Raw genomic sequence first — 57671 nt, 5'->3', positions numbered from 1 at the left:
CGCAGCTTCCGGCAGATGCAACAGCAGATCGGCGAGCAGATGGATTCGCTGCAGGCCAGCCAGCAGCAGCTGCAGCAGCTGGCGCAGTACGATCCGCTTACCGGGCTGCCCAACCGCCGGATGTTGCAGGACAGGATGGACCTGGCGATCAGCCGTGCCAGGCGCCACGATGAGCAGCTGGCCCTGCTGTTCATCGATCTGGACAATTTCAAGGATATCAATGATGGCTGGGGCCACGATGCCGGCGACATCGTACTGATGGAAGTGGCGCACCGGCTGCGGCAGTCGGTGCGGGCGGTGGATACCGTGGCGCGGCTTGGCGGTGATGAATTCGTGATCCTGCTGGATGTTCCTGGCTCACGGCAGGACATCATCAATATTGTCATCAAGCTGCTGGAGCAGCTGTCGCTGGGCATTCCGTTCCAGGGTATCACCCTGCGCGTTGGTGCCAGCGTCGGCATCAGCCTGTTTCCGGATGACGGTGCTTCGCCTGCGGCCCTGCTGGTCAGTGCCGATCGCGCCATGTACCAGGTAAAGGCACGCGGCCGTGGTGGCTATGGCTTTGCGGTGTTGCAGGAGTGAAGCCTTGGCACGTCGCAGCGGCCATGCACGCTTGGTAATCGGGCGCCTCGAAAACCCGGATTTCTAAGCGAGACAAGGCGCGAGTGAGAAATTTCGACGCAGCATATATTTGATATGTAAGGAGAAATTTTTCATGAGCAACGCAGTGTCGCAACGAAAGCGGGAGTTTTTCGAGGTGCCCAATCGGAAGGGCCGGGCCCGCAGCGGCCGGCGGTATTTGCCCTCAGCCGCTGTGGCTGGCTTAGCGCGTGTTCACGAACTAGCGAGCTAGAGCGGGACAAGGCGGAAACTGAGGCGCGCGGAGTTGACAAGTAGTCAATGCGCATACCTGAGGCGAATTCACGCCGTATCGCCGACGCGTAGCAGATCGTGAACAGGCTCTTACAGGTGCTGCAGCAGTTGCAGCGGCTGGTCGATGGCGAAGTCGGCCTGCCAGCTGGCGGTGTCGTCGTCGTCCGAAATGTAGCCCCAGTTCACCAGCACGGTTTTCATGCCGACTGCACGGCCGGCCTGGATGTCGCGCTCGGCATCGCCCACGTACAGGCATTCTTCCGGTGCCACGCCCAGCTGCTGTACCGCGTGCAGCATCGGCGCCGGGTCCGGCTTGGCCACGCCCACGGTGTCGCCGCTCACCACCACCGCCGGCGCACAGGCAAACGGCAGTGCCGGCACCAGGCGATCGGTAAAGCGCATCGGCTTGTTGGTGATGATGCCCCACTGCAGCTGGCGTGCCTGCAGCGCGTCGATCAGCGGGTTGATATCGTCGAACAGCACGGTCTTGTCGGCGAAGCTGTGCTCGTAGTGATCCAGGAAACGCAGCCGGTATTCCTCGAAGCGCGGGTGGCTCTTGTCGATGCCGAAGCCCAGGCTCACCAGGCCACGTGCGCCGTGGCTGGCGATCGGGCGCACTGCCTCGTACGGCTGCGGCGGCAGACCTTCCTCGGCCAGCAGGCGGTTGAGGGCGGCGCCCAGATCGCGGGCGGTGTCGGCCAGGGTGCCGTCAAGGTCAAACAGTACGGCCTTGATCATGTGCTGCGGTCTCCAGAATAGAAATGCGGCCAACCTTGGACAGTTGGCCGCATGATTTTACGTCACGCTCAGCGCAGTGTCTTGCCGAGGAACAGCTTGTAGGCCGGGTTGTCGGTTTCTTCCACCCACGGGTAGCCCAGATTGTCGAGGAAGCTGGCAAAGGCGGCATCGTCATCCGCCGGCACCTGGATGCCGATCAGCACGCGGCCATAGTCGGCGCCGTGGTTGCGGTAGTGGAACAGGCTAATGTTCCAGTTGGTGTGCATCGCTTCCAGGAAACGCATCAGCGCGCCCGGGCGCTCCGGAAACTCGAAGCGCAGCACGCGCTCGTCCTTCAGCTGTGGCGCGTGGCCGCCCACCAGGTGGCGGATATGCAGCTTGGCCAGCTCGTTGTCGGTCAGGTCCAGGCCTTCCAGCTCGTTGGCGCGCAGGTCGTCGACGATGCGGCCAACGTCATCCTTGCCGCTGATCTGCACGCCAACGAAGACGTGGGCGATGCTGGGGTCGGCAAAACGGTAGTTGAACTCGGTGATGTTGCGGTTGCCGATCACGCTGCAGAATTTCTTGAAGCTGCCCGGCTTCTCAGGGATGGTCACCGCGATGATGGCTTCGCGGCGCTCGCCAAGCTCGGAGCGCTCCGACACGTGTCGCAGGCGGTCGAAGTTCATGTTGGCGCCGCAGTTGATCGCCACCAGCGTCTTGCCGCTACAGCCTTCGCGCTCCACGTAGGCCTTGGCGGCTGCCACAGCCAGCGCGCCGGCTGGCTCGGTAATGGAACGGGTGTCCTCGAAGATGTCCTTGATGGCGGCGCAGATGGCGTCGGTGTCCACCAGCATGATCTCGTCCAGTAGTTCGCGGCAGATGCGGAAGGTTTCCTCGCCCACCAGCTTTACCGCCACGCCATCGGCGAACAGGCCCACATCTTTCAGCTCCACGCGGTGACCGGCTGCGATCGACTGCTTCATGGCGTCGGAATCCACCGGCTGCACGCCGATGATCTTGGTCTCCGGGCGCAGGCGCTTGATGTAGCTGGCCACACCGGCGGCCAGGCCGCCACCGCCGATGGCAACGAATACCGCATCGATGGGGCCGGGGTGCTGGCGCAGTATCTCCATGCCGATGGTGCCCTGGCCGGCGATCACGTCCGGGTCGTCGAACGGCGGGATATAGGTCTTGCCGGTTTCGGCTACCAGCGTCATGGCGTGCTGGTAGGCATCGCTGAACGATTCGCCGGACAGCACCACCTTGCCGCCGCGGCGGGTGACGCCGTCGATCTTCACTTGCGGGGTGGTTACCGGCATCACGATGATGGCTTCACAGCCCAGGCGCTGCGCGGACAACGCTACGCCCTGGGCGTGGTTGCCGGCGCTGGCGGTAATCACGCCTTTCTCACGCTGCTCGGCAGTGAGCTTGGACATCTTGTTGTAGGCGCCGCGCAGCTTGAACGAGAACACCGGCTGCAAGTCTTCGCGCTTGAGCAGAATGGTGTTGCCGGTACGGCGGCTGAGGTTGGCCGCAAGGTCCAGCGGGCTTTCGATGGCCACGTCGTAGACGTTGGCGGTCAGGATGCGTTCCAGATAATCCTTGGGGTGCGACATGTGGTGATTCCGTATTTTTTGTCCCTGAACGGCCAGAGTAGCAGGAACCTCCGGCGCGGGGAATGCTTGAACGGGACCAGTTTGTGCACTGCAATGCCAGTGTCGGCATGGCTTTGTTGGCAGGCCGGGAAACTTGCGGCGGCCATGGCTGGTCTGCACCGTTCCCGATGCGACGGCAGTGCCGGGCCGTCGTGCATTTTTTGTACGCCGCAGGGCAGGGCAGGCGGCTATCGCCGTGTATAATGGCGGGCTGTTTTGCGGCAACTCACCCAATAGATGTTCCAATGAAGAAAACCACCACCTCCATCATGTTGGCAGCGGCGCTGTCGCTGACTACCCTGGCGCAAGCCGCCGCCGGGTTTGTCCCGCCGGTGCCGGAAATTGCCGGCAAAGCCTATTTTGTTACCGATTTCTACAGCGGTCAGGTAATTGCAGCACGCGATCCGGATTCGCGCATTGAGCCGGCATCGCTTACCAAGCTGATGACTGCCTACCTGACGTTCAAGGCACTGAAAGAGAAGCGCCTGAGCCTGGACCAGATGCTGACCGTTTCCGAACATGGCTGGAAACAGGAAGGCTCGCGCATGTTCCTGGACCCGAAAGTGCCGGCCAAGGTCGATGACCTGATCAAGGGCATGATCGTGCAATCCGGCAACGATGCCTGCGTGACGCTGGCCGAAGCGATTGCCGGCAGCGAGCAGGTGTTTGCGCAGATGATGACTGCCGAGGCCAAGCGCCTGGGCATGAGCGCCACCAGCTTCCGCAATGCCACCGGCCTGCCGGACCCGCAGCACTACACTACCGCCCGTGACCTGGCCACCTTGTCCAGCGCCATCATCCGCGACTTCCCCGAGTTCTATCCGATCTACTCGATCAAGTCATTCAGCTACAACAACATCACCCAGCCGAACCGCAACCTGCTGCTGTACCGCGATCCGAACGTGGACGGCATGAAGACCGGGCATACCGATTCGGCAGGCTACAACCTGATTGCCTCCAGCAAGCGCGATGGCCGTCGGGTGCTGTCGGTGGTGGTGGGTACCGCCAGCGAAGAAGCGCGTGCGGTGGAAAGCTCCAAGCTGCTGAACTACGCGCTGCAGTTCTTCGAAACGCCCAAGCTGTACTCCGCCGGCAAGGCAGTGAAGGAAGTTGCGGTGTACAAGGGTGCCGCCGGCTCGCTGTCGGTGGGCTTTGCCCGTGATGTCTATGCCACAGTGCCGCGCGGCCAGGCTGGCCAGTTGAAGGCCGAGCTGAGCACCGTGCAGCCGCTGATCGCACCGGTGAAAGCCGGCCAGCAGGTAGGCAAGCTCAGCGTGACACTGGCTGGCAAGGTCATCAGCGAGCAGCCGGTAGTGGCGCTGAAAGGCGTGGAAGAGGGCGGTTTCTTCGGCCGTCTGTGGGACAGCATCAAGCTCTGGCTGGGCTGGTAATTCCTGCATCTGGCCGCACATGGGGTGGATAGCTGCCCGGTGCGGCCAACCTCCGGGCGCTTAGAAAAACCCCGCTTTCTAAGCGAGACAAGGCGCGAATGGAAAATCCCGACGCAGCATATGTATTGATATGTAAGGAGGGATTTTCCGTGAGCAACGCAGTATCGAGACGAAAGCGGGCGTTTTTCGAGGTGCCCTTTGCAGTACAGGACGTATATGAGCAAGCAAGCAACCGATATCAACGATGTACTGGAGTTTCCCTGCCGCTTCCCCATCAAGGTGATGGGCGAGAGCCACCCGGATTTCCAGCTCATCATTTACGAAGTGGTGCGGGTACACGCGCCGGATCTGGAACATGCGCATATTGCCTCGCGCGACAGCTCCAGCGGCAAGTATGTGTCGCTGACCGTGACCGTTACCGCCACCTCGCGCGAACACCTGGACAACATCTATCGCTCGCTGACCAGCCACGCGCTGGTGAAGTGGGTGCTGTAAGGCAGCCATGAGTCGCATCGTCAAACACCTTGGACTGGTGGACTACACCCCCACCTGGCAGGCCATGCAGGCCTTTACCGACCAGCGTAATGCCGATACCCCGGACGAGCTGTGGTGCCTGGAGCACCCGCCGGTATACACCCTGGGTCTGGCCGGCAAGCCGGAACACCTGATCATGCCCAGCAGCATCGAGGTGGTGAAATGCGACCGCGGCGGGCAGGTGACCTATCATGGCCCCGGCCAGCTGGTGGTGTATCTGATGATCGACTTCAAGCGCATGGGTATTGGCGTGCGCGAGCTGGTGCGCCGCATCGAGCAGTCGGTGATCGACCTGCTGGCCGAGCTGGGTATCGAGGCCTATGGCGATGTGAACGCGCCAGGTGTGTACGTGGCCGGCGAGAAGATCGCCTCGTTGGGCTTGCGCATCAAGAACGGCGCGGTGTATCACGGCCTGAGCCTGAACGTGGACATGGATCTGACGCCGTTCAGCTGGATCAATCCTTGTGGCTATGCCGGCCTCAAGGTGACGCAATTGAAGAATCACGGTATTTCGCTTACCGTGACGCAAACTGCTGAAAAGTTGCTGCCGCACCTGGAACGCAACCTGACGGTGATGAAGGAGACTGCATGAAACTGGACAACCAGGCCGGCGTAAAGCACAAGGGCGCTGACAAGACCGCGCGCATTCCGATCAAGATCGTGCCGCTGGACGAAAAGCTCAAGAAGCCGGAGTGGATCCGCGCCAAGCTGCCCAACGGGCAGCGCTTCAACGAGATCAAGCAGATCCTGCGCGAGCAGAAGCTGCACACCGTGTGCGAGGAAGCCACCTGCCCGAACATCGGCGAGTGCTTCAGCAAGGGTACCGCCACCTTCATGATCATGGGTGACATCTGTACCCGCCGCTGCCCGTTCTGTGACGTTGGTCACGGCCGCCCGAACCCGCTGGACCCGAACGAGCCCAAACACCTGGCCGAAACTGTGGCCGCGCTCAAGCTCAAGTACGTGGTAATCACCTCGGTGGACCGCGACGACCTGCGCGATGGCGGTGCCCAGCACTTTGCCGACTGCATCAGCGAAATCCGCAAACTGTCGCCGAATACCCAGATCGAAGTGCTGGTGCCGGACTTCCGCGGTCGCCTGGAGCTGGCGCTGGACATCCTCAGCAAGAACCCGCCGGATGTGATGAACCACAACCTGGAAACCGCACCGCGCCTGTACAAGCAGGCTCGTCCGGGAGCGGATTACCTGCACTCGCTGCAGCTGCTGCAGGAGTTCAAGAAGCTGTGTCCGGAAGTGCCGACCAAGTCCGGCATCATGGTGGGCCTGGGCGAAACCGATGAGGAAGTGTACGAAGTGATGGCCGACATGCGTGCCCACAACATCGACATGATCACCATCGGCCAGTATCTGCAGCCGACCGACGGCCATCTGCCGGTGCTGCGCTACGTGCATCCGGACCTGTTCAAGGCCTTCGAGAACAAGGCTTACGAAGTTGGCTTCAAGCACGCTGCCGTGGGCGCCATGGTGCGCTCCAGCTACCATGCCGATGTACAGGCACACGAGGCTGGTGTGGTGTAAACCAGCTGCTGATGTCGCCACGACAATGCCGCCCGAAAGGGCGGCATTGTCGTTTACGGCCAGGCTGACGCTCAGCCCATGGCCTTCAACAGCGCCAGCGCTTCCTGGCGCAGTGCTTTGAGCATGAGCTGGCATTGTTCGTCCAGCTGCTGTTCGCGCAGGTGCTGTTCCAGCTTGGCGGCCAGTTCGGCAATGCTGTCGTGGTCGGTGGACAGCGCCGCACCCTTGATGCGGTGGGCGTAGTGGATGGCCAGTTCCAGCTGCTGTCCATTCAGTGCGCTGGCCAGGTCGTCCAGGTCGTCGTTGAGGCTGTCGATGTATAGCGGGTCCAGTTCGTCCGGCGCCACATTGGCGGGGTTGGCCGCATGCTGCGAGAAGTCCATGTCGCACCACAGCTCCAGCATGGCCTGCAAGGCATTCAGGCGGATGGGTTTGGGGAGCAGGCCGTCCATGCCGCAATCTATAACGCGTTGCTGGTGTGCCAAGTCGCCGGATGCGGAGATGGCCAGGATAGGGGTGTGCAGATCCTGCAGCTTTTCGCGTTCGCGGATACGGCTGGCCAGGGTGTAGCCGTCCATTTCGGGTAAATTGCAGTCCAGCAGAATCAGGTCAAAATGTTCATCGGCACTGAGTTGCCAGCCATCACGGCTGTTGTCGCATAACGTGGCATCGCAGCCCAGTTCTTCCAGCTGCGCATCCAGCATTGCCAGGTTGGCTGGCTGGTCGTCGATTACCAGGACGGAAGGGCGGCGAGCGGGCCGGTTTGTGCTGCTATCTGCAGGAGTGTGCTCGGGTTCGTCCGTGGCTGCCGGGGTGGCAATGCCCACCGGTAGCGATACCAGGAAGGAGGAGCCTTCGTCCGGCACGCTGTGCAAGGTGATGCGGCCATGCATCAGGCGGGCAAGCTGGTTGGTAATGCTTAACCCCAGCCCGGTGCCACCATAGCGCCGGGTGGTGCTGGTGTCTGCTTGCTGGAAGGGTTTGAAGATCAGCTCCTGATCCTTGGGCGCGATACCGATGCCGGTATCGGTAACTTCCAGTTCCAGAGTGCCAAGCTTGCTTCTGCCCTCTGGTGGTTGAAACCGTAAGGCAACGGTGATACCGCCGTGCTCGGTGAATTTGATGGCATTTGTCAGTAGATTCACCAGGATTTGGCGCAGGCGGGTTGGGTCCACCGCAAGGGTGAGCTTGCGGTCAAAGTTGGTGACCAGGGTCAGGGTGAGGTTTTTCTGATCGGCCCGCCGGTGCATCATGCCCAGGGTTTCCTGCACCCATTCCACCATGGGGGTGGGGATGATCTCCAGCTGGACGCTGCCGGCCTCCAGCTTGGCAATGTCCAGTATGTCGTTCAGCAGTGAGAGCAGTGCATCTGAAGACGTGCTGGCCACGCTCACCAGGCTGCGCTGTTTTTCATCCAGCCGGGTTTTTTCCAGTAGCTCCACTGCCGACAGGATGGCATTCATCGGTGTGCGGATTTCGTGGGTCATCACCGCTACGAAGTTGGCCTTCATGCGCTCGCTGTGGCGGGCCTTACGGCGGTGATACTCGGCACGCAGGCCTAGCAGAATGATCAGTAACAGCCCGCCGGTGATGGCCAGTATGGTGGTGCCGTGATAATTCCATATGGATATTATGGTCGGCTTGCCATAGTCGCTTTCTTCCAGCCAGCTGTTGGTGATGGCATTCGCCTCCTCGGCACTGATGGCTTGCAGCGATTTGTCCAGGATGTCTCGCAGAATGACCTGGTCGTTGCGCAAACCGATGCACAGGGCCACCGGCATGTCGGTGATGATGCCGGCGACTTCCAGCGTATGGATGAATTGGCGGCGCAGTATCGGCTGCAGGATGAAGTCCAGATCCAGTGCGGCATCGGCACGACCATCGCTGACACTGCGTAATGCCTCCTCGGGGCTGGCTACTTCCAGGATGCGCACCTTCGGGTAGCGCTCGTGGATAAGCGCCTTGTAGGAATTGCCCTTTTTGAAGGCGACTGTCTTGCCGTTGAAGTCGCTTAGCGAGTAGCTGATGTGGTTGTGCGGACGGGTGACCAGCACCATGCTGGCGCTGAAATAGTCGCGGGTGAAAATGATATGCCCGTCCAATATCGGGGGGGGCTGTGTCCTGGATAGCGTTGGCGCGATGTCGATGCGTCCGGCCAGTAGACCGGCATCACCTTCGCTCCAGTTGGTAACGTTTGCGCGCTTAAATTGCAGGCCGCTGATCTTGGAGATTGCCTCCAGGTAACCATAGGCGACACCGCGCATCTGGCCATTTTCGATAAATTCGATTGGTCGCCAGTCGCTATCGTAAATGGTGGTTACTACTGGGTGCTGTGCTATCCAGGCCTGTTCTTGCGCGGTAAACAACGATTTGTTAACGCCAAGCGCGAGAGGTGAGGCCAGCAGCAGTGCCAGATAAGCGGTGGCGACCAGTTTGGGGCGCGTCATGGCACTGTTAGCCATTTTCCAGCTGGTGGCGAATCTTGAACAACTCGGCATCGGTGTGGATGCCAAGCTTGCGGTAGGCGGATTGCTTCTGGGTGCTGATGGTTTTGACGCTGCGCATGAATTTTTCGGCGATCTCGGTTACCGACATGCCATCCAGATAGCAGCGCAGTACCTCATACTCGCGCGGGCTGAGTTCCTGGCGGTTCAGCAGCAGCGATTCCCCGCTGCCGTCTTCGTCATCGCCCGTGGCCGCCGTGATATTGGCTTGCGGCAGCTTGTGGCCGGTCTCGGTAAACAGCTCCTCCTTGATGCGCGTGCGCCCGCTGGCCACGCTGCGGATGGCCCGTACCAGGTCGGCGACATCCTCATCCTTGCCGACAAAGCCATGTGCGCCAGCATGCATCACCATATTCACCGTGGCCTTGTTGTGCGAGGCGGATAGCACCAGGATCTTCAGGCTGGGGTGGCGGGTGCGCAGCAGCTTGATCAGATTGATGCCATCGATTTCCGATGGTCCAAGCGAGTAGTCCATCAGCAGGATGTCTGCAGTACAGGATTTGTTTTTCAGGGCGGTGGCCAGCTCCCGTCCCGATCCGAACGAACCGACAACTTCTATATCACGTTCCTGGCTGAGATGACTGGCCAGGCCATGGCGGACGATGGCGTGATCATCCAGGATGATGGTGCGAATGCGTGGGTACGGGAATGTATCCATGATGACCTCGTGCTGGAAGCGGTATGGCTAAGGAGAAGGTTATCTCGGTGCCGTGAAATGGCGCTGTGTTGCCCGCGCTTTTGCTATTCACGGCGACTTGTGGGTAAGGGTGGATTTGGCCGCTTACGCTGACCGGCATGCCCGCTGCCAGGGTTGCAATCTACCGCATCGCTGCTGGCTGAGCGGGTGAAAATGCCGCCCTGCCAGCAGGGTTTCCGGTTTGTTAAGTATTGATAACCTGATGGCATCCTGCAAGCCGTTCAATTCGATTGCCAGTCGGAATTGACTGGCCTGCAATTTACCTAGTTGCGGATGTTGCCATTCAATGCTGTCTATCCAGTCGGCTTTGCCGCTCGGTTGTCCACAGTCATTGCCGGTAGTACGTATTTCCTGCTGCTGGAGGGCAAGCAATAGTTCTTCGCGTGAAAAGTAATACTGCTCCGGTGTGCGTAGCTGGCGGCGCTGTACGAGTTGGCCGCGCACTTTTTCCAGCGCGTTGGTGATATCTGTCGGCTGCAGTGGTTTGCGCAATTGGGCAATGATTTCCAGTCCGGATAGTCGGGCTTGCATGCACTTGCTATCCAGCAGTACGCCAGGCTGGTCGGATACGACAACCAGGGCTGGCTTGTGGCGCAGGCTGGCCATCCGGCGGATAAAGGAAAAACCGCGCATGTCCGGCAGCACCAGGTCGGTAAATAGCAGATCGGCATGGTGGTGATGCAGGTAGTCCAGCGTGTCTGCAGCATGGGAAAAGACACGGATATCAGTCTGATCTGCCAATGCCAGCTGTTGTCGCAACAAATTCTCTTGTGCTGCCGATGGCGCAATGGCGAGAACGTTAAGGCGTGTCATGCGGGTTATTCCTGAGGGTGGCCGGCGTTTGCCGGTATGGCGTTCTCAATTCATCTGCCGAGCTGATTTTCAGTTATTGGATAAATAGACTGTCATACCAGCGTTTGCTTCAATCCAAATCTAATGAAATCAAAGCTCAGTCGGTATAAGAAGCGTCTTAACAAGTGGGTCGAATGTGGCTGGAAAGTATATGCAGACGTGCTGGTGGCGCGTTCTGGATAATATTAATGACTTAAGCATTAGTAACTGGATGGGTTCGATTTCCCTGGCATTTTTTTGATGGAAGTAAACACGACTATTTGCTGATTGTTCCAGCGGGCAAGCTGACCGAGGCGGTGTGTCAAGGGGCGGCGCTGCTCCGGGTCTGCGGCTGCCGTGGGTGGCGGGTGGTGGCCCGCGAGGGTGCAGCTGCCGGGGGTGAGCCGCAGGGTGCTGGCCGTGCCGGCCAGCGTGACAAGAGCCGTCCGTCGCCTGGGGCGGATGTTGTCAGATGCCGCATTGTGTCGGCAGGCGGCAAATACCGGTCGTTGCCGCCGACGTTGGCCGCATTGCCCTCATGCAACATTTCTCCTGACTGGCGGAGCGCAGCCCGCGCCCGCAAACACAACGTGCAGGAGACTCATGATGCAACCACTCGTACCCATCGACGTCGACCAGGATACCGGCGTGTGGACCACCAATGGCCTGCCGATGCTGTATGTGCCGCGCCATTTCTTCGTGAACAACCACATGGCGGTGGAAGCGGCATTGGGTCGTGGTACCTACGCCGAGGCACTGTACGACGCCGGCTACCGTTCCGCCTATTTCTGGTGTGACAGCGAGGCGCGTACCCACGGCCTGCAGGGCATGGCGGTATTCGAACACTATCTGAACCGCCTGTCGCAGCGCGGCTGGGGCCAGTTCTCCTTCATCAGTGCCGACCCGGCTACCGGCAATGCCCAGATCCGTCTCGACAATTCCTGTTTCGTGCTGGCGCAGGGTGTGGCCGGCGCACCGCAGAGTGAAGGCATGGCCTGCTATATGTTTGCCGGCTGGTTTGCCGGTGCCATGGACTGGGTGGGCGAACACCTGGGCCATGATTACCACACCATCAGTGCCGAAACCCAGTGCGCCGGCATGGGTGCCGATTACTGCGTGTTCACTGTCGAACCGAAGTGAGGTGAGCCATGCGTTACCCGCACCTGTTTGAACCGATTACCCTCAACAAGCTGACCATCCGCAACCGCATTGTCAGCACCGCCCACGCTGAGGTGTATGCCGAGCCGGGCGGGCTGCCGGGCGAGCGCTACATCCGCTACTACGAGGAGAAGGCCAAGGGCGGCCTGGGTCTGGCCATCTGCGGCGGCTCCAGCCCGGTGTCGATCGACAGCCCGCAAAGCTGGTGGAAGTCGGTGAACCTGTCCACCGACAAGATCATTGATCCGCTGTCGCGTCTGGCCGAGAGCATGCACCGCCACGGCGCCAAGATCATGATCCAGGCTACCCACATGGGTCGTCGCTCCAGCTACTACGGCGAGCACTGGCCGCATCTGGTCAGCCCGTCCGGCATTCGCGAACCGGTGCATCGTGGTAACGCCAAAATTATCGAAAAGCACGAAATCAAGCGCATCATCGCCGATTTCGCGCAAGCCGCGCGCCGTATCAAGGCCGCCGGCATGGATGGCATGGAAGTCTCCGCCGCCCACCAGCACCTGATGGACCAGTTCTGGAGTCCGCGCACCAACTTCCGCGACGACGAATACGGCGGCTCGCTGGAAAATCGCATGCGCTTCGGCATGCAGGTATTCGAGGCGATTCGCGCCGAAGTGGGGGCCGATTTCTGTGTCGGCCTGCGCATGTGCGGTGACGAATTCCACGAAGACGGCCTGAGCCACGACATGCTGAAGGACATCGCCCAGGCCATGTCCGAGACCGGCATGATCGACTTCCTGTCGGTAGTAGGTTCCGGTGGCGACACCCACAACACACTGGCCAACTGCATGCCGCCGATGGCGCTGCCGCCCGAGCCGTTCGTACACCTGGCCGCCGGCATCAAGTCGGTATCCAGGGTGCCGGTAATGCATGCGCAGAGTATCCGTGACCCGAACCAGGCCGAGCGCATCCTGGCCAACGGCATGGTGGACATGGTGGGCATGACCCGCGCCCACATTGCCGACCCGCACCTGGTGATCAAGATCCGCGATGGCAAGGAAGACCAGATCCGCCAGTGCGTGGGTGCCAACTACTGTATCGACCGCCAGTACTTCGGCCAGGACGTACTGTGTATCCAGAACGCCGCCACCAGCCGCGAAGCCACCATGCCGCACACCTTCGAAAAAGCGAAGCATCAGCGCAAGGTGGTAGTGGTAGGTGCCGGTCCGGCCGGTCTGGAGGCTGCCCGGGTGGCCAAGGAACGTGGCCACGACGTGGTGCTGTTCGAGAAGAGCGACGTGGTAGGCGGGCAGATCGTGCTGGCCGCCAAGGCGCCGCAGCGTGAACAGATGGCCGGCATCATCCGCTGGCTGGACATGGAAACCCAGCGTCTGGGCGTGGATCGTCGCCTGAGCACCGCTGCCGACGAAGCGATGATCCTGGCCGAGAAGCCGGACATCGTGGTGCTGGCCACCGGTGGCGTACCCAACAGCGGCATGGTGCCGGCCTGGGGCGTGGACGAAGGGTTGGCCGTAACCGGTTGGGACATCTTGTCCGGCAAGGTGGAACCGAAGAAGAACGTGCTGGTGTACGACGCGGTGAGCAGCCATGCCGGCTTTGGCGTGGCCGACTTCCTGGCCAGCCGTGGCAGCCAGGTGGAAATCGTTACCCCGGACGTGAAAGTGGGTGACGACACCGGCGGCACCACCTTCCCGATCTTCTACCGCCGCCTGTACGCGCAGGGCATGATCCCGACCCCGAACTACTGGATGGATCGTGTCTACCGCGAGGGCGACAAGCTGATCGCCGTGCTACGCAACGAATACACTGAGGCGCTGGAAGAGCGCGCTGTGGACCAGGTGGTGGTGGAAAACGGCATTCTGCCCAACGACACCCTGTACTGGTCGCTGAAGGAGCGTTCCAAGAACCAGGGCGTCACCGACGTGCACACCCTGTTTGCTTCCCAGCCGCAGCCGTGCCTGTCCGAGCCGCTGCAGGGCGACGAATTCCTGCTGTTCCGGGTAGGCGACTGCATCTCCATGCACAACATCCACGGCGCGATCTACGACGCGCTGCGTCTGGTGAAGGATTTCTGACATGAACTTCCCGCTTGCGCTTACCGGCCTGTTCTGGCTGGGCGCGGCCCTGCTGTCGCTGGGGCTGGCACGCCGTGCCGCCCTGTGGCGCCAGGGGCGCGCCGCCCAGGTGGCCTGGTCCGGACTGTTTGCCATTCCGAAACGCTACTTTGTCGACCTGCACCATGTGGTGGCGCGCGACCCGTTCATCGCCCGTGCCCACGTGGCGGTGGCTGGTGGCGCGGTAGCGGTGCTGGCGCTGGCTGCGGCCAACTATGGTCTGATGCTGTATCTGCCGGCGCTGGATGTGCTGATGCTGCTGGCCGCACTGCTGATGTTTGCCGGAGCCATGCTGGTGCGCTCGCGTCGCAAGGCGCCGCCGGCGCGGCTGTCCAAGGGTGCCTGGAGCCGTCTGCCCAAGAGCCTGCTGCTGTTTGCCGTCGGTGCCGCCTTGGCCGCACTGCTGGCAATCAGCGGGGACGCACTGGGCAGTGCCGCACGCCTGCTGGCGCTGCTGGCACTGGCCGGCCTGACGCTGGGCGGAGCCGAGCTGGCGCTGGGTATCGGCCTGGGTGGCCCGATGAAGCACGCGGTAGCCGGTCTGCTGCACCTGGCGTTCCATCCGCGCCAGGAGCGTTTCTCCGGCAACAAGCGTTCCACCGACCTCAAGCCGCTGAATCTGGAAGCCAATGACTTTGGCGTGGAAAAGCCGGCCGATTTTGCCTGGAACCGCCTGCTGTCCTTCGATGCCTGCGTGCAGTGCGGCAAGTGTGAGGCTGCCTGTCCGGCCTATGCCGCTGGCCAGCCGCTGAACCCGAAGAAGCTGATCCAGGACATGGTTACCGGCCTGTCCTCCGGCGATGGCCAGAGCTATGCCGGCAACCCGCACCCGGGCCAGCCGCTGCGTGGCGGTGATGCGCAGCAGCCGATTCTCGGCGGCCTGCTGGCGCCGGAAACACTGTGGTCGTGCACTACCTGCCGTGCCTGTGTGCAGGAATGCCCGATGCTGATCGAACACGTGGATACCGTGGTCAGCCTGCGTCGGCATGTCACGCTGACACGTGGCGAGGTGCCGAACAAGGGTGCCGAGGCACTGGCCAATCTGCGCGATACCGACACCGTGGGTGGCTACCCGTTGGCCGCACGCTACCACTGGGCGGTGGACCTGAACGTGCCGGTGCTGCTGCCGGGCGAGCATGCCGACTGGCTGCTGCTGGCAGGCGAGGGTGCCTTCGACATGCGCTACCAGCGTGCACTGCGCGCCCTGGTGCAGGTGCTGAAAGCCGCTGGACTGAAAGTGGCGGTGCTGGGCGAAGCCGAGCCGGATTGTGGTGATCTTGCGCGCCGCCTGGGCGACGAGGCTACCTTCCAGCAACTGGCCGACAAGATGATGGCCACGCTGCGTCACTACAGCTTCGACCACATCGTCACCCCGGACCCGCACCTGTTCCATTGCCTGGCCAACGAATACCCGGCGCTGGGCGGCAACTACCGCATCCAGCACCACAGCCAGGTGATTGCCGAGCTGCTGGACAAGCGCCAGCTGCCGCTGAAAGCCGATGCCGAAGCCACCACCATCACCTACCACGACCCGTGCTACCTGGCGCGTTACAACGGCGAAACCGACGCCCCGCGCCGCGTGTTCAAGGGTATCGGCATCAAGGTAGTGGAGATGGAGCGTTCCGGCATGCAGTCGCGTTGCTGCGGCTGGGGTGGCGGCGCCTCGTTCACCGATATTCCCGGCAAGCAGCGTATTCCGGACATGCGCATGGACGATGTGCGTGCCACCGGCACCAGCACAGTGGCCGTGGCCTGCCCGAACTGCACCGCAATGCTGGAAGGCGTGGTGGGTGAGCGGGCGGCAGTGGTGGAACTGGCCGAGCTGGTTGCAGCACGACTGGCCAAATAAGAGCGGAGAGAGTCATGTTCAACAATAGTGCCATTCCGCGTATCGACCCGCGGCGCCCCTATGTGATCGGGCCGTCCGGACTCAAGCGTATCGTACTGGGCGAGGAGGTGGGCAGCCGCGAACAGCTGCAGGCCCACGGCCACAGCAAGGCCAAGCCGGTGCGCAGCAACGGCCCGTTCAAGCAGCGCAGCCTGGTGGTGATCCACACCGACCGCGGCGCACTGGACGAGGCTGCCCGTGAAACCCTGGCCGCAGCGGCCATTCTGGCCACGGCGGATACCGAAGTGCTGGCCCTGCTGTTCGGCGGCAATGCCGACAGCGTGGCCGCAGCCGGTGAGGCCGGTGCCGACCGCGTGCTGTTGTGCGAGGACGGTGGTTACACGCCACAGCGCAAACTGGCCCTGCTGGCCACGGTGTGGCAGCGCGAGTCGCCATCGCAGCTATGTCTGCCGGACCGTGGCGCCGATGCCGATTTGGGGCGGCGTTTCGCCAGTCGCCACCGTCTTGCGGTGGCCTGCGATGTCATTGAAGTGGTGCCGGGGCGCGAAGTACGCAGCCTGGCGCCGGCCGGGCAGTTTGCAGTACAGCCGCTGCCGCCGGTGCTGCTGCTGGCCCGCAAGGTGGCGGATGCCCGCCTGCCGTTCCGCGGCCTGGGCAGCGACGGCGGTACCGAGCAACTGCCATTGCTCGGCGAACGGGTGCGCGACCTGGGCAGCAGCAGTTGCCCGGCCTCGCAACTGGCGCTGGAGGAGGCTGATCTGATTGTCTCCGCCGGTAATGGTGTGCAGGACACCGCCGGCCTGCGCCAGCTGGCCGAGCAGATGGGCGCGGCGATTGGCGCCTCGCGAGTGGCGGTGGACGATGGCCGCTTCGCCCGCGAGCAGCAGGTGGGCGCCACCGGCAAGACGGTACAGGCCAGCGCCTACCTGGCGTTCGGCATCTCCGGCGCGGTGCAGCACCTGCAGGGCATCAAGGAATGCCGGCACGTGATCGCCGTCAACCTGGACGCCGCCGCGCCTATCGTCAAACGCGCCGACCTGACCCTGGTGGAAGACTGCCAGACGCTGATCGCCGCGCTGAACCGCTTGCTGGCTGCCGAGCGCGCCGCCAGTAGTGCCGCCGCGGCCAAACCCGTGCTGGAGACTGCCTGATGAGCAAACAGAACCTGAAAGTGGCGGTGCTGCTGGCGCCGGCCACGCACCCGGTCAGCGGCCGGCCCTGCGCCGCCGCCGCCGATAGCGCCGCACTGGCGCTGGCACTGAAGCTGGTACCGACGCCGCAGCATCTGCTGGTGCTGTACGCCGGCGATGCCGACGATGCCGCGCTGGGCCCGTACCTGGCACAGGGCGTCAGCTGTATCAACGTGCTGCCGGTGGTGGCCGGTGCCGATATCACCCGCGTGCTGGCGCGCCAGCTGCAGGATGTCGATCTGATTCTGTGCGGCCGGCGTGCCGGTGGCGGGCAGGGTAGTGCCATGCTGCCCTATCTGCTGGCTGACGAGCTGAACCTGCCCCTGTTGCCGGATGCCCTGCAGCTGCAGGTACGCGGCGCGGAGATCGAGATCGAACAGTTCCTGCCCAAGGGGCAGCGCCGTCGCCTGGCTACCGACTTGCCGGCCGTGGTGGCGGTGCACGAGCGCGCCAGCGCGCCGCAGCCATATGTCTATGCGCGACTGCTACAGGGCCAGCTGCGTCACTTGTCGCCGGCCAATCTGCAGCCGGGCGTGGTGCACCTGGAGCCGGCCGACCGCCGTGCACGCCCGCTGGTTGCGGCCAGCAAGGCCAGTGGTCATGAGCGCATGCTCGGCGCCATTGCCAGCGATGGTGCCAAGGCTGGCGGCGTGGTCGTAAAACAGGGCGATCCGGTCGAAAAAGCGCAAGTTCTGCTGAACTACCTGCGCGACCATCATCTCGTCGATTTCTGACAACAACATGCTGTTTTCCGCCCCACCCGGCAACAGCGCACCCCCATGTAACCGCGTTGTTTTTGGAGAAGTTCATCATGACTAGCAGCACGATCGCGTTTCATCCGGCCGTAAACCTGCGCGAACTGGTGGCCCGCCGTGTGCCGGGTTACAGCCTGGAAGCGCCGTTCTACACCTCGCAAGCCGTGTTCGACGCCGACATGGAGCATATCTTCGGCAAGCACTGGATCTATGTCGGCGTATCGGTGGATGTACCGGAACCGGGTGACTACATGACCGTGCAGCTGGGCCAGCAGCCGATCCTGATCCTGCGCGACGACGACAACGAGATTCGCGCCTTCCACAACGTCTGTCGTCATCGCGGCTCGCGCCTGTGTGCTGGCGAAAAAGGCACCGTGGGTAATCTGGTGTGCCCGTACCACCAGTGGACTTACGACCTGTCCGGCAAGCTGATTTTCGCCGACCACATGCAGGAAGGTTTCGATCTGTCGCACCACAGCCTCAAGCCGGTGCACCTGCGCAATATGGCCGGCCTGCTGTTCATCTGCTTGGCCGACGAGCCACCGGCGGATTTCGATGCCATGTCCGAGGTGATGAGCAAGTACATCGCCCCGCACCAGATCGAGAACACCAAGGTAGCGGTGCAGGTAGACATCATCGAGCAGGGCAACTGGAAACTGACGCTGGAAAACAACCGCGAGTGCTATCACTGCACCGGCAACCACCCGGAGCTGACCGTATCGCTGTTTGCCTACAGCTACGGCTTCGCACCGAAGGAAGAAACCGCCGAAGGACTGCGCCAGTACGAAGAGATGGTGGCCGACCGTCACCAGCACTGGGAGTCCTGTGGCCTGCCGTCCACCGAGGTGGAGCGCCTGGCCGACGTCACCGGCTTCCGCACCATGCGCATGCCGCTGGACCGCAGTGGTGAATCGCAGACGCTGGATACCAATGCCGCGTGCAAGAAGCTGCTGGCGGACTTCAAGGATGCCTCCATCGGTGGCCTGTCGTTCTGGACCCAGCCCAACTCCTGGCACCACTTCATGGCCGACCACATCGTGACCTTCAGCGTGATTCCGCTTTCCGCGGATACCACCCTGGTGCGCACTAAGTGGCTGGTACACAAGGATGCGGTGGAAGGCGTGGATTACGACGTGAAGAACCTGACCGCGGTGTGGAATGCCACCAACGATCAGGACCGCCATCTGGTGGAAGAATCGCATCGTGGCGCCAAGAGTTCCGCCTACCAGCCGGGCCCGTACTCGCCGTTTACCGAAACCCTGGTGGAGAAGTTTACCGACTGGTATGTTCGCCGCCTGGCCGTAGGTCTGGAATAAGCCGGCTGACGCCAGCAAACCGTTGCAATCAGACCTGGCACCGGCAAGCAGACATCCAGCTTGCCGGACAAGCCGGGCCGCAGTAGGGCGCCTCGAACAGCCCGGATTTCCAATCTGGCCAAAGCTGGGGTTTTCGTGGCGCCCAATACACACACGTCCGGGAAGGTTGGCCGCATGCGGCCAACCCGGCCGGATCACCATGACAGGGCGACGCCATGACCACCACTGCGACTACCGCCACTCCCACATTTGCCTTTACCGCGCCCGCACCCTACTGGCAGGCCGGTGTCGATGACACCTTGCAATGCGTGTCGGTGCATGATGAAACCCATGATGTACGTACTTTCACGTTTCGTGCCGTACCGGCGCGGCGCTTTGCCTACCTGCCGGGGCAGTTCATCACCCTGGAACTGAATATCGACGGGCAGACGGTGAACCGCTGCTATACGCTGTCGTCGTCGCCGACGCGGCCGGATACCGTCACCATCACCGTCAAGCGCGTGCCGGGCGGGCAGGTATCCAACTGGCTGCACGACAATCTGCGCCCGGGCATGAACATCAGCGTGCTGGGGCCGTCCGGCGAGTTCAGCTTTGCCAATGCGCCGGCATCGCGCTACCTGTTTCTGTCCGCCGGTAGCGGCATCACGCCGCTGATGTCGATGAGCCGTGCGCTGGTGGATCTCGGCGGTGATATCGACGTCGCCTTCGTGCATAGCGCCCGCTCGCCGGCCGACCTGATCTGCCGCAACGAACTGGTGCAGCTGTCTCGTGCGCGCAAGGGCTTTCACCAGGCCGCCATTGTGCAGGTGCGCGATCCGGAACCGGAGTGGAGCGGGCTGGAAGGCCGGCTGGATCTGGCTGCGCTGGAGCGGCTGGTACCGGATTTCCGCGAGCGCACCGTGTTCTGCTGTGGCCCGGCGCCATACATGACCGGCGCGCGCGAGTTGTTGCAGTCGGCCGGTTTCGATATGCAGCACTATCATGAAGAAAGCTTCAATTTTGCCGACCTGAATGCGGCGGCCGGCGCGGCCGAAGCGGCACCGGCCGAGCCGGAGGCGGCTGGCGAGTGCGGCTACGAGGTGCGCTTCAACAAGCTGGGCGATGTGGTGCATACCAAGCCCGGGCAGACTATCCTGGCCGCGGCGCAGCAACAGGGCCTTCGCGTGCCGTCGTCCTGTTCCAAGGGCCTGTGTGGTACCTGCAAGACCAAGATGCTGGAAGGCAAAGTGGATATGAAGCACGGTGGCGGCATCCGCCAGCGTGAAATCGATCAGGGCTGGATACTGCCGTGTTGCAGTGTGCCATTGAGCCCCGTGGTGCTGGATCGCTGAGTCGCTGGTCGTTGTGCAGCCGCCCCAGCATGGATACCTTCGCACACTTTGTGCCACGGGCGTGGACTTGGCTGTGCTGACCATTGTGGTCGGTTCTGAATAACTCTCCCCTGCGAGCCGTTCGTGCGCAAGCCGAGCGGCTTGTTTTTTTTGCGGCTGCCGCGTAGTGCCTTGCCATTGTTTGGGCGTGGAGATTGTCTGACACCTGTCAGGGAACGACGCAACGCTGTGTTTTTCGCCACTGCAGCATGCACAGAAAAGGCGCCTGGAGTGCCCGTCAGACGGGCATTTCCTTGATTTTTGGTTAACTTATGATACTGGTTGGTGCGATGTCGTTTTAGGACAGGTTGGTGTCGGTTGATTCTTGCTTGTCAGGTCGTATCGTCCATATCTTTTTCCTTGATACAAATCAATTACTACAACAGCTTGGGTGTTGGCGCAGCACACCTGTCACGCACTGGTGCATGACGGGCACAGCACTTGCTGCGATGTGGCAGCCTCGCCAGGGCAAAGGAGAAAGCAATGCAGTCAGGCAAGATCGTGGTAGAAAACCTGTACAAGGTTTTCGGGGAAAAGCCACAGGAGGCAATGCGTCTACTCAAGCTTGGAGAAACCAAGGAAACGGTGTTTCGCAATACCGGGCAGGTAGTGGGCGTGAACAACGTGTCGTTCTCGGTGGATGAGGGCGAGATCTTCGTACTGATGGGCCTGTCCGGCTCCGGCAAATCGTCGCTGATTCGCCTGATCAACCGGCTGATGGACCCCACCGATGGCCGCATCCTGCTGGATGGCCAGGACATCACCAAACTGTCGCCCAGCGAGCTGGTATCGCTGCGCCGCCGCGACATGAGCATGGTGTTCCAGAGCTTTGCGCTGATGCCGCATCGCACCGTGCTGGACAACGCTGCCTTCGGCCTGGAAATTGCCGGGGTTGGCCGCAAGGAGCGCGAAAAGCGCGCCATGGAAGTGCTGGAGCAGGTTGGCCTGGCTACCTTTGCCCGCAAAATGCCGCACGAGCTGTCCGGCGGCATGCAGCAGCGTGTCGGTCTGGTGCGCGCATTGGCGGTGGACCCTTCGCTGATGCTGATGGACGAAGCCTTTTCGGCTCTCGACCCGCTCAAGCGCGCCGAAATGCAGGACATCCTGCTGCAGCTGCAACGCGATCACCGCCGCACCATTTTCTTCGTATCGCACGATCTGGAAGAGGCGCTGCGCATCGGCTCACGCATTGCCATCATGGAAGGCGGCCGCCTGGTGCAGGTGGGTACCCCGCAGGAAATCATCGAAAACCCGGCCGAAGACTATGTGCGCGAATTCTTCAAGAGCGTGGATACCTCGCGTTACCTGCTGGCCAAGGATCTGATCGACCCGCATGGCGTTGGGCTGATGGTGAACGGCAGTCTGGCCGGGCAGCACGATCCGCAGCATCACTGGGTGGCCTGTGTGTCCGGGGATCACAAGCTGCTGGGCCTGGTGGGCCGCGATACGCTGGGAGCAGAAGGCTGTAACCCGAGCGAGCGCTGTGTGCCGGTGTCGCCGATCACCCCGGCTTCGGCACTGCCGGATGTACTCAAGCGCCTGCAGGGGCAGCGCGAGCCGTTGCCGGTAATCGACCACGACGGGCGTTACCTGGGTGTGATCACCGCCTCCAGCGTGCTGTCCAAGCTGTCCGAGCATCGCCTGCAAAGCAGCGCCGTCCACTGAGCCGCGCCATCCCCCGAACAGACAGGGACGGTGCCTCGGCGCCGCCCCGCAAGGAGCCCCCACCATGAATGAACTCTGGCAAAAATTCCTCGCCAATCCCCACGACTTCCTGCCCATTGGTGAATGGGTCAATGGTTTCATCACCTTTTTGCTGGATAACAATGCCGGTGCCTTCGATGCCATCGGCCACTCGGTAGACCTGTTTGCCGAGCACGTGGAAGTGGCGCTGCTGTCGCTGCCGGCCTGGGTGATGATCGCTTTCTTCTGTGGTCTGGGTATCTGGCGCCTGGGCTGGAAATTCGCCAGCTTCGTGCTGGCCGCCCTGTTGCTGATCCTGGTTACCGGCTTCTGGGCGCAGACCGTGGCCACGCTGGCACTTACCCTGTCCGCCACCTTCATCAGCCTGCTGATCGGTGTGCCGATGGGTATCTGGTGTGCGCGCAGCCGTCGCGTCAACACCATGGTGCGGCCGGTGCTGGACTTCATGCAGACCATGCCTGCCTTCGTGTATCTGATTCCTGCTGCCATGTTCTTCGGCCTGGGCCGGGTGCCGGGCATCCTGGCTACCGTGGTGTTCGCGGTGCCGCCGGCGGTGCGCTTGACCAGTCTGGGTATCCGCCAGGTGAACAAGGAGCAGGTGGAAGCCGGCCATGCTTTTGGCTGCACGCCCACCCAGCTGCTGTTCAAGGTACAGCTGCCGATCGCACTGCCGGCCATCATGGCTGGCGTCAACCAGACCATCATGATGGCGCTGTCGATGGTGATCATCGCCTCCATGGTGGGTGCCGGTGGCCTGGGTAACGATGTGCTGGCCAGTATCCAGCGTCTGGATGTGGGCCTGGGCTTTGAAAGCGGCCTCGCCGTGGTGCTGTTGGCCATCATTCTCGATCGCCTGACCGAGAGCTTCGGTCGCGGCCCGACGCCGCAGCAGGGCGGCAACTGATCGCACAGGCAATACCGCCCTGGACGGCGGGCCGACCTGAACGGCCCGCCGTTGTGGCAACATACCGGTTCTTGTTTTACCCAGCACCCGTTTCGAGGTGCGTCCCCCAATCACACACCACCCACCGGAGGTCACCATGAGCCCGCAGCAACTTGGTTCGCTCGCTCACATCGGTTTCCTGATGTTGCCCAATTTCTCCATGATTGCCTTTGCCAATGCGGTAGAGCCGCTGCGCATGGCCAATCACCTGTCACGCAAGCGGCTGTATCGCTGGTCGCTGATTTCCAGCGATGGTCAGCCGGTGGCCGCCAGTAACGGCCTGGCACTGGCGCCTACCGGCGAGCCGGGCGCGCCTGCCGATTACGATCTGCTGATCGTTTGTGGCGGCATCCAGGTGCGCGAGGCCACCACCGATGCCGAGCTGGCGATCATCCGCAAGTTCGCCCAGGCCGGCGTGCCGCTGGGTGGCGTCTGTACCGGCGCCTTCGCACTGGCGAAGGCAGGGGTGATGAATGGTTATCGCAGCAGCATCCACTGGGAGAATCTCAGTGCCATCCGCGAGGAGTTTCCCAAGACACAGTTTTCCAGCGAACTGTTCGTGATTGATCGCGACCGGCTGACCTGTAGTGGCGGCACCGCGCCGCTGGACATGATGTGCACGCTGATCCGCCACAAGGGCGGCAAGGGGCTGGCCGCAGATGTATCGGCGCAGTTCATTGTCGACCGCATCCGCGACCAGCACGATCACCAGCACATTCCGCTGCTGGCACGGGTGGGCACCGGCCACGAGTCGCTGATCGATGCCGCGCTGGCAATGGAAATGAATATCGAGAACCCGCGCCCGCTGGATGACCTGGCGGCGGAGCTGGGGGTGTCGCTGCGCCACCTGGAGCGTCTGTTCAAGCGTTATCTTGGCAGTACTCCGGCACAGTATTACCTCGACCTGCGTCTGCGCCGCGCCCGCGAGTTGCTGCTGCAGACCAATATGAGCGTAATGGAAGTGACTGTTGCCACAGGGTTTTTGTCTTCATCCCACTTCTCCAAGTCCTACCGTAACCTGTTCGGTTACCCGCCCAGCCGCGAGCGGCAGCAGCTGTCGCTGGAAGCCGCCATCATGTAATTCCCCTCAGGACGTCTGCGGGCAACTGGCTGTCGATAGCAGGCAAGTTGCAGGCAGGCGTCATGGCAATCTGGCAACCGCCGCAAGTGTTGCGGTAGCCCGGCGCCCGGCGCCACCTAGTGAATTACAAAAGACAGGAGCTAAGTAATGAATGCTTACAAGCTTGCAGGAGCACTGTTGATCGGTGCTGTCAGCAGCACGGTGCTGGCAGCGGATCCCGCGCAGTGCCAGAAGGTGCGCTTTGCCGATGTCGGCTGGACCGACATTGCCGCCACTACCGGCATGGCATCGGTAGTGCTGGAAGGCCTGGGTTACAAGCCGACCACCACCATCGCTTCGGTACCCATCACTTTCGCCGGTATCAAGAACAAGCAGATCGATGCCTTCCTGGGCTACTGGAACCCCAGCATGACGCCGATGATCGAGCCGTTCGTGAAGGCCGGCCAGATCAAGGTGCTGGAGCGCCCGAACCTGGTGGGTGCCAAGTACACGCTGGCAGTGCCCGACTACGTGGCCGCTGCAGGCTTGAAGACCTTTGCCGATATCGCCAAGTTCAAGGACAAGCTGGATGGCAAAATCATCGGCATCGAGCCGGGTAACGACGGCAACCTGCTGATCCAGGACATGATCAAGAAAAACCAGTTTGGTCTCACCGGCTTCAAACTGGTGGAATCCAGCGAAGCTGGCATGCTGTCCGAAGTGGAACGCGCCATTCGCCAGAAAAAATGGGTAGTGTTCCTGGGCTGGGAACCGCATCCGATGAACGTGAAGTACAAGATGGCCTACCTGTCCGGTGGCGATGATGTATTCGGCCCGAACTACGGCGAAGCCAAGGTGTTCACTGCGCTGGCAACCGACTACCAGACGCGCTGTCCGAATGCAGCCAAGCTGCTGACCAATCTGCAATTCACCACTGACATCGAAAACCGTGTCATGGGCCCGATCATGAACAAGGAAAAACCGGAAGTTGCTGCGCGCAACTACCTGAAAAAGAACCCGTTCATGCTGAAGAGCTGGCTGGCTGGTGTCACCACCTTCGATGGCAAGGACGGCATGGCGGCAGTGCAGCGTCACCTGGCCAACTAAGCCCGGACCTAGCTGGCTGCTACCGTCGTTATGTGATGGCAGCCAGCGTCTGACACAAAGCCCTCGCGTATTACGCGAGGGCTTTGTGCTATCTGCCGACAAACTGCCCATTTATGCGTCACCTGGCCCGGAAAAGCCGGGTAGTTGCAGCTAAGTAATTGAATCGGCAGCATTCCTGTTTGGTGTTGCTGTTGAGGGGGCGAGCAGAGGCGGCGATTGCCAGTGCTGCGGACAGACAGAAGCCGCCATCTTGCGATGGCGGCTTTGCTGTTGGCCTTTGATGACACCGGCTGGCGCCGGCTTGTCCGTTTTCGCCGCTGCGGCCAACCCTTGGCGGGCTGTGGAAGGTCGGTGTCAGTGCTGCTCTGGTTGCCAGCTGCTGTCGGCCTGCAGGGCCTCGCGTACGATGGGTAGCAGCTCGCTGTTGTCGGCTTGCTGCAGGTAGTCGTGCAGTTCGCGGCGCATGCGTGGCTCCCAGAAACGCTTGATGTGCAGGGTGATGCCGGCCAGCGCTTCCTGCCGGTCCGGCATGGCTTCGAAAAAGCCGCCGATCTGGTTGGCCATGCGGGTGAGGGTATGGATATCCATGCTTGTGTCCAGTGAGATTCAGTTGTCGGCGGGCAGGATGCGCTGCGCGTGGCTATAGGCTACCCAGCGTTCCGGCTTGGCGAAGCCGATCAGGCACAGCCCGGCCTGTTCGGCCAGATCCACCGCCAGCCGGGTGGGGGCGGAGATCGCCACCAGGCAGCCAAAGCCGGCGGTCACGGTTTTCTGCACCATTTCCATGCTGGCGCGGCTGGTTACCACCACGAAGCCGTCACGCACCGCGGGGCGCGATTTCAGCACCGCGCCGATCAGCTTGTCCAGCGCATTGTGGCGGCCAACGTCTTCGCGCACCACGCGGATGCAGCCATCGTCACCGCACCAGGCGGCGGCATGGGTGGCGCCGGTCACCTGCTGCAGCGTCTGGTGCTGACGCAGTGCAGTCAGCGCCTGACGGATGGCGGCCTCATGCACCAGGCCGGGCCGGGTTAACGGCGGCAGCGGGCGCACTGCGTGCGCCAGGCTCTCGGTACCGCACAGGCCGCAGCCGGTGCGGCCGGTGAGGTTGCGGCGCATTTCCTTCAGCCTGGCAAAGCAGGCGCTGGCGATGTCCAGCTGTACCACCAAGCCATCACAGCGCTGCTCCAGCTGCAGGTCGTATACCTCGTCCACGCTGTCGACGATGCCTTCGCTGATGGCAAAACCCAGCGCAAAGTCCTCCAGGTCCAGTGGCGTGGCCAGCATCACCGCGTGCGAGATGCCGTTGAACTCCAGCGCCACCGGCAGCTCTTCCGCCAGCGTATCGCTGGCGGAAGCCACCTGGCCGTGCTGCCAGGTTTGCACCTGGCAGTGGCTGGCCCCTGGTGGGGCGGGTGGTTGTTCCGGCGCCATCATGCCTTGCCTTCGTCGGCGCCGGCCTGCTCCAGCAGCTGCAGCTGGGTGCGGTTGAAGCGCTGGTAGTCCTGCTGCCAGGCGGAAGGCTGGGTAACCTTCAGCACCTGCACTGCCGTCACCTTGTATTCCGGGCAGTTGGTGGCCCAGTCGGAGTTGTCGGTGGTAATCACGTTGGCGCCGGATTCCGGGAAGTGGAAGGTGGTGTACACCACGCCCGGCTGCATGCGCTCGCTTACCTTGGCATGCAGCACTGTTTCGCCGGCGCGGCTTTGCACGCCAACCCAGTCGCCATCGTTGATGCCGCGCTCTTCCGCGTCGTGCGGGTGGATTTCCAGCACGTCTTCCGGGTGCCACATGCTGTTGGCGGTGCGGCGGGTCTGCGCGCCCACGTTGTACTGCGACAGGATGCGCCCGGTGGTGAGGATCAGCGGGAAGCGGCGGTTGACCTTCTCGTCGGTAGCCACGTACTGGGTAACGAAGAACTTGCCCTTGCCGCGCACGAAAGCGTCCAGGTGCATGGTCGGTGTGCCTTCCGGCGCTGCGTCGTTGCACGGCCACTGCACGCTGCCCATGCGGTCGATCTTCTGGTAGTTGACGCCGGCAAAGCTTGGCGTCAGCCGTGCGATCTCGTCCATGATCTCCGACGGATGCTTGTAATCCATCGCCAGCCCCAGCGCATTGGCCAGCAGCTGGGTTACCTCCCAGTCGGCGTAGCCGGCCAGCGGTTTCATTACCTGGCGAACGCGCGAGATGCGGCGCTCGGCATTGGTGAAGGTGCCGTCCTTTTCCAGGAACGAGGCGCCCGGCAGGAACACGTGCGCGTACTTGGCGGTTTCGTTGAGGAAGATATCCTGCACCACCACGCATTCCATCGCCGACAGCGCTGCGGTGACGTGCTGGGTGTTAGGGTCGGACTGCACGATGTCCTCGCCCTCGCAGTACAGGCCGAGGAAGCTGCCGGCCATCGCCGCATCGAACATATTGGGGATGCGCAGGCCCGGTTCCGGGTCCAGCGTCACGCCCCAGGCCGACTCGAACAGCTGGCGGGTAGCAGTATCGGAAATGTGGCGGTAACCCGGCAGCTCGTGCGGGAAGGAGCCCATATCGCAGCTGCCCTGCACATTGTTCTGACCGCGCAGCGGGTTAACGCCCACGCCTTCGCGGCCGATGTTGCCGGTGGCCATCGCCAGGTTGGCAATGCCCATCACCATGGTGGAGCCCTGGCTGTGTTCGGTTACGCCCAGGCCATAGTAGATGGCCGCATTGCCACCAGTGGCGTACAGGCGGGCGGCTGCGCGCACGTCTTCGGCCGGCACGCCGGTGATGTCGGCGGTGGCTTCCGGCGAATTTTCCGGCTTGCTGACGAAGTCGCGCCAGTCGTGGAAGGATTTCTCCTCGCAGCGCGCGGCGATGAACTCGTCGGCCAGCAGGCCTTCGGTCACGATCACGTGTGCCAGTGCGGTGATCATCGCCACGTTGGTGCCGGGGCGCAGCGCCAGGTGGTAGTCGGCCTTCACGTGCGGGGTCTGCACCAGGTCGATGCGGCGCGGGTCGATCACGATCAGCCGCGCGCCTTCACGCAGGCGTTTCTTCAGCCGCGAGGCGAATACCGGGTGGCCGTCGGTGGGGTTGGCGCCGATCACCAGCACCACGTCACTGTGCTCCACCGATTTGAAGGTCTGCGTGCCGGCCGAGGTGCCATAGGTCTGCCCCAGGCCGTAGCCGGTGGGCGAGTGGCAGACGCGGGCGCAGGTGTCCACGTTGTTGTTGCCGAAGCCGGCGCGGATCAGCTTCTGCACCAGATAGGTTTCTTCGTTGGTGCAGCGGCTGGAGGTAATGCCGCCCACCGAATCCTTGCCGTACTTGGCCTGGATGCGGCGGAACTCGCTGGCGGCATGGCCGATGGCTTCTTCCCAGCTCACTTCGCGCCACGGGTCGGTGATCTTGCTGCGGATCATCGGTTTGGTGATGCGGTCCGGGTGGGTGGCGTAGCCCCAGGCGAAGCGGCCCTTGACGCAGGCGTGGCCCTCGTTGGCCTTGCCGTCTTTCCACGGCGTCATGCGTACTACCTGGTTGCCCTTCATCTCGGCCTTGAAGCCGCAGCCCACGCCGCAGTAGGCGCAGGTGGTGATCTTGCTGTGCTCGGCCTGGCCGATCTTGATCACGGTCTTTTCCTGCAGCGTGGCAGTGGGGCAGGCATCGACACAGGCGCCACAGGACACGCATTCGGATTCCATGAACGGCTGATCCTGGCCCGGAGATACGCGCGATTCGAAGCCGCGGCCGGAGATGGTCAGCGCGAAGGTGCCCTGGGTTTCCTCGCAGGCGCGCACGCAGCGGTTGCAGACGATGCACTTGGACGGGTCGTAGCTGAAGTAGGGGTTGGACTCGTCCTTCTTGCTGTCCAGGTGGTTGGCGCCGGCCAGGCCGTAGCGCACCTCGCGCAGGCCCACCACGCCGGCCTGGGTCTGCAGCTCGCAGTTACCGTTGGCCGCACAGGTCAGGCAGTCCAGCGGGTGGTCGGAGATATACAGCTCCATCACGCCACGGCGCAGGTTCTGCAGCTTGTCGCTCTGGGTGCGCACCACCATGCCGGCTTCCACCGGGGTGGTACAGGATGCCGGGTAACCGCGGCGGCCTTCGATTTCCACCATGCACAGCCGGCAGGAGCCGAACGGCTCCAGGCTGTCGGTGGCGCACAGCTTGGGCACCATGGTGCCGGCCTCGGTGGCGGCGCGCATTACCGAGGTGCCTTCCGGCACGGTTACGCTCTGGCCGTCGATTTCCAGGGTGACCATGCGCTCGGAAACGCGGGCAGGGGTGCCGTAGTCGAGTTCGGGACTATTGTTCAAATCCATTTTTTGTTCTCCCCGGTGTGGGTGAAGAAATCGTCGCGAGCGGTGCAAGGCCGGTTTAAGAAGCGCAGCCGTACAAGTGGTACGGCGAGCATCGCAGGGCCGGCATTGCGACGCGCAGTAGATTTATTCGCCTGCACCATCGAAGTCTTCCGGGAAATGATTGAGTGCCGACAGCACAGGGTAGGGTGTCATGCCGCCCATCGCGCACAGCGAGCCGTGCAGCATGGTGTCGCACAGGTCGCGCAGCAGTTCGATCTGCTGCGGGCTGTCCTGCCGCTGCTGGATGCGCTGGATCACCTCTACCCCGCGGGTGGAGCCGATGCGGCACGGCGTGCACTTGCCACAGGATTCGATGGCGCAGAATTCCATCGCGTAGCGCGCCTGCTCGGCCATGTCCACGCTGTCGTCAAACGCCACCACGCCGCCGTGGCCCACCACCGCGCCCAGCGCGGCAAAGGCTTCGTAATCCAGCGGGGTGTCGAACTGCGCCGGCGGCAGATAGGCGCCCAGCGGGCCGCCCACCTGCACCGCGCGCAGCGGCCGGCCACTGGCGCTGCCACCGCCAAAGTCGTGCAGCAGCTGGTTCAGCGTCAGGCCGAAGGCTTTTTCCACCAGACCGCCGAATTTCAGGTTGCCGGCCAGCTGGAACGGTAGCGTGCCGCGCGAACGGCCCATGCCGTAGCCGGCGTAGAACGCCGCGCCACGCGCCAGGATCACCGGCACCGTGGCCAGGGTGATCACGTTGTTGATTACGGTAGGTTGGCCGAACAGACCGGCCAGCGCCGGCAGCGGCGGCTTGGCGCGCACCACGCCGCGCTTGCCCTCGATGCTTTCCAGCATCGCGGTTTCCTCGCCGCAGACATAGGCGCCGGCGGCCTTGCGCACCTGCAGGCGGAATGCCTTGCCGCTGCCCAGGATGTTGTCGCCCAGGAAACCGGCGGCGGTGGCGCGGGCCATCGCCTCGTTCATTACCGCCACAGCGTGCGGGTATTCGGAGCGGATGTAGATATAGCCTTCGGTGGCACCCACTGCCAGGCCGGCAATGGTCATGCCCTCGATCAGCATGTAGGGGTCGTCTTCCAGCACCATGCGGTCGGAGAAGGTGCCGGAGTCGCCTTCGTCGGCATTGCACACCACGTATTTCTGCGCGGCCTGCGCCTGCGCCACGGTGCGCCACTTGATGCCGGCGGGGAAGGCTGCGCCGCCACGGCCGCGCAGGCCGGAATCCAGCACCGCCTGCACGATGTCGTTGCCGCTCAGCGCCAGCGCCTTGCGTAGGCCGGCAAAGCCTTCGTGTGCCTGGTAATCGTCCAGCGACAGCGGGTCGGTAATGCCGACGCGAGCGAAGGTGAGCCGTTCCTGGTTTTTCAGGTAGGGAATGTCATCGGTGAGGCCGTGACACAGCGGGTGCTCTACACCGGCCAGCAGCGCATCGAGCAGTGCCGGTACGTCCTCTGCCTGCACCGGGCCGTAGGCCACGCGGCCTTGCGCGGTGGCTACTTCCACCAGCGGCTCCAGCCAGAACAGCCCGCGCGAGCCGTTGCGTACCAGTTCAATGTTGATGCCGCGTCGCGCCGCTTCTGCGGCCAACGCTGTGGCGGTGTCGTCGGCGCCCAGCGCCAGCGCCGCGGAATCACGCGGCACGTAGAGTTTGATCGTGCTCATCAAGACTCCTTCACGCTGTTCAGCAGACGGTCCAGCCGCGCCGCGTCCACGCGCGATACCAGCTTGTCGTCCAGCATGATGTTGGGCCCGGTGGCGCACAGCCCCAGGCAGTACACCGGCTGCAGGTCCAGGTCGTGGCTGCCGCTGCGGCCATGCAGGCCACAGCCCAGCGCTTGTTCGGCGTGCGCGGTCAGCTCGCGGCTGCCGCGCGCCTGACAGGCCTCTGCCTGGCAGATCTGCAGGTTGTGCGCAGCCGGCGGGCTGGTGCGGAAGTGGTGGTAGAAGGTGATGACGCCATGCACTTCGGCACGGCTGAGATTCAGTGCCTGGGCGATGTCGGCCACCGACCAGTCGGGAATGTGGCCCAGCGTGTCCTGCAGCGCGTGCAGGATGGGCAGCAGGGCGCCGGCCTCGTGCCGGTGCGTGTCCAGAATGGCCTGCAGCTGGGTGCGTGCCTGTTGTTGCGTTGTCATCGGGTGACCTCGGTAGCGAGCCTGCCCATGGGGCATGACAGTATCGGTCTAAACATTGTGGCGTGATGAGGCAAGTCTGGCTGTCAGTATGCGACAACAACTGGCCGGAAAAGTACATTGCCAAATATGCACTGACAGACATAATTGACGGCGTGACAGGCGGCAGCATGCAAGCTTCTTGCAGGCTTTGCAATATGATGTAGATGACCGGATACATATGCACAAGAAACATAATCAACGCCAGCGTCTGCAGGTGGAAAGCCAGTTGGTGTGGCAGGTGGTAGCCGGTGGCGACGAGCTGGTGCCATACCGGCTGGTCGCCTTGCTGACGGCGGTGCAGGCGGAAGGTAGCCTGCTTACCGCGGCCAAGGTCTGCGGCACGTCTTACCGCCATGCCTGGGGGCTGGTGCAGGCGGCACAGCAGCGGCTGGGCTTGCCGCTGTTGCTGATGAAGCGGGGGCGCGGTGCCGGGCTGACGCCGCTGGGGGAAAAGCTGGTATGGGCCAATCTGCGCATCCAGGCGCGCATCGGCCCGATGCTGGAAACACTGTCATCCGAGATCGAGGCCGAGCTGCGGCTGGTGCTGCAGGCCGCCGGGGCCCAGCTGCGGCTGCATGCCAGCCACGGTTTTGCCGTGGAACGGCTGGTGCGCGAGCTGGCAGACGAAGGCCTGGAGATCGAGCTGAAATACCGCAGCAGCCAGGATGCCGTGGCGGCGCTACAGGCGGGGGAGTGCGAGCTGGCGGGCTTTCATGTGCCGCTGGGCGAGTTCCAGTCGGCGATTGCAGCCAGTTATGCCGAGCATTTCGACCCGGCGTTGCACCGGGTGATACACGTGGTAAACCGTCGCCAGGGGCTGATGCTGGCACGCGGCAACCCGCGCCGCATCTACGGAGTGGAGGATCTGGCGCGGCAGGAGGTGCGCTTTGTCAACCGCCAGCCCGGTTCCGGAACCCGTCTGCTGCTGGACAAGCTGCTGGACAAGGCCGGGGTGGCGCCGCAGCAGGTGCACGGCTATGAGCAGGCCGAGCTGACGCATGCCGCGGTGGCGGCTTTTATCGCCAGCGGCATGGCCGATGTCGGCTTGGGCATCGAAACCGCCGCACGGCGCTTCAAGCTGGATTTTCTGCCGCTGCAGAACGAGCGCTATTTCTTCCTGCTGCACCGCGACACACTGGCACACCCGGTAATGCAGCGCATGCTGCCCATTCTGCAAAGCCAGCAGTTTCGCGATGCCATTGGCGAACTGCCGGGTTACGACGCGGCGCAGTCCGGCACGGTACAGACCATTGCCGAGGCATTTGCAGGCGTGCTGCCGGGGATGTAGCGCAACGTTGGCCGCAAAAAAACCCGGCGCGGCGACCGGGTTTTTTCTGATGTGGACCGAACGGATTATGCGGCCGGTACGGCAGCCAGAATCGCCTGCAGCAGCTGCCAGGCCTTGCCGACGGATTCCACTTCCACCCGCTCGCCCGGAGCATGCGCGCCACGGATATTGGGGCCGAATGACACCATATCCATCTGCGGGTATTTGGCGCCGATGATGCCGCATTCCAGGCCGGCATGAATCACCTGCGTCGTAGAATCGGCGCCGAACTTGTCGCGGAACACGCGCTGGCACAGTGCCAGCAGTGGCGACGCCGGGTTGGGCGCCCAGCCGGGGTAGCCACCTTCGGTTTCCACCGCAAAGCCGGCCAGCTTGAACAGCGCGCCGATTTCGCTGGCCAGGTTGGCAAAGCCGCTGTCCAGCAGCGAGCGCACCATCAGGTTGGCGAACACCTTGCCATCGGCAATGCTGATCACGCCCAGGTTGTTGGAGGTTTCCACCACGCCGGCCACACGCTGGCTCATGCGCTTCACACCATGCGGCGCGGCGTGCAGCGCAGCGAATACCAGCTGCTGCGCATCGCGAGCCATTACGTTGCCAGCCTCCGCCGAGTTGGCCGCAAGGCTCACGCCTTCGTCCACGCCGGCCAGCTCGAAGCGCATCAGCGCCTGGTAGGCATCCAGCTTCGCGGCCACGGTGGCGGCATCGGCAGCCGGGTAGGCCACCACGGCAAAGGCTTCACGCGCCAGCGCGTTGCGCGCGGTACCACCGTTGAAGCTGGATACGCGCAGGTCGGTAATGGCCGTCAGTTCCTGCAGCAGGCGGATCAGCACCTTGTTGGCATTGCCGCGGCCCAGGTGAATGTCGGCACCGGAGTGGCCGCCGCGCAGGCCGGCTACCGTCAGCTGGCGGACTTCGTAACCGGCGGGTAGCGGCTCGGTAGCGTATTCACGGCGCACGTTCACATCGATACCGCCAGCGCAGCCCATGTAGAACTCGCCCCATTCCTCGGTATCGATATTGATCAGCATCTTGCCCTGCAGCAGGCCGGCCTGCAGGCCAAGCGCGCCGCCCATGCCGGCTTCCTCGTCCAGCGTCAGCAGCACTTCCAGCGGGCCGTGCGGCATGTTGTCATCACTCAATGCGGCCAGGCCAAGCGCCACGCCAATGCCGTTGTCGGCGCCCAGGGTGGTGTTTTCGGCAATCAGCCAGCCATCCTGCAGCACCGGGCGGATCGGGTCGTTAAAGAAATCATGCACAGTGCCGGTGTTGGCCTGGCACACCATGTCCAGATGACCCTGCAATACCACGCCGACACGGTCTTCCATGCCAGGGGTAGCCGGTTTGCGGATGATCAGGTTGCCTACTGCATCTACTGCGGTCTCCAGTCCGCGCAACTCGGCCCAGCCCTGCAGGTAGTCACGCAGCGCCTGCTCGTGCTTGGAAGGGCGCGGAATGTCACACAGTGTCTGGAAGTGTTCCCAAACTACCTTGGGTTCGAGTGCGGCAATGTTGACCACAGAAAATGCTCCTGTTTGCAGACTATGGGATGTTTCATGCCATAAATGAATTGGCAATGAATAACGGGCGACTCGTGATCGCCCGTTTGTGGAATGAATGGCCCCACTGTAGCACAGCACTACCGGGGCGTCATTGCGCCTAAAGTGCAGGGCAGCTCGGAAAACTCCCGCTTTCGTTGCGATACTGCGTTGCTCACGAAAAATGTCTCCTTACATATCGAACATATGCTGCGTCGACATTTTTCGTTCACGCCTTGTCTCGCTTAGAAACCAGGGTTTCCGAGGCGCCCTGTCGTTTTTGTCTCGACTTGTAGACGCTATCAATAGATAAAGTAGTAAAACTACTAATGTAAGCTGCTAATTACAGCGTGTTTTTGTACCATAACTACAGGGCGCCTCGGAAAACTCCAGCTTTCGTCGCGATACTGCGTTGCTCACGATTGTGTCTCCTTACATATCAAACATATGCTGCGTCGACATTTTTCGTTCGCGCCTTGTCTCGCCTGGAAATCTGGGTTTTTCGAGGCACCCTATATAAATCCAACGGAGACCAAACCATGACCCGTCGTACAAAGATTGTCGCCACCCTTGGCCCTGCCTCCAGTGATGAGGCCACGCTGGAGCGCTTGCTGCAGGCTGGTGTCAACGTGGTACGCCTGAACTTCTCGCATGGCAGCGCGCAGGACCATATCGACCGCGCCAATCTGGTACGTACCGCCGCCGACAAGCTGGGGGTGCCGGTGGCCATCATGGTGGATCTGCAGGGGCCGAAGATCCGGGTTGGCAAGTTTGCCGGCGGCAAGACCACCCTGGTCAACGGCCAGCCCTTTATCCTGGATGCCGACTGCGAGCTGGGTGACGACAACCGCGTTGGCCTGGACTACAAGGAGCTGCCGCAGGACGTGGACAGCGGCGCGGTGCTGCTGCTGGACGATGGCCGCATCGTGCTGGTGGTGGAAAAGGTGATTGGTAACGAAATCCACACCCGGGTGAAAGTGGGCGGCGTGCTGTCCAACAACAAGGGCATCAACCAGCAGGGCGGTGGCCTGTCGGCGCCGGCACTTACCGCCAAGGACATCGACGATATCAAGGTGGCGGCGCAACTGGATGCCGACTACCTGGCGGTGTCCTTCCCCAAGAGCAGTGCCGATCTATATATGGCGCGCACCCTGGTGCATGCCGCCGGCTGCCAGGCGCGCATCATTGCCAAGATCGAACGCTGCGAGGCGATTGCCAACCTGGAAGACCTGATCGACTCCGCCGACGGCATCATGGTGGCGCGCGGCGACCTGGCGGTGGAGGTGGGCGATGCTGCCGTGCCGGCGCTGCAGAAGCGCATGATCCGCATCGCGCGTGAACGCAACAAGCTCACCATCACCGCCACGCAGATGATGGAATCCATGATCAACAGCCCGGTGCCCACCCGCGCCGAGGTGTCCGACGTGGCCAACGCGGTGCTGGATGGCACCGACGCGGTAATGCTGTCGGCCGAAACTGCTGCCGGCCAGTACCCGGTGGAAACAGTGGAATCCATGGCGCGTGTGTGCCTGGAGGCGGAAACCTCGTCCGATTACCAGCTGGAGCGCGCTTTCCTCAACCGCGAATTCACCCGCGTAGACCAGTCCATCGCCATGGCGGCGCTGTTCACCGCCAATCATCTGCAGGTAAAGGCACTGGTGGCGCTGACACAGACCGGCTCCACCGCGTTGTGGATGAGCCGCGTCAACTGCGGCGTACCCATCTACGCCCTGACGCCCGAACTGGCTACCTACCGCCGTCTGGCGCTGTACCGCGACGTGTTCCCCATCCTGCTGCCCACTGCCAGTGACCAGAAAAAACTGTTGGCCGCAGCCGAGCGCAAGCTGCTGGAACGCGGCCGGGTCAGCCCTGGCGACGTGCTGGTAGTAACCGTGGGCGACAGCGTGGGGCTGATGGGCAGCACCAACACCCTGAAGATCATCAAGGCAGGCGAGGGTAGATAAAAAAAGCAGCGCTGGCCTTGAAACCCCGGCCTGCGCTACAATATCGATCTCACATCTGGGGGCGACCTGGTTTCGACGGGGGTTGCAAAGCGGATGAGGGCATACCGGGATTTCAGTCACCCCGTAAAACACTGAATTTATATAGTCGCAAACGACGAAACTTACGCTCTAGCAGCTTAACCGCCGCTAGACTCTACAGCAGCTCGCTGGTGGGCTGTGGGGGCAACTCCGGTAGAGTCATTTCACACCAGCTCGCATCGGGTCGGGTTACTTGACCCGGTGTTAAACGCAAGGTGACTCGTTACTGCCAAGCCTGTCCGTCGGCGTGTCGGTAATCAAATCCAAATGACACGACTAAGTATGTAGATCTCTTCGTAGAGGGCTTCCGGACGCGGGTTCGATTCCCGCCGCCTCCACCAGAACCCTAAAAGGCCATTAAAATCAGCGATGTGCCGTTAAGCATAAAGTGTCGGCAACGACACTTTATGCTTAATTTTTCGATGCGACACATTTTGCTTTATTCGCAAAGTATGTTAGCGCCGGGAAGCGGGCACTTGTATTTTCAGGCTTGTAATGCAAAAAGGCCGGCGTAAGCCGGCTTTTTTTTTGCGTATGGACGTCATAGGTCGTTGCCGTACATTCGCGGCAGCTGCTACCTGCACCTACCTAGGATGCCCACCAAAGCACAAAGCCGGCATAGCCGGCTTTTGTTTGTACGCTGCAATTGGTATCTAGGCGATGCCAAGCTCGTTTTTGATATCGACAAGCACATCAAACAGGGATTCGATGCGACCGAGCACAGCGGCTGGCACCCTGGCTTCAACTTCTCGCAAGCTGACTGACCTCCCTTCCATCACAATGTCACTACACGCCGCAATGAGATGGGGCCTAGCCTCCGCCAAAACTTGTCTTTTTTGCATGGATAGATAGCGCTTCCAGCGCTCACCCAGTGCACGGGCCTCTTGGTTTGCACGCAAGTACAAGTGTCGGTCGTCGATATTGAGCCGCCGCCCGGCTTCGGCAACGCTGATGGGTACTGGCAGCAACATAAAGCTGCGCAACTCTGTCTTGATAACATCCCAATCCAGAACCCGCGGAGCGGAGCGCTTCCCCGTCAGCTCTACTCGCAAATCTAGCACCAGCTGGCTATCAGGCATGGGCGGCGCCCAACCATCCAGCTTTCCGGACAGCAAGTCCGGCAATATCAGCCCCGCATGCGCAGCTATTTGCAAGCTAGCACCAAGGGTAGGCGTGCCACCATCTCTCAACCAATGATGAACCGTCGCTTTGCTCAGACCGATACGGCGCGCAAAGGCAGCGCTTTTGCCTGCATCCAGACGCGTGACAATCGTCTGAATGGCCGCCGCTAGCGATGACATAGTTGGCGTAACACTGATTTGCTGCTGTGCCGCCACCAGTTGTTCAGCTTGCCGGGACACCCACATTGCCTCCGGAGTCACTGAGGGAGGACAAGCATCTCCTTGGGCATGACACCCCAAAAACCCGCCGCAACATGAACACCACCCAGGAATGACGTACGTTGCTTTGTGACGGGGGTCCCTGCGGCCGCAATCAGGGCAGATATTGACCAGTGGCGATTGGTGTCGATGACAGACTTTGACATCAGATAACTCCCAGACCAGTCGGAAGTATGGCGACCGCCCCTGTTTCTGGTCTTCAGCAAAACATTCAGGACACCAACGCCCACTCTTTGCTGTCAGCGAGCGCTGGGCCATCACCTCCCGCCAGGGCAAAAGAGTGAGTTTGTCGAGGTGACCGACACCGGTCAGCGATGACAATGCAGCCGCCCACGATTGCGAGACATCGCTGGTGCCATTCAAATTACGCTCATGCCAGTCAAAGTTCTCACGCAACTCGCCTGGTAATGTACTTGCCACCAGCCGCGCCAAGGACGGCAGCGAAACGGCATGAGAAGCAGCCAGACGGCAGAAGTAGCTCTGCAAACTTTCGACCTGTCCTGTACCGCAGCCAAGCGGTGTCAGTGCATGCAGACTTGAGCGTGGGTTGTTCGGGCTCATGCCACATTCCTTTTTTGACGTTGCGCGACGCTTTTTCCTGCATCAGGCATCGCACGCGTCATGCTGGGATTAATGGCGGCCTCGCCATCCATAATTTCTTCAAGAATCTGACGGCGCTGGGCTTCCGTCAGCAGCGCACGTCGCAGCGCATCATCAGACCACCCCCCGGCCTGCTGCGCCAATTTCGCCGCACGGGTCAGGACAGCGCTGAGCGTACCAACACAACCCAAGGTGTTCTCAAGCAACGCTTCGGCGTGCTGCAGCAGCTGATTACCCCACAACTCCGGCAGGGCATCCTGGAATTTCAGTACGCAGGCCTTGAAGGCACGACTGTCCGCGTCGCTATCCTGTCGGTAGCGCTCAAAGTGCACCACATGGGTCCGCCGCGCCAGTTGGGCGGAGAGCGAAACCAGCGGATAAAGGTCGTAAGAGCCGACCAGCACGATTTGGGTGCCACACAGGTTGGCAAGCGACTTCAAGGTATCCAGTTGAACGTGCAGCTGGTTGCTTCGGCTCTGGCGAATGATGTGTGCAGCCTCGTCGATGACCAGAAAGCGGGTTTTTCTGGCACGCAGTGCCCGCTCTACCGCAGTACGTAGTGCAGACAGACTATTCTTGGTTGGCCCAAGCGGTTTGACCAGCCGACCTGTCTCGGCATCAATGCCAAAATTGGCCTTCGGCATGGCCAAGTTTCCCTCGAGCTGTTCCAGGATGCGCTGGTAGAACAGGCGCCAAGAGAACTGGCTCTCTCCAGATACAGGGGCTTCGATGTAAACAGCGGGAATCATTCCCGCATCAGTCTGCATATCCGCAGCGTGCTTTTGCGTTGCGGCATCACAGAGATAACGCGCTAGCGTGCTTTTACCAACACCGGTCGGGCCGCATACCAACAGGATGCTATCTTGACTGCCGTCGTAAATCAGCGTGTCGAGCTCGTTCATCACCTGTGCGATGCGGGTGTGTTTGATGCGTTGCGACAGCACATGTGCAGCGGTGGCAGGTGCTGTCGAGAGGGATGGGGTCTGGGTCATGGTGAACCTTAGAAGACATCAAAGTCAGGGAGGTTGTCCGGTGTTGCTGCCTCGCCCAGTGCCGGAATGACTGTGCTGTGTCGTGACCTTGTTTCCGCGGTGGCTTCCACGGTCAAAATATTGCCTTTGTTGAGGCTACTGATTCTGGGTGCCATCACTGGCGTGATGCAGCCCATCTGTAAAGCGCCATACAGCGCCTTGTTTTCTTGCTGGCGAGCCATGGCGACGGCCAAAGCGCCTTCGGGGTTAAACGTTTGTAGAAACTCTTTCAGGCGTTGCGTGCTACGCTCGTCATTCACGGTTATGTGGCTACGTTGCGTGTACTCTTCCGTCAGCGCCCGGCGCTCGAGTTCGGTGAGCTGTCTGAGCCCCAGCAGATTGCGGCAAGTAGCTTGCAGCCACTCGTCCCGGATACGGACATACACTGATGACGCATCCCACGGGTCGTAGCGAACCAGCAGCTTTTGGCCGGCAAGCTTCGGGTCACGAAACTCGGGATGCCAATAAAGCTGGTTGTTTACCTTAACGCCGGTCTGACGATTCACCCGGCGCACCCCGCCGCGGTCTACCGGCGGACAGGTGGCAATCAGGAAGTCCCGATTGAACAGAATCTTGCGTTGTAGGCGCGCACCTTTCTCTGCAACGCTTTTGGCAAACGCTTCGCGGGGACTCATGCCTAGAACAGGGTGAAGCTCTTGGTCGTAATACTCGAATGCCCAATATTCCAGGCCGAAGTACATCGCCTCCAGCGTCCACTCCGCAAAGTTGACTGGTAAATGCTTGCCAGTGGTCATGCGTACGTTTTTTGTCGCCTTAGTGTTGCCGGCGAGGTTATGCACATATTCGCTATGCACGCGGCCGAACACCCGCTCCAGCACCGCGCCGTGACGTGGTTGGCCTGCGGGGCGGAATCGCAGATGTACCCCCATGACTTGCAGAAACGACTCGAATGCTTCCGACATGAAGTCTCTGCCGTTATCGACCACGATGAACTCGGGCAGGCGCTGATGGCGGCGAACCATATCCCGGATAACCATCATCACCGAGTGATACGACGGCGGGTCAAACGTCAGATATATCGCCACAATGCGACGCGTGGTGGCGTCTATCGCCAAAGAGAACCATGGGCGGCCAAGCGGCTTGCCGGTTTCGCTGCATATCAGCTCGATATCGAGTTGCGTATGGTCGATATGCACATATTGAAGCTGTCGGCTACCGTGCGTGGGGGTGTCGGCATACAGCACATCCACGAACTCGCTTTGCTGGTAAGCCATACGCTTGCCGTGGCGGGTGCGCACGTCCTGCGACGTTTCCGCTGCCTTGATGTACTGAATGAGGGTTGGGTACGACGGCGGTTTGATGCCGGCCTCATTGCAAGCATTTTTAAGAAGTAGGTAACAAGCTTTGAAACTGATGGCGCGATGATTGGGCCAGTGCTGCGCGATGGTGTCATCCATCAGCGCAATCTGTTGCTCACTTAGCCGGCACTCACGATTCCCTCGGGCCGCGGTTCGCGGTACCAGCGCCAATACCTCATTCGCACCATTGGCGAGAGCCAACTGTTGACGACTCATCCAGCGCTGAAGAGTGCGGTCACTGACCTGCCTCTTGTGGCCACCAGACTCCAAAATGACCTGTCGCTGCAGCGCCTGCTTGAGTTGCGCTTCATCAAAACGACATAGGTCCAGGGTGGGCTGTTGTGCTGGATTCAGTAGCTGGATTCGACGCTGCTCGTAGGCGTCAAGTAACCAGTCGCGAGCCAGGTCGACGGTGCCTCCCACTGCATTACGGCAGACCAGTTCTTTCTCACCGGCCAACATGATGGTGAGCGTTTGCTGCTCAAAGACAAACTGGGTACCCGGTGCGATATCCAGACTGAAATTCGTCATTCCCGGCATGCCATGGTGACTGACTTGCCGGGTCATGAAATCGCGAACGGTCTTATCCCTGAACACACGAAAACGGCGCAGGTCGTGGAATGAGTCGGCATCAAGGTCGACTGCAACCAGCTGGTCCGCAATCGCTTTATTCAGCAGGTCAGCCTGGAAGCCAAAGGGCGTGCTACATAGCTCGTGAAAATACAGTGTGCTGTGTTCATGCAGAGCGAAATGTAGACGCGCCAACTCTTCTGCATCACAAGGCTCACAAGTCGGGCAGTAGTAATCAGCCAGATGAAGGAGATTCTCGACGCGGCGACGCGAAATGGTGGCATCGCTGCAGATGCGGTAACGAATGCCCAGAGCAGCCAGCTGTTGCTCTATTTGCGGTGCGTACCACAGGCCATCACTGCCGCGCTGATAGCGATAAGGATACTTCTCTGCCAAGCGCGCCAGCTTGGCCTCGGATTTCCACTCTTCAAAAATGATGCCATCGCTACGGATGACAAGAAAATCCGGCGTGTGATGAATGTTCTTAATTTCGCCGGTCGCGATGTCTAACAGTTCCAGCTTCAACTCGGTCGGCTGCGGATAGTATTCCAACACGTCGTCGTCGAACTCATGTCCAACCGCCGCCGCAAATTCGATGTGGCGGCTTTCGGTCGCGATTTCACAGCCCATCTTGCGACTGCTCATCAACGTAATGACATTGCCGCCACGCGATTGCACCTCGCGCACCGGCGCGCAACTGCGGGCCTTCAATACCAAAGCCCGTCCGGCAGCAGGAGTGCCGAGGTAGTCAAATAGGTGCGCGATATGTTCCTTGGATAGCATGGCTTGCGCTCAAAATCTGGGGTCGATATGGGCGTGTAGGGAGCCATCATCACCATGATTTGCTATTCGGTCGTATACGACCGAAAATGCCGCGCGAAGGCACTTCGGATGACAGGAAACATGAACCAGAGAAGTGGGCAGAACAAAAAACGCATCGTGACAATGCAGCCGGAAGCTGCACTGCTGCCATGGGAGGACAGAGCGCACGAGTTGCTGCGGGTGGAAATGAAACGCCGGAAGATTGGCTACAAAGAGTTGTCGCGTCTGCTGACGCCGTACGGTATTGAAGAGTCGCCTGACCAGCTGAACCGCAAGGTGAATCGGAAACGGTTTTCGGCCGCGTTCCTGTTTGCTTGCCTGGCCGCCATGGAGGTCACGACCATAGACGTGCCTGACCAACTGACACCTATCAAGCTGAAGCCAGACAGCTGGTTCGTTTGAGCAATAGTGAATATGCATAGCTCACCCACCGCATTTTGTACCCTCTCATAAAAAGGGCAATACACGGCCTTGGCACTAGAGCGCCAGTCATCAGGCAGGTTGTCGTATTCACTATTGGCAGGCTTGCCAATACAGTCACCGTAGACGGCGCCGAAAGCTATCGCAAGCTAGCAAAACAGCAGGGGTGGGGCTGCATCGATACCCAGCAATAAAGCTTCACGCAAAGTGCGCTATTCCATCGTGGCGGCCGCAATTCTCGACTTCACCACCTAGTCGGTTCGTACCTCATTTTCGTAACCCAAACCCCGCTGCCAAGGGGCCGATATCGGCCCGGCAATCCAGCCTGCCTACGCCGCAGAACCTGGGTGCTGCGCGTTGCATGATGCTCGTCCTGGTCAGCAAATCGATGTAGGCGCGCGGGGTTCCTTTTTCGGGAGACGGCACCACGCCTGGAAAGAGACGAGGGTGAGGATTAAGGGATTATGAGATTACCGCCGGTGGGTACGCTGAAATCCCCCTATGCCGGTGTCTGTTCTTCAGGTTGACTCATCAAAAACGTGTGTTCAGGTCCGCTACGGCGTGTTTCCGTGTCCGGTCTGCTGTGAGTCCAAGGCCTGTTTGGCGTGTGTTGAAGTCCGGCTCCGGTTGCCGGATGGCAGTGGCGGGGCATCAGTCCATGCCAACATGTGCAGGCGAAATGGGTCAAATCTCCCGCTATTGCCGGGGCTTCTTTGACGTTTCATTTTCAAGCGCTTGTCAGCCTGTATTCGTCGCTATACCGCTGTGTGGGTATCCAAAAACACACCAGCGGAGACAATGTGACAACTACCCCTTTTTCACCCAAAGACCGGCATCGGCCTGATGCCGTACAGTTCAAAGCCTGGATTCCGCGGCAGTTGCGTGCCGAATTTGCCGAAGTCTGTGCCTCACAGGACATGACGGCATCGGCCGTGCTGCGCGGCTTGCTTATTGCCTACATCCAGAAGGCGCGGCAGCATGGCTAGCACGGCAAACCGCAAGGCTATTGAACGATTGCAACAGCAAGCAGATGCCGTACGTTTGGCGGCGGAGGTTTACGACGATGATGTAGTACGGGCGTGCGCGGTCGCGGCTGCCGACACCATTCAAGCCATCGCAAACAAGCGCACCCGCGAGGAGCCCATCCTGGCACTGCCCGGCAATGCATCCGACAGCGAACTACGCGAAGCACGACTGCATCAGGCCGTCAGCAGGGGCATAGAGGTCTATTTGCCCAGCTGGCGTGAAGGCCAGACCGGCCTGCCCAACTTGCTGCTGCGCTCGGCCCTGTTTGCTGCGGCCAACCTTGTCGACGAAGCGGTAAGCGAGGAGACGATAGCCACTCAGGGTGACACCTCCATCACGCTGACCGGCTTCCGGCTCACCGGCTACGACAAGCGCGTGTTTGCCGTATGTCTGGACCATTACCGGCAAGCACAACCCTTGTCGACCCCGCAGGATATTGCGTGGATTCGTATTTCCTACTGGCAATTCGCAAAAGCCCTTGGCGTCGAACCCGGCACCAACGTTTTTAAAGCCGTGCGTGGGAGCCTGATACGGCTGAATGCTGCCCACTTGCGTCTGCGTATCCGGCGTAGGGATATTCCGCTGCCCAGCCTGATAGACGTTGCGTTCGACGACGGACACGATGCCACCCCCGGCAGCTGTCAGATAAAGGGCGCGGACATCATTGCCTTTCGCATTCCCGACTCGATGGCTGCCCTGTTCGGGCCGCAGCAATGGACGGCAGTCAGCAAGTCGGCATTGCACGATTTCAGCGGGCTGCCCGCGTGGCTGGCCAGCTTCTACAGCACGCACGCCAAGCCTTATCCCTTGCAAGTATCGGACCTGCGGAAGTACAGCGGCGTGGTGTGCGACTTGCGCGAGTTCCGGCGGCGGCTGAAAACTGCGTTGGATAAACTGCAAGGTGAAGACATTCCTGCAGCCATTCGGGTGGCAGGCTACGAGCTGCAAGGGACGGTGATTACCGTGCGGCTGACACGGTGGCAGGCTTGATGCACCGCCTGCCGATTCTTACTGCCAGCTCGGCCGCAGGTTGAGCGGCTGCCCGCCGAGTCAGCACCCCCTGCACAAGCGCGGCATGGCTTGCGGCCAACCTTGATGCCTTGCCACCAAGTATCCTGCCGGGCGACTTTCATCACCCAGCCGGCCATGGCGGTCGGCCAACACCGTGCGCCGCCGACTTGAGTGGCACAGGGCAAGGTTGGCCGCAGTGTGGATGCGGCCAACCTTGCGGCACGTGCGGTCTTAAGTTTGTGCGACCAGTGCCTCGGCGAGGTGGGCCTGGGCCTGGCGGCTGGCGGCGAGACGCTCGCGTAGCTGGCCGCACAACGCGCGCAGGGCTTCGACGCGAGCAACGATGCGGGATTGCTCTGCGAGTGGTGGTAGTGGAAATTCAATTTCTTTGATTTGAGCTGTCGACAAGTTTGGGATAGCACTACCGACAGACTTCTGGAGATTTTCAGAAATTTTGGTTGTTAGGTAATGAAACGCAAACTTCCGATTAACACCGAATGGTGTTATTTTCCCTACGCGTTGATTCAACAAGAAAACCTCATTGGTTTTGTTAAATCCAAGTTTTCCCGTTGTTGCTCCAGACATTGCAATCAGCATGTCGCCCGGGTGGACAGTAATTGCCGAATCTAGTCCACTAGCAAATTCGTAAGAAACATATGACATGCTGGCCGTACTAATCCGACCATTCTGAATGTCGCCAATTTTTACAACGCCAATTCCGCTGTCGATGAATTGGTTGCTTGGAAAAGCAAAGCCATTGATAAAATCTGATACTTGACCAAGGCGCACCCACTCCCACCCCTGCGGCAGCTCGAACGGTTTTTCCTCGTCGGAGATGGCCGGTAGCGGTTTGTCCTTCTTGATTTTCCCTTCAGCAATCAGCCGGTCTTTTTCGGCGCGAATTTGCTTGAGTAGCTCGCTAGCCGGCTCGTCGGCCGGGTCTTGCGGCACCAGCAGGCCGCGCACGGCCAGTTGCAGCAGGGTTTGCTCGAGCGCATCAACGGCTTCCGGCCGGTCCAGCACCAGGTCGAAGCTTGCGGCCAACCTCGCCCAGTTTTCCTGCAGCTGGTGCGCCGATTCGCTGGCGGCCAGCGCGTCGAACAGCGTGGTAGTCAGACGGGCGTGTTGCTCGGCTTCCAGTTGGCCGCGTGTTTCCAGCGCATCGCATAGCGCCATCAGCTCTTCGACTTTTGCGACGATGCGGGATTGTGCTAAAGCTGGAGCCATTGGAACAGGGATGGTCTCCCATTTACCCTTATTTAAAATCGCGATGGTGGTGCTTGATGAACGTAACCATGCCTCAGCTTGAAAATAGGAGCTTCGTAAAACCGATAGCCAAAACAGCGAATTTCCTCCAAGCGGAGAAATTGAATTGATTTGCTGATTAAAAGCGCAAGGTCGTGTGATGAAATTACATTTTCCAATTGTTCCAATGCAAACCATGAGGATTGAGCCTGCCGGAGCAAGTCGCCCTAATTGCTCTGCGCCAGCAGTAGACAAACCTTCATTTTTATACTCGACATAGTTTGGAAAAATGTCACCTGGTTTAACAAATGGCACATCGTCACCAAATGAAGCAGGCTCATTTTTCGACGGCGTGCCCCCAGTTTGGGTGAAACCCAAATCCCCTAAACGCACCCACTCCCACCCATCCGGCAGTTCAAATGGGTTTTCGTCGTCACTAATCGCAGGCAGTGGCTTGTCCTTCTTGATTTTCCCCTCGGCAATCAGCCGGTCTTTCTCGGCGCGGATTTGCTTCAGCAGCTCGCTGGCCGGTTCGTCGCTCGGGTCTTGCGGCACCAGCTTGCCCTGTACCGCCAAGCTCAAAATCAGCTCACGCAGGCGCTTGATGCCGTCCGGCGCGGTGGCTAGCAGGTTAAAGCCTTCTGTCAGCCTCATGCCTTGCCCTCCAGCGCAGCGGCGAGGATGGCTTTCAATTGGTCGCGCAGGCTTTGGGCCTCGGCCTGCAGCGCCTGGTACTGCGCCAGCAGTTCGTCCGGGTCGTGGCTGACGGTTTCGCCGACGTGCGGGTTTTTCTGGTCGAGGTTGAAGCCCTTGGCGCGGATGTCGTCGATGGTGACTTTCCAGGCGAACTCGTTCTCCACGCGGCTGGCAAAGCCGTCGGCCTCGTTGCCCCACCAGGCTTTCTCCACGTCGAATTCGTCAATGCGGATGGGCTTGGTTTTGCTGTAGCTCTTGTAGCCCGCCGGGTACTGGTGCTCGTAGTACCAGATGTCCTTGGTCGGCTGGCCTTTGGTGAAGAACAGCAGGTTGGTCTTGATGCCGGTGTACGGCGCAAACACGCCGTTGGGCAGGCGCACGATGGTGTGCAGATTGCACTCGGTGAGCAGCTTTTCCTTGATGCGGGTTTTGACGCCCTCGCCGAACAGGGTGCCGTCGGGCAGTACCACGGCAGCGCGGCCGTTTTGCTTGAGCAGCTCGACAATCAGCACCAGGAACAGGTCGGCGGTTTCCTTGGTGCGCACATCGGCCGGGAAGTTGGCCTCGATGCCCGGCTCTTCGGTGCCGCCGAACGGCGGGTTGGTCAGAATCACATCCACCATGTCGCGCGGGCCGTAGCTGACCAGTGGGCGGGACAGGGTGTTGTCGTGGCGAATCTGGCTGGGCACTTCGATGCCGTGCAGCAGCATATTGGTGACGCACAGCAGGTGTGGCAGCTGCTTCTTTTCCACACCATGGATGGCTTGCTGCAGCAGGGTGTCGTCGTCGACCGTCTTCACCTGCTTGCGCAGGTGCTCCAGAGAGCAGGCCAGAAAGCCGCCGGTGCCACAGGCCGGGTCCATCACCGCTTCGCCCAGCTGCGGATTGACCATGTCGACCATGAACTGCGTTACCGCGCGCGGGGTGTAGAACTCACCAGCGTTGCCGGCGCTTTGCAGGTCTTTGAGGATTTTTTCGTACAGGTCGTTGAACTGGTGGCGGTCTTGCTGGCTGTTGAAGTCGATTTCGTTGATTTTGTTGATGACCTGACGCAGCAGCTGGCCGGACTTCATGTAGTTGAAGGCATCTTCGAAGACGGCCTGCACCACCTCGGCACGCGGGTTGGTGGCGGTGTACAGGTCTTTCAGTTCATCAAACAGCTGGTTGTTGACGAAGTTCAGCAAGGCATCGCCGGTGATGCCTTCGGCGTCTGCCGCCCAGTTACGCCAGCGATAGTCTTCCGGGATGGGCGAGACGTAGTCATCACGCATCATCTCGATTTCGGTTTCCTGGTCGTCGAAAATCTTGAGGAACAGCAGCCAGGAAAGTTGCGAAATACGCTGGGCATCGCCGTCGATGCCGGCATCCTGGCGCATGATGTCCTGGATGGATTTGATGAGGGTGGTGCTGATGGTCATGAACGTCTCGGAAAAACTTAATGGGTGCGGAAGGTGTTCCACTCGGCCGTATCGAGCTGCATGGCGCAGTAGGCTTCGAACAGGTACAACTCCAGCGGATTGTCTATGCGGATAAAAGCAACATCTGCCGCGATGAGGCGCTGTTGGGCTTGGGTGAAGGCCTTGGCAATTAGCGGGTCTTGCATGGCCTCGTCGCGGGTAAGTTGATGGCCCACCGTCTGGCTCGCCATTTTATAGGCAAGTGAGGCACCGAAATGGGTTTTATCCGTGACATGCTGGCGCAAACGCTTGATGACCCCGCGCGAGATACCGACATAGAACGGGCGGCCTTGCTCGAGGAGGACATAGCAGCCGGAGAAGTCGCCGCTCAAGCCCAGTTGTTTGGTGAGCGTTTTTTCAGCTACCCCCGGTTGGGCAAAGCGGGCTAGCCAGAGGGGCTTGTTGATGGCTGCCCGCAGCGTTGCCATGTAGTTGGGAAGGACGTGGCTGGCCAGGTCGGCAAAGGTGTGCTGACAGTTGTCGATGGGCATGGGTGCTATTGGTACAAGGCTTGTTCAAGGTTACGCAGGGCACTCTGGTATTGCGGTTTGCCGCCAAACGATTTAATCAGCTCCACGGGTGAGCCCAGGGTGGCAAAGTCTGGCGTACGCAATACCTCGACTTTCTCGATATTGGCGATACCCTCGTCGGCGTATTTATCGAGCAGTTTTTCCAGCACCTTGCGGGCGGTACCGCTGTGGCGGGTGAAGTAGTCGTTTTTCTTCACATTGTCGGCCCGCTCGCGGCGGGTTAAGGGCTTCTGGCCGAAGACGATATGGCAGATGAGGTCGAAGGGGTCGAGGTCTTTGCCGACTTCTTTGGCCAGCTCGTCAAAGAACACGCCCTGGGTCTCCAATTCGTCGACGATAGCCTGTTTCTTGTCGGCATCGCTCCAGCTTTGCAGGAAGTCGTCGAGCGAGGCGAAGCGCTTGTTCAGCTGGATGCGGGTGTAGTCCTTGAGCGACTCGGTAATCAGCTTGCCGTCGGCGCCCATGTACTGCACACGCTCGTTGACGACATACACGGGCACGTCATGGACGAGGTACTTGGTTCGTCTACCCGGGCCTTGCCCGCCATTGCCATTGATACCGCCAACACTACCGTTGTCATCTCCAGTGTCGGATATCGGTACATCCTCGCCACCCGGCTGCGGGTCGATGTCTTCGGGCGGGGTAATCGACTCGCCACCGGCTGGTTCGTAGATGACAGTCGGCTCGCCATCGAAAGCCGGGTCGGCAAAGTTTTCGGTGGCTTTTTTGAAGTCGAGAATGGTGAACCACAGCTTGCCGTAGTCTTCATTGATACGCGTGCCGCGACCGATGATTTGCTTGAACTCGGTCATGCTGTTGATGGTGCGGTCGAGCACCACCAGTTTGCAGGTTTGTGCGTCAACACCGGTGGTCATCAACCGGCTGGTGGTGGCAATTACCGGGTAAGGCCGCTTGGGGTCGATGAAGTTATCCAGCTCCATCTTGCCCTCGGCGTTGTCACCGGTAATTTGCACCACATACTTGGGGTTGGCCGCAGCCAGGTCCGAGTTGGCGTTTAGCAACGCTTGCCGCATACGGCTGGCGTGGTCGATGTCCTCGCAAAACACGATGGTCTTGTTCATGCGACCCGTGGCATGCAGCAACTCGGTAATGCGCTTGGCGACGGCTTCGTCGCGCTGGGTAAGCACCAGCGCCTTGTTCATGTCTTTCTGGTTGTAGATGCGGTCCTCGATAATCTGGCCCTTGGCATCGACCTTGCCCGTGGTGGGGCGCCAGCCCAAGTCTTTGTCCAAATCGACCCGGATAACCTTGTAAGGCGCCAGAAAGCCGTCCTCAATCCCTTGCTTGAGCGAATAGGTGTACACCGGCTCGCCAAAGTATGTGATGTTGGACACCTCTGCGGTTTCCTTGGGGGTGGCGGTCAGGCCAAGATGCACGGCGCTGCCGAAGTAATCGAGGATGTCACGCCAGGCGGAGTCTTCCGCTGCGCTGCCGCGGTGGCATTCGTCGATGACCACCAGGTCGAAGAAATCGGGGCTGAACTGTTTGTAGATATTGCGCTCTTCTTCGGTACCGGTGACGGCTTGGTAGAGCGAGAGATAAATCTCGTAGGATTTGTCGACCTTCTTGGTCTGGGCATTGACGCCCAACTCCACCAACTCGGTCGTGACCTGGCCGGCGCTATCGACCTTTTCGACCCCTTTCTGATTGACGCTGAGCTTGGCCATCGCGCCTTTGAAGGGTTTGAAGTCGTTGACCATGGTCTGGTCGACCAGAATGTTGCGGTCCGCTAGAAACAGGATGCGCTTGGCCGTGCCAGACTTCCACAGTCGCCAGATAATCTGGAAGGCCGTGTAGGTTTTACCGGTGCCGGTGGCCATCACTAGCAGTACACGCTTCTGGCCCTTGATGACGGCTTCTACGGTGCGGTTAATGGCATTGACCTGGTAATAACGCGCCGTGCGGCCAGCGTGATAGTCCTGGGAATACAGCGGCGCCTGTTCTGTACTGATGCCTTTCCAGGCTAGGTAACGCTGCCAGAGCATGTCCGGTGATGGAAATTCTGCCAGGGTGATTTCGCGCTCCAGCACGCCATCGGCCAAGGTTTTGTCGTGGAAGACGAAGCCATCGCCATTGCTGGAAAAAGCGAAGGGGACATCTAGCATCTCGGCATACTTCAGTGCCTGCTGGATGCCATCCCGCACCGAGTGATTGTTGTCCTTGGCTTCAACTACCGCCAGCGGCAGGTCAGGCTTGAAGTACAGCACGTAGTCAGCCCGCAAGACCGACTTACGGTCCCGCATCCCCTTATTGCCCCGAACCAGCACCCGCCCGGCGGTCAGGCCGACTTCCTCGCGTAACTGACGCTGCTTGTCCCATCCGGCAGCCTCAAGGGCAGGGGTGATGAACTTGGTGCAAATATCCCGCTCGGACAGCTTTTTCTTATCCATAACCGTAACCTGGTGCGTGGCGCTCATGCCATGATTATATCTGGATGCGCTGCACAATCACTTAAGTCTGCGGTTGCTTTTAAGGTTTTGGCATGTTGATGCCCGAAAGCTCTGCTATCTCCGCATGCACGGTGACTTCCACGCGTTGTCGCCACGGGCACCATTCAATCCTGAGAGATTGGCCTGCTCTCGACGCGAGGGAAAACATGCCTTACAGCCATACTCGTTGTCTGATTCCTGTGTGATTCCCCCGCTTGATGCCGCCAAAATGTCTGAAATGTGTCGGATTGCCTGGGTTTTTGTCTGAAACTTGTATGATTCAGATGGTAGGGACGAGACATCAATGCGGCGAGAGGGTTAGCACGCATGCTCCCTACCATCCCTCTAGCTTGTAGTAACGCAAGTCAAAAAGTGGCTGCCACACGTCTACAGGCAAGGAAGTCCGCGATGGCTGTGACCGACCTTGGCAAGCCCGCCGACTGTGCATTGAGTCGGTTTGACTCTTTCGTCATCCTGGTGCGTGCATCTCTAGTGAAGAATAGCGCTATGCATTTATGCTACGCTAACTGCACTCGGCCATAAGCGGTCTTTCACATGCACGCCTCAAAACGGATGCTCTCGCGGCGACGCTTTTTGTTTTGCACGGCGATGCCTGGCTGGCAAGCGGTGCCATCGGCCCGGTTCTCGGCTAGTCATCTTCCCCCTCAAGAGCTTCCCTTGACTTGCGCTGACGGGCTATTGCATGGCGTGCGTCCTTGAGTAATCCATCGTATAGGTCGAACGCAGGTTCGGCTCGGCTTAGCGACGCCAACATCTGCACGCAATGCAGTTCCATCCGGAGGTCCTCAGGGAAGGGCTCCCCGGGAGTGCATCCACGAGCTCCGGAGTGTGTTGCCGCTGCGATTGCCGAGCGAATCTCATCCAGAGCTTCCTCGTCAATGAGTTCGGCCGCGTTGAGGATATCTCGGATGAACTTTGAATGTTCATAGATGAGAACTGGCTGGCTTTCCTGCAGTATTCTAGCAACCAACTTGGCATGGGCTTGCGTACCCGAAGACATCCAATCGAGCAGAAGGTCGAGCAGGGCTTGGTCGTAGTCTCCACAAAGGCCGGAGACTGCCTCGCCAACGCGCCGTGCGTTCGGGGTGTCCTTCATCTCTTCAAGGGCCCAGTCGAGGAAGTCCCGTAGTAGTCGTGCTCCGGCCTCGACTTCCATCAGGCCAAGGCCCTTTCCGTTGTGCTCCTTGCTTAGCTGCTCGTAAGACCAATCGTTACGTCGTCGCGCCTCCACTAGTCGTGCCCTAACCAGCTCGACCACCGAGGCTGGGTCCTTTCCGATAGATGCTGTGAGGAATGCACGAACCCAGTAGTCGTCTAGCTTCTCCAGCACAACTAGCTTCTTCAGCAACTCGTTCCGCTTGCTCGCGATGTCAGCCTCCGGAATGACCTTGCCAGCGGAGAGCCACATGAACATGTCGTGCGTTGCGCGTGCGTTGACCTCAAAGTCTGCTAAACAAATGAGCTCGACAGCCAGCGCTGGGCTTCTGCTGGCTACCTGGCGAGTGAGATTCGACGCCATCATTAGAACGGTCGGGTCCTTCGACCCAAAGATACGCTTGAACAGCTCGATTTCTTGGGGTGCATAGGGCTGGGAGGGCTCGAATCTCGCGTAAGCCTCAGCGAGCTGCGCCAGCACCTTAGCGTCTCCCTCCGAGCGGATGACGTATTCGTTCACAAGACTGGAATCGCTGGCCTCAACGACCGTCCCCAGTGCCGCGCCGACGTACCGGTCAAGAAGACCGGCTCGGCCCTCGTTGTTTCTCAAGAGAAGTTCGGTCGCTAGACCTGGCACCGAAGCTAGTAGATGATTTACCAGAAGGAATGGCGCCCCATATCCATCGTGTGCGATGGCGACAATCTCCTCCAAAGAGGCATGCAGCTCGTCAAACAGGCGGCCTGGCTCAGGGAATATGGCAATGAGGTCTGCCGTGAGAAGCTGGCGGTCTTTCAAGTGCTCTTCGCGTTCGAGCGTCTCGCCTAGCTTCCATGTCTCGGAGCCCCAGCCGTCTACGAGCGCACGTATGAGACGGGTCCGAAGGTCTCTGTCCAATAAATTCAGGATGGCTTGAGCCTCACCTGACGTCTCCGGTTCGCCGTGAAAGGCATGCCAGGATACGGACTGTGCGAGGCGCACTAAGATGGCAGGTGGCATGCAAAGGTCATTTGTAATGACCTTGAGCCCTTGCAGGAGCTTCATATGCTCGCACTTCCATGCAAGGCCGGCTGCGCCTCCATGCATTGGGCCTTGCAACGCCTCGGCCATCGTCTGTGCGGCGAGAAACGCTCGGCGGGGTGGTCCTTCCCGCAGGTACTTGAGCAGTGCACCAGTCACCTCGTCCCTGACGCTTTGAACCATTTCCAAAGGAAGCGGGTAGCGGGTGATGGTCCAAGTCAAACGCGAGAAGCTCGACGACTCCATTTCAGTGCGAAGCGCCCCTTCGAGAATGGAGAAGGGCGTGTAGGTCGACTTGAGTGAGGCGGGCCTTTCCAGAAGTGAGAGCGCGAAGCGAACGACTTCGCGCACGTACTCGATTGGCTTGTTCGCCTGAAATTCGGCCAACTCCTTGAGGATTCGGATGCCGTGGCTCGGATGTTGATTGAGCGCGCGCGCGTCGTTGCGTCCAGCCTTCCACAACAACTGACATGCTTCTTGGACATGGTCGTAGGTGTACGCCGCGTAGCGCACCATGTTGCACACAGACGAATTGTCTCCATGCCCCTCGTCGATGAGCCTCTTTGCGAAGTCCAGCGCAAACCTAGGTTGGTAGTACGCAACGGCCTCGACTGCTTCCACGTGCGGATTGTTGTACCGCTCCCCCCAACGCAGTTTGGGACCAAGACTGTTCAGTAGCGCACTGTCATCGGTCTTGCCCTCACGTAGACGCCAGTCCAGCCGACCAAGATTGACGAACAAGTTTTTCAGGTGCTCCGCACCGACAAGGTCGAAAGCTTGGAAGACGCGCTCGTTGGCTGTGCCATCCGCGTTGAGATAGTTGGAGCGAATGATTTCATCTGCCAACAGGTCTGGGGCGAGCCTCGAGCGAAGCCCGCGCTTGAACAGGACGCCGGCCTCTCCAAGAAGTCGCATCAGGCGACACGCGTCTGGCTGCTCTATCCCTTCGGTTTTCAACAGGATATTGAGCAGGCCTGGGTCATCCGGAATGATGGGTTGAAGGAGTGCGATTACGCGCAGGATTGCCCTCAACCGTGGAGCGTCCTGTCCTGTAACCAAGGCAACAGTGATGACGTCTTGAAGGCTGTTCAGAACATAGGTGCTGAACTCATCTGCATTTCCAAGAAGCGCAAGCGATACACCATCGCGAGCGACCAACTGCGCCGCCAAGACTGTGACGAGCGGTGTGGTGTACGTCGCGCGCGCAATTTCAACTGCTGCTGCTGGGGGGGCCTTGCATTCGGAGAGGACGGACTCAGCTAGTGCTTGAGCTTGCTCCCGAGTCTGCGGACGCATGTCAGCAAATCGGACCGAAGGCCCGGAGAGGCTTACGTCGGCAGCCTGCAACCGCAGTGCCTCTTTCCCATAGGGGCGAAGAGATAGGAGCAATTGCGTGCGGTTCCCAGGAACGGCCGCGTACCTTAGGAGGATACCAAGGTCGTCACGTTCGTGTGCATCATCGACGACGAGTAGCGTCGCGGCGCCTCGGCCGTCGCGCAGTCTGTCCAGATGGTGAGCCTTGACCTCTTCGGTCGGTGACACAAACCGAACATGCAGGGGCGTGCTCTGCGCAAGTCGTTGGGTCACTTCGCGCAGAACGCGACTCTTGCCAGACCCGGGGGCACCGACGAGGCACGTTAGAACGACAGACTCGTCTTGTACGCAGTCAATAACCTGTGAGACTTCTTCGTCGCGACCAACGAGCGACCAAGAGTGGTTAAAGAAGCGGTCAGAAACAAGCAGCGGCTTGAAGAACTCCTCGGGACTTTGAATGGGGCCCGGCTCATCAATTCCAAGTAGGTCGAGGCGCTGACCACTGAAGTACCTATCGACTAGGTCTAAGCGGTCGGCCAATGGCAGATTGTGAAGCTGTCGGGTGATGTCCTCGCGGTCCCACAACTCCCAGCCAGCGTGCGCGGCCATCGCATCGCGAGAACTTGGGCTCGCAACGCTGGACAGCAGGAGCACCTTGAGGTCTGCGGCGTAGGTCTGTTCGGCCACCGCGGTATGGACCTTCTGGGCACCGAACTCATTGACCCGCTTGCACTGAAACGAGTGGGTGCCAAAGGGACCGGTGGCGAAGATATCAATGCCGTGCTGCTTGTGGCCCGTGCCTCCATAGCGATGCACAGAGCCTCCGAGGGGATGGTACATCCGGTGCAAGAGGGCGGCGCAGAAGCTTTCAAATGTATCTGGAGGAAGGGCGGAAAGCGGCAGGGGTCGGTCGTGCGAGGTAGCTGTCTCAGCACGAGTGCTCGCCGGTGCCGCTTGGTATCCGGCAGCAACCAAGAGTTCGTTGTCCTTGGCCCGCACCAGACTCTCCATCGCGGGAATGGCGTTTGCCCTTGGGCGTGCAAGTCCTTTTTCCCAGCGGCTCACCGACTGCTGGGTGACGCCAAGCGCGATGGCCAGCTCTCGCTGCTTGATAAACCCTGCCGCAACACGAAGTTGCGTCAGCAATTCTCCAAATTCCGCATAGGGCGCGGGTGTATGGAATGCCTGCATATGATTGTACCTTTTCACGCACACATAATTAAGTGTATCATGAATTCATGCTTTCGGTGCTGTGGCCTATGCAGGGTTTGGTGCCACCTGGTCACAGTGGTGGGCTTCGTCATTCTCATGTTTTATGCTCCAGCCGGCAGCTCCGGACTTATCGCTCGAATGCTCGGGCGCATCTAATAAAAGGCTTCTGCCGCTGGACTGGTGAACGTATGACAACCATCTTCTTCTCGTACAGCCACAAGGACGAGGTACTTCGCAACGAACTCGAAGCCCATCTCGCCTTGCTCAAGCATGAGGGTCTGGTCGAAGCGTGGCATGACCGTCGCATCGTTGCCGGGGACGTTGTTGATGACGCCATCTTCAGCGAGCTTGAGGCAGCAGACATCATCTTGCTGCTTGTGAGCTCGGACTTCATCAACTCTCCCTACTGCTACTCTCGAGAGATGGCGCGGGCCATGGAGCGTCATCACGCCGGGCTGGCGCGAGTTATCCCGGTTATTTTGCGCCACTGTGACTGGAACAGGGCCCCCTTTGGCAAGCTCTTGGCAGCTCCTCGAGACGGCAAGCCCGTCGCCTCCTGGGCCGACCGTGATGAGGCGCTTGCCGATGTGGCAAGGCAGGTTCGTAAGGCTGTCGAAGAAAGCTGCGCGGTGGTCGCGAAGCCTGCAAAGGCCTATCCGGCTGTGTCAGGGCTGTCCACTGGCGCATCAATTCTTCCTCGTTCGAGCAATCTGCGTCTCAAACAGGAGTTTACGGAGAAGGAAACTGACGATTTCGTGCGCTCAAGCTTCGACTATATCTGCCGGTTCTTCGAGGGCTCCATCCAAGCCATAGGCGAACGCAACCCAGACGTCTCTGGCACGTTCGACCGTATTGACTCGCGCCGCATGGCGGCCGTCCTCTACCGAAGGGGGAAGAAGATTGCGGAGTGTTCAGTTCGACTCGATTCGTTAGGGTGTAGCAACGGAGTCGCGTTCTCGTACGATTCGTCCGCCTTGCCAGGCTCCTACAACGAGATGCTGACTCCAGCGGCCGGCGACCAGTCTCTGCACTTCAAGACAATGGGGATGGCTTGGAGTGGTGGTCGTGACAAGCACCTGTCCCAAGAGGGAGTCGCTGAGCTCCTATGGGAGCTGTTCATCAAGCGGGCGCAGTCCTGAGCATGGGCTACAGCCACTGGGCTCAGCAACGGGAAGTTATTGCTACACGTCGTTAGGACGGAAGCGGCTGAATTGGCGCCCGACGTTTTAAATGTCCGGTTTCGCTGTTGGTTAGTGGTTGCAAGGGGTCAAACGCAGCCAATAACTAGCAAAAAAGAAAGAATCCAGCTGCACCTAAATTTCCGATAACCGAAATTATCGGCCAATTTTGACTGATGCCTTAGATGTTAGGGGTTCCGTATCCTGGCAGGCATATTCAGTCGCGCATTTTTAATGCATATGACTTGAAGAAATGGCAGCTATTAATCGTGATACCTACTTTCGGTTTATATGTTTAAAGCGATGACCTATAGTGATAATTTTACCTTTGTCGCTTTCCACAACTTTGTACACATCTAGCCATTCTTCACACTTTCTGAGGGGTTCACGGCCCATATCCCTCTCCATCGCTCGCCGACTTCGTTTGTCGAAGTACACAACTATGCCTCCTCTACCATCGTATTCTTCATGACCATACAAATCTAACCATTGGTCAATAAGGGGTGGAATACCACGCTGCTGGGCTCTGATACTGGCATGCTGGCTCATTTCTTCACTCCTGATGATATT

The 57671-nt window shown here is 60.4% G+C and carries 43 protein-coding genes and 1 other RNA gene (2 of these 44 cut by a window edge); 23 read left to right on the top strand and 21 right to left on the bottom strand.

Features of this window, described 5'->3' with window-relative positions:
- Nucleotides 1-582 carry the 3' portion of a diguanylate cyclase domain-containing protein gene (locus ACFOKJ_RS16990; RefSeq protein ID WP_390281857.1) on the top strand. Its footprint begins 1131 nt before the window's first position, so the window shows 582 of its 1713 coding nt (coding positions 1132-1713); the start codon falls outside the window, past its left edge; it ends in the stop codon at nucleotides 580-582.
- A 381-nt stretch (nucleotides 583-963) separates the two neighbouring features.
- Here the strand turns inward: ACFOKJ_RS16990 and ACFOKJ_RS16985 are convergent, their stop codons facing one another.
- Together ACFOKJ_RS16985 and ilvA are read right to left on the bottom strand one after the other, a co-directional pair.
- Nucleotides 964-1611 carry an HAD family hydrolase gene (locus ACFOKJ_RS16985; protein ID WP_390281856.1) on the bottom strand — a complete coding sequence of 216 codons (648 nt, stop codon included), beginning with the start codon at nucleotides 1609-1611 and terminating at the stop codon, nucleotides 964-966.
- 68 nt (nucleotides 1612-1679) lie between these two features.
- Nucleotides 1680-3209, bottom strand: coding sequence for a threonine ammonia-lyase, biosynthetic (ilvA, locus tag ACFOKJ_RS16980; RefSeq protein WP_390281854.1), 1530 nt, complete (start codon nucleotides 3207-3209; stop codon nucleotides 1680-1682).
- 284 nt (nucleotides 3210-3493) lie between these two features.
- Between ilvA and ACFOKJ_RS16975 the strand changes: the two genes are divergently transcribed.
- From ACFOKJ_RS16975 to lipA, 4 genes are all read left to right on the top strand, one after another.
- Nucleotides 3494-4639 carry a D-alanyl-D-alanine carboxypeptidase family protein gene (locus ACFOKJ_RS16975; RefSeq protein ID WP_390281852.1) on the top strand — a complete coding sequence of 382 codons (1146 nt, stop codon included), beginning with the start codon at nucleotides 3494-3496 and terminating at the stop codon, nucleotides 4637-4639.
- 216 nt (nucleotides 4640-4855) lie between these two features.
- Nucleotides 4856-5134, top strand: a complete 279-nt coding sequence (locus ACFOKJ_RS16970) for an HP0495 family protein (protein ID WP_390281850.1) — start codon at nucleotides 4856-4858, stop codon at nucleotides 5132-5134.
- A gap of 7 nt (nucleotides 5135-5141) precedes the next feature.
- Nucleotides 5142-5765 (top strand): lipoyl(octanoyl) transferase LipB, encoded by a 624-nt coding sequence (gene lipB / locus ACFOKJ_RS16965; RefSeq protein WP_390281848.1) that lies wholly within the window; start codon nucleotides 5142-5144, stop codon nucleotides 5763-5765.
- The gene (gene lipA / locus ACFOKJ_RS16960) at nucleotides 5762-6712 is read left to right on the top strand and encodes a lipoyl synthase (RefSeq protein ID WP_390281846.1); all 951 of its coding nucleotides are present in this window, start codon (nucleotides 5762-5764) and stop codon (nucleotides 6710-6712) included. The genes lipB and lipA overlap by 4 nt, the downstream gene beginning before the upstream one ends.
- A 71-nt stretch (nucleotides 6713-6783) precedes the next feature.
- On the opposite strand, the gene ACFOKJ_RS16955 is transcribed toward lipA, so the two are convergent.
- The 3 genes from ACFOKJ_RS16955 to ACFOKJ_RS16945 all read right to left on the bottom strand — a co-directional run bounded on the left by ACFOKJ_RS16955 (nucleotide 6784) and on the right by ACFOKJ_RS16945 (nucleotide 10726).
- Complete coding sequence (locus tag ACFOKJ_RS16955; RefSeq protein ID WP_390281844.1) at nucleotides 6784-9159, bottom strand: ATP-binding protein; 2376 nt, start codon at nucleotides 9157-9159, stop codon at nucleotides 6784-6786.
- 7 nt (nucleotides 9160-9166) lie between these two features.
- A complete protein-coding gene (locus ACFOKJ_RS16950) occupies nucleotides 9167-9874 on the bottom strand; it encodes a response regulator (protein ID WP_390281842.1) in 708 nt (235 codons plus the stop codon).
- A gap of 123 nt (nucleotides 9875-9997) precedes the next feature.
- Nucleotides 9998-10726, bottom strand: a complete 729-nt coding sequence (locus ACFOKJ_RS16945) for a response regulator (protein WP_390281839.1) — start codon at nucleotides 10724-10726, stop codon at nucleotides 9998-10000.
- 621 nt (nucleotides 10727-11347) lie between these two features.
- Here ACFOKJ_RS16945 and ACFOKJ_RS16940 point away from each other — a divergent pair.
- The 11 genes from ACFOKJ_RS16940 to ACFOKJ_RS16890 all read left to right on the top strand — a co-directional run bounded on the left by ACFOKJ_RS16940 (nucleotide 11348) and on the right by ACFOKJ_RS16890 (nucleotide 25286).
- Nucleotides 11348-11884, top strand: a complete 537-nt coding sequence (locus ACFOKJ_RS16940; protein ID WP_390281837.1) for a DUF5943 domain-containing protein — start codon at nucleotides 11348-11350, stop codon at nucleotides 11882-11884.
- Nucleotides 11885-11892: 8 nt separating this feature from the next.
- On the top strand, nucleotides 11893-13953 hold the full coding sequence (locus ACFOKJ_RS16935) for an oxidoreductase (protein ID WP_390281835.1): 2061 nt from the start codon (nucleotides 11893-11895) through the stop codon (nucleotides 13951-13953).
- A 1-nt stretch (nucleotide 13954) separates the two neighbouring features.
- Entirely contained in the window at nucleotides 13955-15841 is a 1887-nt protein-coding gene (locus ACFOKJ_RS16930; protein ID WP_390281832.1) for a DUF3483 domain-containing protein, read from the top strand.
- 14 nt (nucleotides 15842-15855) lie between these two features.
- On the top strand, nucleotides 15856-16992 hold the full coding sequence (locus ACFOKJ_RS16925; protein WP_390281830.1) for an electron transfer flavoprotein subunit alpha/FixB family protein: 1137 nt from the start codon (nucleotides 15856-15858) through the stop codon (nucleotides 16990-16992).
- Entirely contained in the window at nucleotides 16992-17765 is a 774-nt protein-coding gene (locus ACFOKJ_RS16920; protein WP_390281828.1) for an electron transfer flavoprotein subunit beta, read from the top strand. The genes ACFOKJ_RS16925 and ACFOKJ_RS16920 overlap by 1 nt, the downstream gene beginning before the upstream one ends.
- 77 nt (nucleotides 17766-17842) lie before the next feature.
- Nucleotides 17843-19102, top strand: a complete 1260-nt coding sequence (locus ACFOKJ_RS16915; protein WP_390281827.1) for an aromatic ring-hydroxylating oxygenase subunit alpha — start codon at nucleotides 17843-17845, stop codon at nucleotides 19100-19102.
- 215 nt (nucleotides 19103-19317) lie between these two features.
- Nucleotides 19318-20433, top strand: a complete 1116-nt coding sequence (locus ACFOKJ_RS16910; RefSeq protein ID WP_390281825.1) for an FAD-binding oxidoreductase — start codon at nucleotides 19318-19320, stop codon at nucleotides 20431-20433.
- A 522-nt stretch (nucleotides 20434-20955) separates the two neighbouring features.
- Nucleotides 20956-22137: a quaternary amine ABC transporter ATP-binding protein gene (locus ACFOKJ_RS16905; protein WP_390281823.1), complete on the top strand. Its 1182-nt coding sequence runs from the start codon at nucleotides 20956-20958 to the stop codon at nucleotides 22135-22137.
- 64 nt (nucleotides 22138-22201) lie between these two features.
- Entirely contained in the window at nucleotides 22202-23080 is an 879-nt protein-coding gene (locus ACFOKJ_RS16900) for an ABC transporter permease (protein WP_390281821.1), read from the top strand.
- A gap of 136 nt (nucleotides 23081-23216) precedes the next feature.
- Nucleotides 23217-24200 (top strand): GlxA family transcriptional regulator, encoded by a 984-nt coding sequence (locus ACFOKJ_RS16895; protein WP_390281819.1) that lies wholly within the window; start codon nucleotides 23217-23219, stop codon nucleotides 24198-24200.
- A 147-nt stretch (nucleotides 24201-24347) separates the two neighbouring features.
- Nucleotides 24348-25286 (top strand): choline ABC transporter substrate-binding protein, encoded by a 939-nt coding sequence (locus ACFOKJ_RS16890; RefSeq protein ID WP_390281817.1) that lies wholly within the window; start codon nucleotides 24348-24350, stop codon nucleotides 25284-25286.
- Between the two features lie 354 nt (nucleotides 25287-25640).
- Here ACFOKJ_RS16890 and ACFOKJ_RS16885 read toward each other — a convergent pair whose 3' ends face one another.
- The 5 genes from ACFOKJ_RS16885 to ACFOKJ_RS16865 all read right to left on the bottom strand — a co-directional run bounded on the left by ACFOKJ_RS16885 (nucleotide 25641) and on the right by ACFOKJ_RS16865 (nucleotide 31719).
- Nucleotides 25641-25874 carry a formate dehydrogenase subunit delta gene (locus ACFOKJ_RS16885; protein WP_390281816.1) on the bottom strand — a complete coding sequence of 78 codons (234 nt, stop codon included), beginning with the start codon at nucleotides 25872-25874 and terminating at the stop codon, nucleotides 25641-25643.
- A gap of 18 nt (nucleotides 25875-25892) precedes the next feature.
- On the bottom strand, nucleotides 25893-26672 hold the full coding sequence (gene fdhD / locus ACFOKJ_RS16880; RefSeq protein WP_390281814.1) for a formate dehydrogenase accessory sulfurtransferase FdhD: 780 nt from the start codon (nucleotides 26670-26672) through the stop codon (nucleotides 25893-25895).
- Nucleotides 26673-26719: 47 nt separating this feature from the next.
- Nucleotides 26720-29581 (bottom strand): formate dehydrogenase subunit alpha, encoded by a 2862-nt coding sequence (gene fdhF / locus ACFOKJ_RS16875; protein WP_390281812.1) that lies wholly within the window; start codon nucleotides 29579-29581, stop codon nucleotides 26720-26722.
- Nucleotides 29582-29704: 123 nt separating this feature from the next.
- Nucleotides 29705-31246: a formate dehydrogenase beta subunit gene (locus ACFOKJ_RS16870; RefSeq protein ID WP_390281810.1), complete on the bottom strand. Its 1542-nt coding sequence runs from the start codon at nucleotides 31244-31246 to the stop codon at nucleotides 29705-29707.
- Complete coding sequence (locus ACFOKJ_RS16865; protein ID WP_390281808.1) at nucleotides 31246-31719, bottom strand: formate dehydrogenase subunit gamma; 474 nt, start codon at nucleotides 31717-31719, stop codon at nucleotides 31246-31248. The genes ACFOKJ_RS16870 and ACFOKJ_RS16865 overlap by 1 nt, the downstream gene beginning before the upstream one ends.
- Nucleotides 31720-31936: 217 nt before the next feature.
- Here ACFOKJ_RS16865 and ACFOKJ_RS16860 point away from each other — a divergent pair, with 217 nt between their 5' ends.
- Nucleotides 31937-33046 carry a substrate-binding domain-containing protein gene (locus tag ACFOKJ_RS16860; protein WP_390281806.1) on the top strand — a complete coding sequence of 370 codons (1110 nt, stop codon included), beginning with the start codon at nucleotides 31937-31939 and terminating at the stop codon, nucleotides 33044-33046.
- A gap of 65 nt (nucleotides 33047-33111) precedes the next feature.
- On the opposite strand, the gene ACFOKJ_RS16855 is transcribed toward ACFOKJ_RS16860, so the two are convergent.
- Nucleotides 33112-34566, bottom strand: a complete 1455-nt coding sequence (locus tag ACFOKJ_RS16855; protein ID WP_390281804.1) for an aminoacyl-histidine dipeptidase — start codon at nucleotides 34564-34566, stop codon at nucleotides 33112-33114.
- A 557-nt stretch (nucleotides 34567-35123) separates the two neighbouring features.
- On the opposite strand from ACFOKJ_RS16855, the gene pyk reads away from it, so the two are divergent.
- Both pyk and ssrA read left to right on the top strand, forming a co-directional pair.
- Nucleotides 35124-36548: a pyruvate kinase gene (gene pyk / locus ACFOKJ_RS16850; protein WP_390281802.1), complete on the top strand. Its 1425-nt coding sequence runs from the start codon at nucleotides 35124-35126 to the stop codon at nucleotides 36546-36548.
- 57 nt (nucleotides 36549-36605) lie between these two features.
- Nucleotides 36606-36967, top strand: a transfer-messenger RNA (tmRNA) gene (gene ssrA, locus ACFOKJ_RS16845).
- Between the two features lie 312 nt (nucleotides 36968-37279).
- Here the strand turns inward: ssrA and ACFOKJ_RS16840 are convergent.
- Genes ACFOKJ_RS16840 through ACFOKJ_RS16830 form a run of 3 tightly spaced genes read right to left on the bottom strand, consistent with a single transcriptional unit; the run spans nucleotide 37280 to nucleotide 42329 of the window.
- A complete protein-coding gene (locus ACFOKJ_RS16840; protein WP_390281800.1) occupies nucleotides 37280-38587 on the bottom strand; it encodes a TniQ family protein in 1308 nt (435 codons plus the stop codon).
- Complete coding sequence (locus ACFOKJ_RS16835; protein ID WP_390281798.1) at nucleotides 38584-39618, bottom strand: AAA family ATPase; 1035 nt, start codon at nucleotides 39616-39618, stop codon at nucleotides 38584-38586. Before ACFOKJ_RS16835 ends, ACFOKJ_RS16840 begins: the two co-directional genes overlap by 4 nt.
- An 8-nt stretch (nucleotides 39619-39626) precedes the next feature.
- Complete coding sequence (locus ACFOKJ_RS16830) at nucleotides 39627-42329, bottom strand: Mu transposase C-terminal domain-containing protein (protein WP_390281796.1); 2703 nt, start codon at nucleotides 42327-42329, stop codon at nucleotides 39627-39629.
- Between the two features lie 120 nt (nucleotides 42330-42449).
- Here ACFOKJ_RS16830 and ACFOKJ_RS16825 point away from each other — a divergent pair, with 120 nt between their 5' ends.
- From ACFOKJ_RS16825 to trfA, 3 genes are all read left to right on the top strand, one after another.
- Nucleotides 42450-42770, top strand: a complete 321-nt coding sequence (locus ACFOKJ_RS16825) for a DUF6471 domain-containing protein (protein ID WP_390281794.1) — start codon at nucleotides 42450-42452, stop codon at nucleotides 42768-42770.
- 686 nt (nucleotides 42771-43456) lie between these two features.
- On the top strand, nucleotides 43457-43774 hold the full coding sequence (locus tag ACFOKJ_RS16820; RefSeq protein WP_390281791.1) for a hypothetical protein: 318 nt from the start codon (nucleotides 43457-43459) through the stop codon (nucleotides 43772-43774).
- Complete coding sequence (gene trfA / locus ACFOKJ_RS16815; protein ID WP_390281789.1) at nucleotides 43767-44804, top strand: plasmid replication initiator TrfA; 1038 nt, start codon at nucleotides 43767-43769, stop codon at nucleotides 44802-44804. The genes ACFOKJ_RS16820 and trfA overlap by 8 nt, the downstream gene beginning before the upstream one ends.
- A gap of 252 nt (nucleotides 44805-45056) precedes the next feature.
- On the opposite strand, the gene ACFOKJ_RS16810 is transcribed toward trfA, so the two are convergent.
- The 5 genes from ACFOKJ_RS16810 to ACFOKJ_RS16790 all read right to left on the bottom strand — a co-directional run bounded on the left by ACFOKJ_RS16810 (nucleotide 45057) and on the right by ACFOKJ_RS16790 (nucleotide 55902).
- Nucleotides 45057-46724, bottom strand: coding sequence for a restriction endonuclease subunit S (locus ACFOKJ_RS16810; RefSeq protein ID WP_390281787.1), 1668 nt, complete (start codon nucleotides 46722-46724; stop codon nucleotides 45057-45059).
- The gene (locus ACFOKJ_RS16805; RefSeq protein WP_390281784.1) at nucleotides 46721-48184 is read right to left on the bottom strand and encodes a type I restriction-modification system subunit M; all 1464 of its coding nucleotides are present in this window, start codon (nucleotides 48182-48184) and stop codon (nucleotides 46721-46723) included. The genes ACFOKJ_RS16810 and ACFOKJ_RS16805 overlap by 4 nt, the downstream gene beginning before the upstream one ends.
- A gap of 17 nt (nucleotides 48185-48201) precedes the next feature.
- Nucleotides 48202-48714: a hypothetical protein gene (locus tag ACFOKJ_RS16800; protein WP_390281780.1), complete on the bottom strand. Its 513-nt coding sequence runs from the start codon at nucleotides 48712-48714 to the stop codon at nucleotides 48202-48204.
- Nucleotides 48715-48719: 5 nt separating this feature from the next.
- Nucleotides 48720-51164: an EcoAI/FtnUII family type I restriction enzme subunit R gene (gene hsdR, locus ACFOKJ_RS16795; RefSeq protein ID WP_390281883.1), complete on the bottom strand. Its 2445-nt coding sequence runs from the start codon at nucleotides 51162-51164 to the stop codon at nucleotides 48720-48722.
- A gap of 688 nt (nucleotides 51165-51852) precedes the next feature.
- Nucleotides 51853-55902, bottom strand: coding sequence for a helix-turn-helix domain-containing protein (locus tag ACFOKJ_RS16790; RefSeq protein WP_390281777.1), 4050 nt, complete (start codon nucleotides 55900-55902; stop codon nucleotides 51853-51855).
- A gap of 209 nt (nucleotides 55903-56111) precedes the next feature.
- On the opposite strand from ACFOKJ_RS16790, the gene ACFOKJ_RS16785 reads away from it, so the two are divergent.
- Entirely contained in the window at nucleotides 56112-57062 is a 951-nt protein-coding gene (locus ACFOKJ_RS16785) for a toll/interleukin-1 receptor domain-containing protein (RefSeq protein ID WP_390281775.1), read from the top strand.
- Between the two features lie 315 nt (nucleotides 57063-57377).
- Here the strand turns inward: ACFOKJ_RS16785 and ACFOKJ_RS16780 are convergent, their stop codons facing one another.
- Together ACFOKJ_RS16780 and ACFOKJ_RS16775 are read right to left on the bottom strand one after the other, a co-directional pair.
- The gene (locus tag ACFOKJ_RS16780; RefSeq protein ID WP_390281772.1) at nucleotides 57378-57650 is read right to left on the bottom strand and encodes a hypothetical protein; all 273 of its coding nucleotides are present in this window, start codon (nucleotides 57648-57650) and stop codon (nucleotides 57378-57380) included.
- Nucleotides 57647-57671: the 3' portion of a hypothetical protein gene (locus ACFOKJ_RS16775; protein ID WP_390281770.1), read on the bottom strand. Its footprint extends 662 nt past the window's final position; the window shows 25 of its 687 coding nt (coding positions 663-687); its start codon lies off the right edge, out of view; the stop codon is at nucleotides 57647-57649. The genes ACFOKJ_RS16780 and ACFOKJ_RS16775 overlap by 4 nt, the downstream gene beginning before the upstream one ends.

Origin of the sequence: Vogesella amnigena, from assembly GCF_042648905.1 — a bacterium.
In the GTDB taxonomy this organism is placed as follows: domain Bacteria; phylum Pseudomonadota; class Gammaproteobacteria; order Burkholderiales; family Chromobacteriaceae; genus Vogesella; species Vogesella amnigena.
The sequence above is the reverse complement of the archived record's forward strand: the minus strand, read 5'-3'. Positions and strand labels throughout refer to the sequence as shown.

Excerpts from the sequence above, each read along its gene's own strand:
- ACFOKJ_RS16985 (WP_390281856.1), bottom strand. The coding sequence starts at position 1,611 with ATGATCAAGGCCGTACTGTTTGACCTTGACGGCACCCTGGCCGACACC.
- ilvA (WP_390281854.1), bottom strand. The coding sequence starts at position 3,209 with ATGTCGCACCCCAAGGATTATCTGGAACGCATCCTGACCGCCAACGTC.
- ACFOKJ_RS16975 (WP_390281852.1), top strand. The coding sequence starts at position 3,494 with ATGAAGAAAACCACCACCTCCATCATGTTGGCAGCGGCGCTGTCGCTG.
- ACFOKJ_RS16970 (WP_390281850.1), top strand. The coding sequence starts at position 4,856 with ATGAGCAAGCAAGCAACCGATATCAACGATGTACTGGAGTTTCCCTGC.
- lipB (WP_390281848.1), top strand. The coding sequence starts at position 5,142 with ATGAGTCGCATCGTCAAACACCTTGGACTGGTGGACTACACCCCCACC.
- lipA (WP_390281846.1), top strand. The coding sequence starts at position 5,762 with ATGAAACTGGACAACCAGGCCGGCGTAAAGCACAAGGGCGCTGACAAG.
- ACFOKJ_RS16955 (WP_390281844.1), bottom strand. The coding sequence starts at position 9,159 with ATGACGCGCCCCAAACTGGTCGCCACCGCTTATCTGGCACTGCTGCTG.
- ACFOKJ_RS16950 (WP_390281842.1), bottom strand. The coding sequence starts at position 9,874 with ATGGATACATTCCCGTACCCACGCATTCGCACCATCATCCTGGATGAT.
- ACFOKJ_RS16945 (WP_390281839.1), bottom strand. The coding sequence starts at position 10,726 with ATGACACGCCTTAACGTTCTCGCCATTGCGCCATCGGCAGCACAAGAG.
- ACFOKJ_RS16940 (WP_390281837.1), top strand. The coding sequence starts at position 11,348 with ATGATGCAACCACTCGTACCCATCGACGTCGACCAGGATACCGGCGTG.
- ACFOKJ_RS16935 (WP_390281835.1), top strand. The coding sequence starts at position 11,893 with ATGCGTTACCCGCACCTGTTTGAACCGATTACCCTCAACAAGCTGACC.
- ACFOKJ_RS16930 (WP_390281832.1), top strand. The coding sequence starts at position 13,955 with ATGAACTTCCCGCTTGCGCTTACCGGCCTGTTCTGGCTGGGCGCGGCC.
- ACFOKJ_RS16925 (WP_390281830.1), top strand. The coding sequence starts at position 15,856 with ATGTTCAACAATAGTGCCATTCCGCGTATCGACCCGCGGCGCCCCTAT.
- ACFOKJ_RS16920 (WP_390281828.1), top strand. The coding sequence starts at position 16,992 with ATGAGCAAACAGAACCTGAAAGTGGCGGTGCTGCTGGCGCCGGCCACG.
- ACFOKJ_RS16915 (WP_390281827.1), top strand. The coding sequence starts at position 17,843 with ATGACTAGCAGCACGATCGCGTTTCATCCGGCCGTAAACCTGCGCGAA.
- ACFOKJ_RS16910 (WP_390281825.1), top strand. The coding sequence starts at position 19,318 with ATGACCACCACTGCGACTACCGCCACTCCCACATTTGCCTTTACCGCG.
- ACFOKJ_RS16905 (WP_390281823.1), top strand. The coding sequence starts at position 20,956 with ATGCAGTCAGGCAAGATCGTGGTAGAAAACCTGTACAAGGTTTTCGGG.
- ACFOKJ_RS16900 (WP_390281821.1), top strand. The coding sequence starts at position 22,202 with ATGAATGAACTCTGGCAAAAATTCCTCGCCAATCCCCACGACTTCCTG.
- ACFOKJ_RS16895 (WP_390281819.1), top strand. The coding sequence starts at position 23,217 with ATGAGCCCGCAGCAACTTGGTTCGCTCGCTCACATCGGTTTCCTGATG.
- ACFOKJ_RS16890 (WP_390281817.1), top strand. The coding sequence starts at position 24,348 with ATGAATGCTTACAAGCTTGCAGGAGCACTGTTGATCGGTGCTGTCAGC.
- ACFOKJ_RS16885 (WP_390281816.1), bottom strand. The coding sequence starts at position 25,874 with ATGGATATCCATACCCTCACCCGCATGGCCAACCAGATCGGCGGCTTT.
- fdhF (WP_390281812.1), bottom strand. The coding sequence starts at position 29,581 with ATGGATTTGAACAATAGTCCCGAACTCGACTACGGCACCCCTGCCCGC.
- ACFOKJ_RS16870 (WP_390281810.1), bottom strand. The coding sequence starts at position 31,246 with ATGAGCACGATCAAACTCTACGTGCCGCGTGATTCCGCGGCGCTGGCG.
- ACFOKJ_RS16865 (WP_390281808.1), bottom strand. The coding sequence starts at position 31,719 with ATGACAACGCAACAACAGGCACGCACCCAGCTGCAGGCCATTCTGGAC.
- ACFOKJ_RS16860 (WP_390281806.1), top strand. The coding sequence starts at position 31,937 with ATGCACAAGAAACATAATCAACGCCAGCGTCTGCAGGTGGAAAGCCAG.
- pyk (WP_390281802.1), top strand. The coding sequence starts at position 35,124 with ATGACCCGTCGTACAAAGATTGTCGCCACCCTTGGCCCTGCCTCCAGT.
- ACFOKJ_RS16840 (WP_390281800.1), bottom strand. The coding sequence starts at position 38,587 with ATGAGCCCGAACAACCCACGCTCAAGTCTGCATGCACTGACACCGCTT.
- ACFOKJ_RS16835 (WP_390281798.1), bottom strand. The coding sequence starts at position 39,618 with ATGACCCAGACCCCATCCCTCTCGACAGCACCTGCCACCGCTGCACAT.
- ACFOKJ_RS16830 (WP_390281796.1), bottom strand. The coding sequence starts at position 42,329 with ATGCTATCCAAGGAACATATCGCGCACCTATTTGACTACCTCGGCACT.
- ACFOKJ_RS16825 (WP_390281794.1), top strand. The coding sequence starts at position 42,450 with ATGAACCAGAGAAGTGGGCAGAACAAAAAACGCATCGTGACAATGCAG.
- trfA (WP_390281789.1), top strand. The coding sequence starts at position 43,767 with ATGGCTAGCACGGCAAACCGCAAGGCTATTGAACGATTGCAACAGCAA.
- ACFOKJ_RS16810 (WP_390281787.1), bottom strand. The coding sequence starts at position 46,724 with ATGAGGCTGACAGAAGGCTTTAACCTGCTAGCCACCGCGCCGGACGGC.
- ACFOKJ_RS16805 (WP_390281784.1), bottom strand. The coding sequence starts at position 48,184 with ATGACCATCAGCACCACCCTCATCAAATCCATCCAGGACATCATGCGC.
- ACFOKJ_RS16800 (WP_390281780.1), bottom strand. The coding sequence starts at position 48,714 with ATGCCCATCGACAACTGTCAGCACACCTTTGCCGACCTGGCCAGCCAC.
- hsdR (WP_390281883.1), bottom strand. The coding sequence starts at position 51,164 with ATGGATAAGAAAAAGCTGTCCGAGCGGGATATTTGCACCAAGTTCATC.
- ACFOKJ_RS16790 (WP_390281777.1), bottom strand. The coding sequence starts at position 55,902 with ATGCAGGCATTCCATACACCCGCGCCCTATGCGGAATTTGGAGAATTG.
- ACFOKJ_RS16785 (WP_390281775.1), top strand. The coding sequence starts at position 56,112 with ATGACAACCATCTTCTTCTCGTACAGCCACAAGGACGAGGTACTTCGC.
- ACFOKJ_RS16780 (WP_390281772.1), bottom strand. The coding sequence starts at position 57,650 with ATGAGCCAGCATGCCAGTATCAGAGCCCAGCAGCGTGGTATTCCACCC.